This window comes from Saccharopolyspora terrae, assembly GCF_004348435.1.
In the GTDB taxonomy this organism is placed as follows: domain Bacteria; phylum Actinomycetota; class Actinomycetes; order Mycobacteriales; family Pseudonocardiaceae; genus Saccharopolyspora; species Saccharopolyspora endophytica.
Genome location: NZ_SMKS01000037.1, coordinates 1 through 55,963 on the forward strand (window position 1 = coordinate 1; position 55,963 = coordinate 55,963).

Below are 55,963 nucleotides of genomic sequence, written 5' to 3' on the forward strand. Positions count from 1 at the left end.
CCACCACACCTGCACACCGACCCCCGCCCCAGCCCACACGATTTCAGTGGAAACCGGGCCCCTGATTTCCACTGAAACCAGGACTCCGACTTCCACTGAAACCCGAGACCCGGACTTCCACCGAAACCAAGTCCCCGACTTCCACTGAAATCGGGGACCGGACTTCCACTGAAATCGGGGGCCTGGACCTGGGTGAGGTCAGACGATCGGGAGGCGGAGGGCCGCCGGGGCCGAGGGCGGGACGGCCGGCGACTTGGGTTCGACCGGGGTGATCTTCCGGTAGCCCTGGGACTGGTCGGGGCGGGTGTCGGGCTCGCCCTTGTTCGGCCACAGGGAGAAGGCGCGCTCGGCCTGGGCGGTGATGGTCAGCGAGGGGTTCACGCCGAGGTTCGCGCTGACCGCCGAGCCGTCCACGATCGACAGCGTCGGGTAGGACCACGCGCGGTGGTACGGGTCGATGACGCCGGTTTCCGGGCTGTCGCCGATCGCGCAGCCGCCCAGGAAGTGCGCGGTCAGCGGGATGTCGAACATCTCGCCCCAGGTGCCGCCCGCGATGCCGCCGATCTTGTCGGCGACCAGGTCGTTGGCGCGCTCACCGGCCGGGATGTAGCTCGGGTTCGGTGCGCCGTGCCCCTGCTCGGAGGTCAGGAACCGCTTGCCGAACATCCGCTTCACGCTGGTGGTCAGCGAGTTGTCGAGGCTCTGCATCACCAGCAGGATCACGGTGCGCTGGCTCCACTTGCGCACCGAGAGCATCCGCAGCGACAGCAGCGGGTTCTCGCGCAGGAACCTCCCCAGCTGCTTCCACCGCGAGCCGTTGCCGCCCTTGGTCGCGGGGATCTGCAGCAGTCCCATCGCGTTGGCGCCCTTGGTGTAGCGGACGGGCTCGATGTGGGTGTCCTCGTCGGGGTGGAACGAGGAGGTGATCGCGACGCCGGTGGAGAAGTCGCGCTCCGGGTCGTACTCGCTGACCTGCGAGCCGATGATCGCCTCGGAGTTGGTGCGGGTCAGCTTGCCCAACCGCTTGGACAACCGGGGCAGGTCACCGTTGTCGACGCTGCCGTGCAGCAGGTTCTGGGTGCCCCAGGTTCCGGCGGCGACCACGACCTGGTCGGCGCTGAAAATCTTCGGCCTGCGGTTGAGCTTCGCACCGGTGCGGGAGGTGGCGATCCGCCAGCGCCCGTCGGCGCCCTTGCCGAGCCGGTTGACCGTGGTGAGCGGGAAGATCTCCGCTCCGGCCCGCTCCGCGAGGTACAGGTAGTTCTTGACCAGCGTGTTCTTCGCCCCGACCCGGCAGCCGGTCATGCAGGCGCCGCACTCGGTGCAGCCGGTGCGCGCCGGTCCCGCCCCGCCGAAGTAGGGGTCGCCGTCGGTGCGGCCGGGTTCGTTGAAGTACACGCCGACCGGGGTCGCGTGGAAGGTGTCGGCCACGCCCATGTCCGCGGCGACCTGCTTCATCACCACGTCGTGCGGGGTTTCCGACGGCTGCTCGACCACGCCGAGCATCTTGGTGGCCTGGTCGTAGTAGGGCGCCAGCTCCGACTCCCAGTCGGTGATGTGCGCCCACTGCGAGTCCTGGTAGAAGGGCTTGAGCGGCCGGTAGAGCGTGTTGGCGTAGTTCAGCGATCCGCCGCCGACGCCGGCACCGGCGAGGATGAGCACGTCGCGGAGCATGTGGATCCGCTGCACGCCGAAGCAGCCCAGCTGCGGGGCCCACAGGAACTTGCGCAGGTCCCAGGAGGTCTTCGGCAGCTCCTCGTCGGAGAACCGGCGACCCGCTTCGAGCACCGCGACCCGGTAGCCCTTCTCGGTCAGGCGCAGAGCGGCAACACTGCCGCCGAAGCCCGAACCGATCACCACCACGTCGAAATCGGTACCGCCATCACCACGTTGTGCCATGCGCGACAGACTAAAGGAACCTACTGATCAGTAGCTAGTCCCGTTCCGGGCTGTGGGAGGTGAGGTTCGGGCCGAGAACACCTCACCCGCGCAGCATCAGGCCGACCTTCTGGAACTCCTTGAGGTCGCGGTAGCCCGTCTTGGCCATGGCCCGGCGCAGACCGCCCATGAGGTTCAGCGTTCCGTACGGGTCGCTGCTCGGACCGAACAGCATCTTCTCCAGGTCGGCGTCGGTTCCGGCGAAGCCGACGATCTCGCTGCGCGGCAGGTTCGGGTGCGCGGCGGCGGAGGTCCAGTAGTAGCCCTGGGCGGGCGATTCGGTGGACTCGCTGAGCGCCTCGCCCAGCATCACCGCGTCGGCACCGCAGGCGATGGCCTTGGCGATGTCACCGGAGTAGGACAGCCCGCCGTCGGCGATGACGTGCACGTAGCGGCCTCCGGTCTCGTCCAGGTAGTCGCGGCGGGCCGCGGCGGCGTCGGCGACCGCGGTCGCCATCGGCACGCCGATGCCCAGCACCTGCGTGGTCGTGGCCGCGCGGGACTGGCCGAAGCCGACGATCACACCGGCGGCACCGGTGCGCATCAGGTGCATCGCGGTCCGGTAGTCGCCGACGCCACCGGCCACCACCGGCACGTCCAGCTCGTTGATGAAGCGCTTGAGGTTCAGCGGCTCGCCGTCGCGGGCCACATGCTCGGCGGAGATGATCGTGCCCTGCACGAACAGCATCTCGACGCCGGCGGCCAGCAGGTCGGGTGTCAGCTCCTCGGCGTGCTGCGGGCTGACCCGAGCGGCGACCGTGACACCGGAGTCCTTGACCTGCCGGAGGGCCTCGCTGAGCAGGTCCAGCCGGATCGGCGCGGAGTGCAGCTCCTGCAGCCGCGCGATCGGCGCCTCCAGGTCGCTGCTCTCCTCGGCGAGGCGGACCACGTCGGCGATCTTGTCCTCGACGTCGGTGTGCCGGGCCCACAGGCCCTCCGCGTTGAGCACGCCCAGACCACCGAGCTCGCCCATGCGCACCGCCGAGGCGGGCGAGACGACCGCGTCGGTCGGATGCGTGATCGCCGGGATGTCGAAGCGGTAGGCATCGATCTGCCAGGCCAGCGACACGTCCTTGGACGATCGGGTGCGCCGCGAGGGCACGATCTCGACGTCGTCCAAGTCGTAGCCGCGCATAGCGGTCCGGCCCATGCCGATCTCAACCTGATCGCGCACCGTGAGTCCCTCCTAGCAGCGGATGTCCAGCGAAACATTCTCTCCGCAAGCACCACGTCTCCGCCGCGCGGGGTCTTCGATCACCACCCGAACCCGCGAGATCACGCACAGCGACCGAGAGCCCGGCGCCGCACCGGGCACCGGGCTCTCACGAGATCAGCCGAAGTCAGCGAGTGGTGTAGTTGGGTGCCTCGACGGTCATGGTGATGTCGTGCGGGTGCGACTCCTTGAGGCCCGCTGCGGTGATCCGCACCAGCTTGGCCTCCTGGAGCTCCGGGATCGTGGTGGAACCCGTGTAGCCCATGCCGGAGCGCAGACCGCCCACGAGCTGGTCGACGACCTGGGACAGCGGCCCGCGGAACGGGACCCGACCCTCGATGCCCTCCGGGACCAGCTTGTCCTCGGAGAGAACGTCGTCCTGGAAGTAGCGGTCCTTGGAGTAGGACTTGGCCTGGCCGCGCGACTGCATCGCACCCAGCGAACCCATGCCCCGGTAGACCTTGAACTGCTTGCCGTTGACCAGCACCAGGTCGCCGGGCGACTCGGCGGTGCCGGCGAGCAGGCTGCCCAGCATGACCGAGCTGGCACCGGCGGCGATGGCCTTGCCGATGTCACCGGAGTACTGGATGCCCCCGTCGCCGATGATCGGCACACCGGCCGGCTTGCAGGCGACGCTGGCCTCGTAGATCGCGCTGATCTGCGGGACGCCGACACCGGCGACCACGCGGGTGGTGCAGATCGAGCCCGGACCCACGCCGACCTTGACCGCGTCCGCGCCCGCGTCCACGAGCGCCTGCGCGCCCGCCCGGGAGGCCACGTTGCCGCCGATGACGTCGACGGAGTTGCCCAGTTCCTTCTTCAGCGTCGAGACGGTGTCCAGCACAGCGCGGGAGTGGCCGTGGGCGGTGTCGACGATCAGCACGTCCACGCCCGCGTCGACCAGGGCCATCGCGCGCTCGTGCGAGTCCGCACCGACGCCGACGGCGGCGCCGCACAGCAGTCGGCCGTCGGGGTCCTTGGTGGCGCTCGGGTACTGCTCGGTCTTGACGAAGTCCTTGACGGTGATCAGGCCGCGCAGCTTGCCCGCGCCGTCGACGATCGGCAGCTTCTCGATCTTGTTGCGGCGCAGCAGGCCGAGCGCCGCGTCGGCGGTGACGCCGACCTGCGCGGTGATCAGCGGCGCGGTGGTCATGACCTCGCGCACCTTGCGCGTGTAGTCGACCTCGAAGCGCATGTCGCGGTTGGTGATGATGCCGACCAGCGTGCCGTCGGGGTCGGTCACCGGGACACCGGAGATCCGGAACCGGGCGCACAGCGCGTCGACCTCGGCGAGGGTGTCCTCCGGCGAACAGGTCACCGGGTCGGTCACCATGCCCGCCTCGGAGCGCTTGACGACCTCGACCTGCGACGCCTGCTCCTCGACGGAGAGGTTGCGCTGCAGGATGCCGACGCCGCCCTGGCGGGCCATCGCGATCGCCATCCGGGCCTCGGTCACGGTGTCCATCGCGGCGGACAGCAGCGGGACGCGGAGGCGAACGTTGCGGGAGAGCTGGGTCGAGGTGTCCACCGCGCTCGGGATGACGTCCGACTCGTCGGGCAGCAGGAGCACGTCATCGAAGGTCAGACCCAGCGTCGCGAACTTATCGGGGAGGCCGGGAGCGGAGAGTTCGCTGGTCATGGCGAGGGATGTGCCTTCCTTCACGATATGGCCCACAAACCTTCAAGGTGCGGCTTGCTGGGATTACCACGGCGATCGCGTCCTGCGCATCAGCTGTGCTGAATAACAACGCGGTGTCCGGATAGAGGATTCCTCAGATGATAGAGACCACAGGTCAGGGCGCGGTTGCCCCGTCCCGGCAGGGGTGCGCCAGGCCACGGGCCGTGGTCGCAGGCGTGTGAAACCCGCCCCGAGAGCCCCGCGCAGGCGAGGCGCCCGGTACCGTGCGGGCCGTGCCGCACGATCCGATGCCACCAGACCCGTTCGCGGGTGATCCGGAAGATCCGAGCATGGCACTCGGTGACCACGACGCCGAGGACGGTCCGCCGCTCGGCGACGAGGAGCGCGCCGAGCTGCTCGCCGACCTGACCGACCTGGCCGTCTACCAGGCACTCCTGGAGCCCAGGGGCGTCCGGGGCATCGTGGTCGACTGCGCGGACTGCGGGGAGTGCCACTACCACGACTGGGAGCTGCTGCGCTCCAGCCTTTCCCAGCTCCTGCACGACGGCCGCATGCGCCCCCACGAACCGGCCTTCGACCCGGACCCGGGCCAGTACGTCACCTGGGAGTACTGCCGAGGCTACGCAGACGGAATGACGGAGAGCGAAACCGCACTCTGACCTTCTCGCTCCAGACTGCTCACGTCAGGCAAGCGCCGGAGGCGCTTTCTCCTCACCCCACCCGAGCAACCCGCACCGCCGCGGGTTCTCAGACGTCTTCTGGTGAGGACAGCCGTAGCGCCGTGTATTGGCATACATCAGTCTCGGATCCCGGAGCCAGAAGGCGTCTGAGGTTCCGCTTCTGGCGCCGCCCAGCACAGGGACCACTGAGTAGTGGCAGTGGACCCGACCCACCAAACGAGGGAAGAACCCTCCGCGAACGGAGAAGTCCTTCCCTCACGAAGAGATCAAGGCGTTGAGGTCTGCGGCTGCTGCGGCCAGAACCACCCGCCCGACGAGCTCTCCGAACTGCTGGTCTCGCTCGGCGACGTGGTCGGCGAGGTCGGACCGGTGGTGCTCGACGGCGGGGTGGTGCTGTCGGTCGGCGGTGTGCCCGGGGGCGGCGGCAACGGCTGGGACGGGGACGGCTGAGTCGTCGGCGGCAGCGTCGTCGTCGGCGTCGAGGACTGCGAGGAGTCGTTCTCGCCCTGACCGATGCGCATGGTCAGAGACTCGTGCGCGGCCCGGAGCTCGGACAGGCCGTGCTCCTTGTCCACGTCGGCCAGGTGCTGGTTGGCCGACCGCAGCGCCTCCTCGGCGGCCATCCGGTTGCCCCGCTCGACCTCGCTCTCGGCCGTGTCGAGGTCCGTGCGAGCCGAAGCAGCGGCTTGAACCGCGCGCGTGTGATCGGTGTAGAGCACCTGGGCCACGCCCCACAGCATGTCGCCGGGCTGCGCGTCCCGGGCGGCCACGCCGACGCCGGTGAAGGTGATCATCAGAACCGCTGCCGCGGTGGCCACCGGGACGAGGTGCCTGCGGCGCAGGAAGCTGCGCGGCCGGCCGGCCTCGGCGATCGCCGCAACGGCGGTGTCGGTGTCCACCAGGTCACCGATCGGTGCCGAGTCGACGTCCTGACGCCACGCCACCAGCAGCTGTTCCAGGCTGGGGGCGCCGTCGGCCGTCGGGGGCACGTCGGGGTTGGTTCCGCCCAGCGCGTCGAGGAGGACGTCGTCCTCCTGCAGCGCGGCCAGGTCGATCGGTTCGTCGCTGAAGTCGTCGAGGTCGGTGAGCTCCTCGTCCGCGTCACCGCGCGGACGGAAGGTCAGCACCTCGGCGCCGGCCTCTTCGCGGGAGGTCTCGGACTCGTCTGAGCCGGAGTCCCGGTGGTTGTCGCTCAGTTCCGTTCCCTCGCCTGCGGATCCCTCAGCAGGAGCTAGGTCCCGCTCGTCTGCATGGGTCGAACGGTCCTGCTCCAGGGCGGATTCCTCGACGGGTTCGCCTCCCAGCTCCCCATCGGACCCTTTCCGCTCAGCCATTCAGACCACCTCCTCCGCGGACAGCGTCTTCCGCAACCGGGCCAGTGCGCGATGTTGTGCTACGCGCACAGCGCCCGGTGTCGAGCCGACCGCTTCGGCGGTTTCCTCCGCCGACAGCCCGACTACCACCCGGAGCAGCAGGATTTCCCGCTGCTTGGCCGGGAGGATTTGGAGCAACTGCGCCATCCTGCCCGAGAGCTCACCCTGCATCGCCCGCTGCTCTGGACCGGCCTCGGACTCCGGGGTGTCCGGCATGTCCGCGACCGGTTCTGAACGGTTGCGAGCTGACGCACGGTGCGCATCAGCCACCTTGTGCGCGGCGATGCCGTACACGAACGCCAAGAACGGACGACCCTGGTCCTTGTAAGTGGGCAGCGCGGTGAGCACCGCCAAGCACACTTCCTGGGCGACGTCGTCCGCTGACGCGAACGACCTCTCGTTTCGTCCGACCCTGGCGCGGCAGTACCGCACCACCAAAGGACGGATTTCGGCCAGCAAGCGCTCAATCGACTGACGATCGCCGTCGACGGCGGCGCTTACAAGAGCGTCCAGCCCGTCCCCCACATTGGTCATCGCAGACAGCAGCCCTGGTGTTACGCGTTCAAGCGATTCGGATTTGCCCGGCGTGTTTCGCGTGCACCGCACGCCGCGCCGTGGTCACCGTACCGGGCTGGAGGCGTTCGCAGAACAGGGACCGGGGGTCGGGGGCCGTCGTCGTCACCCATCCACATCTACCAGAAGCCGTGGCCGACGGTGTTTGTCCAGGCCACCGACATCGTCGTGGTGCGTGGGACAGCGGTCGGAGACGATCTTCACATCGTCTCGGTGGAGGTGCTCGGCGGCGGCGACGGCCGAGTGGAGAAGGTTCTCGCCGCCGGCACCTGAAGCCGGGCCGACCGGAGGCGGCCATGGCTCACATCACGGACTCCCCTGCGTCGCCGTGAAACACGGCGGGCACGAGCGCGATGCGAGCCACAGCCACTCCCGAAGCGTCAGCTCACCGGAAGGCACTCTCGTCTGGCGGTCACCGGCGTCCCCCAACTCCGTGCCGGTGCCACCTGGTCACCGGCTCAGGCGACGAGACCGCGGCGGAACCCGTGCGCCACCGCTTGAGCGCGGTCGCGGACGCCGAGCTTGCGGAACAGCCGGCGCGCGTGGGTCTTGACCGTGTCTTCGGAGAGGTAGAGCTCGCGGCCGATCTGGCCGTTGCTCTTGCCCTGGCTCATGCCGCGCAGCACTTGGAGCTCGCGCTCCGTGAGCTGCACGCCGGGGTCGGACGGTTGCCGCGGTGCGGGCACCGAGGTGCTTGCCAGCGTGTGGGCCAGCGCCGCGACGAGTTCGGGCCGGGACGCGTCCCAGCGGAGGTAACCGCGGGCACCACCGGCGATGGCCGCGGCGATGCTCGCCGCGTCGTCGGGGGCGCCGAAGACGATCACGTTGGCTTGGGGATGCGCGGAGACGAGCCGGCGCGTGGCCTCGACGCCGTTGGGCACGGCGCGCTGGGTTCCCACCAGCACGACGTCCACGGCCTGCCGCGAGAAACGGGCCAACAGCTCGTCGCCATGTGCGACGCAATCGATCCGGCTCACTCCGGGGACAGCTGACATCACACGAGTGAGCCCTTCCCGGACGCTACGTCGGTCATCGCAGATCAAGACCGTCGTCACGGGAACTCCTTCCTGCAGGCGAGTGACGTTCCACATCCCCTATCGGACGCATGAGGCGAAACCTTGACACGATCCGGTGCTTAATCCCTCCAGAATTCGGGCCGCGGACACACGTGAGGGACATTCACTGGAACGGAGCAGGCCCCAGCCGTTACCCCCCGAGAGGACGCGACCCCGCGCCATACCTGCGATGTTCACCCGATCGCTGCGAATGTGACGATCACTTTGCCCGTCCGAACGAACATCGAGATCGACCCCGCAAATGGTTCTGTGATTTGGGTCACATCGTACTCAACTCAGCCCAGGACGGTAGCGGAAACCCGGGACACGGCGGTCTCGAGCGACCCGAGCAGCTCCACGTGGCCGGGCAGCGCCTCGGCCGACCAGCCCGCCCCGGCGACGAACGCGCGGGCCCGCTGCCGGGTGATCGGGATGTCGTCGAGGACGCGCGGAGCCGCGTAGTACGGCTGGTCCGCCCACAGCACCACCGCGGCCGGCGCGGAGCGCTTCACGGCGGCGGCCAGGCCCTCGCGCGGCAGGGCGGCGCCGAACAGCCGGTGCCCGACCCGGTTCGCCGCCAGCGCGGCGGCCAGCGCCACGAGTTCGAGCTCCTGGTTCTCGCCGGGGACCGGCGCGAGCACCACCGGCCGCGGGTTCTCCGGCTTCGGGGCCCGCGCGATGACCGAGCGCAGCGCTGTCGACGCGCAGTCGTTGAGCAGCTGGAGCACTTCGACACCGGTCCCGGAGCGCTGCCTGCGCTCGCTGACCGCGCGCAGCACCGGCTGCAACATCTCCTGCCAGGTCCGGACCACGCCGTCGCCGTCCATCGACTCGATCAGCAGCTGCTGCACCGACCACGAGTCCAGCGCCAGCGCCGCGCGGCCCAGCCCGCGGGTTCGCGGCCCGGCGCCCGAGAGCTTGAGGCCCCGGCCGCCGGTGTTGGCCCCGGCCAGGGCGAGTTCGTCATCGGCGCCGTCGAGCACGCCGGACAGCAGCAGGGGCGCGTCCTCGACGTCGGCCCGCTCCGGCGAGGAACCGTCCGGGCGGCGCTGCGGGGGCGGTGCGGCGACCGTGCGGGCGTAGCGGGCGGCCTCCATCGGCGAAGCGCCGCGCAGCAGCGCGCGCTGCATCTGCTCCAGGCGAGCGATGTCGTCCGGCCCGTAGCGGCGGTGCCTGCCGCTGGTGTGGTCGCTGGGGCCCAAGCCGTACCGGCGGTCCCAGGTGCGCAGCGTGGCGGGTGCGACGCCGAGCCTGCGTGCGACCGCGGCGACGCTGAGCCTCGGCTCGTCGTCCAGACCGATCCCCTCCGGCTCCTGCGCTGACGTCTCCGACGCGTCCACTCCATCACCAGCCGGTGAATCGCCGAACGGGTCGGGGGTGTGCACCCCCGCAATTGGTTCAGGCCGCGTCGTCACCCGGCACATATTCCGGTTCTCACCCGCCGAGAGCAAGCCGGTCGGACTTCGATCACCCCATTTCCAAGGATCACACCAACGATGAACAGCTTTTGGCGCGAAAGGGGTTGAACAAGTTTTGACTCGGTTCTACGGTCGGATCATGCGAGGCTGCGGCGGTCCCGCCGTAGCAAGGGAGGGGATCCACCGGTGGGAGGTGGTTGTCGCAATGGCAGACACTCGACGTCTTCCAGGACCGAACGCCGATATCTGGGATTGGCAGATACGGGGCTCGTGCAGGGGGATGGACAGCGCGTACTTCTTTCATCCGGACGGAGAGCGAGGTCCGGCACGAGCGCGGCGTGAGGCGAAGGCGAAGGAGGTGTGCCAGCACTGCCCTGTGCTAGCCCAGTGCCGCACTCACGCATTGGCGGTCCAGGAGCCGTACGGCATCTGGGGAGGACTGTCCGAGTCAGAACGGGAAGTGATCATCAAGGCGCGCAAGCGCCACCAGCTGGCGGTAGCAGCCGGCTGACCCCAGGACCATGACCGGCGGTGGGGGAAGCGCCGCAGGTCAGGTGGGCCGGGAACGAATGGCACGAGGGGCGTCATTCGCTCCCGGTGGAAGCGGAAAGAAGATCGGGGCGGTACCCAGGCATGGGTACCGCCCCGATCTTTCGCGTCGAGCGAGCGGCGCAGCCGCTCGTCCGCCGGAGTGCCTTCCGGTCAGTGGCCGTGGCCGTGGCCGTGTCCGTGGCCGCCGGCCTCCTCGGTCTCCTCCGGCTTGTCCACGACGGCGCTCTCGGTGGTGAGCACCATGCGGGCGATGGAGGCCGCGTTGGCGACCGCGGAGCGGGTCACCTTCAGCGGGTCGACGATGCCGGCCTGCACCAGGTCGCCGTACTCGCCGGTGGCGGCGTTGTAGCCGGAGCCCCAGTCGAGGTCGCGGACCTTGGACACCACGACGGCGCCCTCCTGCCCGGCGTTGGCGGCGATCCAGAACAGCGGAGCCTCCAGCGCGCGGCGGACCAGCTGCACACCGGTCGCCTCGTCACCGGTCAGGCCGAGGTTGCCCTCCAGCGACTTGGAGGCGTGGATCAGCGCGGACCCACCACCGGGCACGCTGCCCTCCTCGGCGGCGGCCTTGGACGCCGCGACGGCGTCCTCGATCCGGGACTTGCGCTCCTTGAGCTCGGTCTCGGTGGCCGCGCCGACCTTGATCACCGCGACGCCGCCGGCCAGCTTGGCCAGCCGCTCCTGCAGCTTCTCGCGGTCCCAGTCGGAGTCGGTCGCCTCGATCTCCTTGCGGAGCTGAGCGGCGCGCTCGGCGACGTCCGCGGCGGAACCGCGACCGTCGACCAGGGTGGTCTCGTCCTTGGTGACGGTGACCCGGCGGGCCGCACCCAGCACCTCGGGACCGGCCTCGGAGAGCTTCAGACCCAGCTCGGGCGCGATGACCTGAGCACCGGTGACGATGGCCAGGTCGTCCATGAACGCCTTGCGGCGGTCACCGAAGAACGGGGCCTTGACCGCGACGACCTTGAGGGTCTTGCGCACGGCGTTGACGGCCAGGGTGGACAGCGCCTCGCCCTCGACGTCCTCGGCCACGATCAGCAGCGGCTTGCCGTCCTGCACGACCTTCTCCAACAGGGGCAGCAGCTCCTGGATGTTGGAGATCTTCTCCCGGTGCAGCAGGATCTGCGCGTCCTCCAGAACGGCTTCCTGGCGCTCGGCGTCGGTGACGAAGTGCGGCGAGACGAAGCCCTTGTCGAACTGCACGCCCTCGGTGAGGTCCAGCTCGGTGGCCAGCGTCGAGGACTCCTCGATGCTGATGACGCCGTCCTCGCCGACCTTCTCCATGGCCTCGCCGATCAGGTCGCCGATGGCCTCGTCGCGCGAGGACACGGTGGCGATCTGGGCGATGTTGTCACGGCCCTTGACCGGGGTGGCCTTGGCCTTCAGCGCCTCGACCACGGCCTCGGCGGCCAGGGTGACGCCCTTGTTCAGCGACGCCGGGTTCGCGCCCGCGGCCAGGTTGCGCAGGCCCTCGCGGACCAGCGACTGGGCCAGCACGGTCGCGGTGGTGGTTCCGTCACCGGCGACGTCGTTGGTCTTGGTCGCGACGTTCTTGGCGAGCTGGGCGCCCAGGTTCTCGAACGGGTCCTCGAGCTCGATCTCGCGAGCGATGGTGACGCCGTCGTTGGTGATCTGCGGTCCGCCGAACTGCTTGTCCAGCACGACGTACCGGCCTCGCGGCCCGAGCGTGACCTTCACCGCGTCGGCGAGCTGGTTGACGCCGCTTTCCAGCGCACGGCGCGCCTGCTCGTCGAAGGTGATCTGCTTAGCCATTTTTGCTACAGCCCTTCAGATGAGTGCCTGATCCCGAACATGCAGCCGCCCCGGCGGTCCCGCGGTCGGGACCGCCGGGGCGGCTGTGCCCACGCTGGGTGGGCGCACGATGATCTGGCGTCAGTTGACGACGGCCAGCACGTCGCGGGCGGAGAGGATCAGGTACTCCTCGCCGTTGTACTTGACCTCGGTGCCGCCGTACTTCGAGTAGATGACGACGTCGCCTTCCTTCACATCCACGGGGATGCGGTTGCCCTTGTCGTCGATGCGACCCGGGCCGACTGCCAGGACCTTGCCCTCCTGGGGCTTTTCCTTGGCGGTGTCCGGGATCACGATGCCGGACGCAGTCGTCGTCTCGGCTTCGCTCGCCTGGACCACGATCTTGTCCTCAAGCGGCTTGATGCTCGCCACGGTGTGACCTCCACCTTCTGGGGCCTTCGAAGCGTTGGCTGGGAATGACGGCTCCGTTGCTCCCCGTCGTCGCGGGTGCCGGGGCGCGGTGGCGCCGTGCTGCTAGCACTCTACCCAGGAGAGTGCCAGCGCTCAACAACCACCCGCTCACTCGAACGCCGGAACACGACTTCGCGCATTCAACGGCACCGCTCGCACCTCACGACGAGCGGGGTTCATTCAACCCGCACCGGGCCCTCCGCGATCGCCGTTTCGAACCTCTTTCACCCAACGGGGCGACGGCATCACGGAAAGTGGCGGCACGCGGTGTCGATCACCGCACCCCAGCCCACCTGCGACGTCGTGACCTGTGCGCTGCGGACAGTGATCATCGCTGGTAGATCGGCATGCGGGGAATCTCACCAATGCCTCCAGGTGGTTCACACCTGCGGCGTCCGGTGGCCTAGGTTGCACGGCATGCCAGCCCTCTCCAAGCCCGCGAACCGGCCGTGGGAGCGACGCCCCCGACCCGCTCGCCCGCCTGGTCCGTCCGGCCCCCCGACCCGATCCAGCTGGCGTCCGAAGTAAGCGACGCCTCCGCTCAGACCAGACCGCACTGCTGCGGTCGCCTGATTTTGCCGACAATTCACCAAACCCTCCAGGCATGTCGGTAGTTTCCGCCTTCGCCAGGCGAGCACCGTCGAACTCCGGATGCGTCCGCAGGAAGACCTGGAGGGCTTGAGATGTCCGACCCCAACGTTCCGTTATCCGGCCGACTCACCCGGCGCGCCGTGCTGCTGGGCGGCGCCGCCGCCTTCGGCGCGACCGCGCTGGGTGGATCGGCCGTCGCCAACGCGCTGGCGATGCCCGGCGCGGGAGTGCGCAAGCTGGCCGATCCCTTCACCCTCGGCGTCGCCTCCGGCGACCCGCTGCCCGAGGGCGTGGTGCTGTGGACCCGGCTCGCCCCCGAACCCACCAACGACGACGGCCTGGGCGGGATGCCCGAGAAGGTCGTGCCGGTGCAGTGGGAGGTCGCGACCGACGAGAAGTTCAGCGACGTCGTGCAGTCCGGTGAGGCGCAGGCCGCTCCGGAGCTCGGGCACAGCGTCCACGTCGAGCTGGAGGGCCTCCAGCCGGGCGCCGAGTACTTCTACCGGTTCAAGGCGCAGGACGCGATCTCGTCGGTCGGCCGCACCCGGACCGCCCCGGCGGCAGGATCGCTCGGCGAGCTGACCATGTGCTTCGCCTCGTGCGCCCACTACGGCGAGGGCTACTTCACCGCCTACAAGCGGATGGCCGAGGACGAACCGCACCTGATCCTGCACCTCGGCGATTACCAGTACGAGTACGCCGCGTCCGACGACGACGTCCGGAAGGTCCTCGGGCCGGAGACCCGCACGCTCGCCAACTACCGGCAGCGGCACGCGCAGTACAAGACCGACCCGGACCTGCAGCTCGCGCACGCCACGGCACCGTGGGTCGTGGTCTGGGACGACCACGAGACCGAGAACAACTGGGCCGACGAGATCCCGGAGAAGCCCGACGACGGTTTCCTCGATCGCCGCGAGGCCGCGTTCCAGGCGTACTACGAGAACATGCCGCTGCGTTCGACTTCCAAGCCGAGCGGGATCGATCTCCAGCTGTACCGGCGGCTTTCGTGGGGCTCGCTGGTGAACTTCCACATGCTCGACACCCGGCAGTACCGCAGCGACCAGGCCTGCGGCGACGGCGTCCAGCCCGGTTGCGACGACCGCGAGGACCCGAACCGCTCGCTGACCGGCGCCGAGCAGGAGAAGTGGCTCGTCGACGGGTTCAACAGCACCTCGGCCCGCTGGGACGTGCTGGGGCAGCAGGTGTTCTTCTCCAAGATCGACCTGACCCCGGGTTCCGAAGAGGGCTACAACATGGACGCCTGGGACGGCTACGTCGCCAACCGCGACCGCATCGCCGACGCCATGGCCGACAGCGCGGTCCGCAACGGGGTCGTGCTCACCGGTGACGTCCACCGGCACTGGGCCGCGGAGATCAAGCGCACCCACGACGACCCGGACTCCCCCGCGGTCGGCACCGAGCTGGTGACGACGTCGATCACCAGCGGCGGTGACGGCAGCGACGACACCAACGACGACGTCCTGGCCGAGAACCCGCACGTGAAGTACTACGCGAACCGCCGGGGCTACGTCCGGACGAAGTTCACCGAGTCCCAGCTCACGGCCGACTACCGGACCGTGGCGAAGGTGTCCGAAGAGGACGCCCCGGCCAAGACCGCGAAGACCTTCGTGGTCGAAGACGGCAACCCCGCCCTCAACCCCGCCTGACCCCGGGCCACGAGCTCCCACCACCCGATCGCGTCCGAGCACGATGCCCTCCCGGGCATCTCCCACCTCCCGCTCGGGTCCTCGATCGGGTGGTGCCTCGTGCCTGCCACCGGCTGATCCGCACGATTTCAGTGGAAGTCGGGGATCTGATTTCCACTGAACTCCGGTTCCGGACTTCCACTGAAATCCTGTCGTTCAGGCTGCCGGGGGCGGTGGCAGACTGGCGGGGTGCGTGTGGTGTGGGTGGTTGTCCTGGTGGCGGTAGGCGGTCTGGTCGCCCCGTTCGCGTGGGCCTGGGGTCGGAGCGTCGGCCGGGTCCGCGATGCGGGTGACGTGCCCGCGTTGGACGTCGCCCTGGTCCTGGGCGCCGGAGTCAGGTGGGACGGGGTTCCCAGCCGGATCCTCCAGGGGCGGTTGGACGTCGCTCGCGAGCTGCTCCGGGCCGGGAAGGTCCGGCGGATCATCGTCAGCGGGTCGCCGGAGTCGCGCGGGCACAGCGAGCCGGTCGTGATGCGGCGCTACCTGCGGGCGCGCGGAGTCCCGGACGAGGCCGTGGTGCTCGACGAGTCCGGTGTGGACACCTACTCCTCGTGCCGGACGGCGGCCCGCGAGCACGATTCGCTGATCGTGGTGACCACCCGCTTCCACCTGCGGCGATCGATCGCGCTGGCGCGGCGGCTCGGGATCGACGCCTACGGCGTCGGGCACGACGCCGCGGCCGACGGGCTCCGGCGCGTCAACGCGCGGGCGACCCGTCGCGAGGTCCTCGCGACCGTCAAGGCCTTCTGGCTGCCGCGCTGACCTCTACTGCACGACGATCGCGTGCACCGGCAAGCCCGGGTTCGCCGGCATGTCCAGCGGCGACGGCTTGGCGCCGGAGTGCAGCACGTGCGCGCCCAGCGCCGCGATCATCGCGCCGTTGTCGGTGCACAGCCGGGGACGCGGCACGCGCAGCGTGATCCCGGCCGCCGCGCAGCGCTCGCGCGCCAGCTCCGACAGCCGCGAATTCGCCGCCACCCCGCCGGAGATCACCAGGGTGTCGATGTCGTGGTCCTGCGCCGCGCGGATCGCCTTGGCGGTGAGCACGTCGGCGACGGCCTCCTGGAACGAGGCGCACACGTCCGGGATCGGGATGTCCCGGCCCGCGCGCTGCTCGGTCTCCACCCAGCGGGCGACCGCGGTCTTCAGGCCGGAGAAGGAGAAGTCGTACTTGGCGTCGCGCGGACCCGTGAGCCCGCGCGGGAACGCGATGGCCTTCGGGTCGCCGAGCTTGGCCTGCTGGTCGATCGGCGGGCCGCCCGGGTAGGGCAGGTCGAGGATGCGGGCGACCTTGTCGTAGGCCTCACCGGCGGCGTCGTCGATGGTCGTGCCGACCTCGGTGATCTTCTCCTCGACGCCCTCCACCAGCAGCAACTGGCTGTGCCCGCCGGAGACCAGCAGGGCCAGGCAGCGCTCCGGCAGCGGACCGTGCTCCAGGGTGTCCACGGCGACGTGCCCGCCCAGGTGGTTCACGCCGAACAGCGGCACGTCGAGCGCGGTCGCGTACGCCTTCGCGGAGGCGACGCCGACCATCAGCGCCCCGGCCAGACCGGGGCCGGCCGTGACGGCGATCGCGTCCACATCGGACAGTGAGAGCCCCGATTCGTCCAGCGCGCGGCGCATCGTCGGCGCCATGGCGGCCAGGTGCGCGCGGCTGGCGATCTCCGGGACCACGCCGCCGAACCGCGCGTGCTCGTCCACGCTGGACGCCACCGCGTCGGCCAGCAGCTCCACGCGGCCGTCGGCGGAGAGCCGGACCAGGCCGACTCCCGTCTCATCGCAGGAACTCTCGATCCCCAGAACGATCCGCTCGCTCATGACGCCTCCACGGCTTCGCGTCGCATGGTGTGGGCATCGGCCCCCGAGGGCTGGTAGTACCGCGGGCGCAGGCCGACGATCTCGAAGCCGTGGTCGCGGTACATCGCGATCGCCGGCTCGTTGTCGGTGCGCACCTCCAGGAACGTCGTCGCCCGGTGCTCGTCGGCGCGCGTCAGCAGCGCGCGCAGCAGGGTCTTGCCGACACCGCGCCCCTGGTGCGCGGGGTCGACGCCGATGGTGTGCACCTCGGCCTCCGCGTGCGGCGGGCGGCCGTTGACCGCCAGGCCCGCGTAGCCGATCAGCCGTTCGTCGAGGTAGGCGCCGAGGTAGTAGTGGCCCTGGTCCAGCTCGGAGGAGAACGCCGACTTCGACCACGGGTCGTCGCCGCCGAACAGCACCTGCTCCAGCTGGGCGCAGCGGCGCAGGTCGGCCCGCCTCAGCTTGAGGACCTTGACCTCGGTGACCGACTCGCTCACCGGGTGAGCACCGACTTCCGCTTCCCGGGCTCCTCGGCGTCCGGTCGCCGCAGGTACAGCGGCACCAGCGGCTCGGGGTCGGCGTCGAGCGCGGCGGCGGCCACCAGACCGGCGGGAGTGGGGAACCGCGGTTCGACGGCGTCGAGGCCGACGGCCTCGGCCAGCTCCCCCGCTGCGGCCGCGAAGCCGCTGGTGTGGACGTCGGCGGGGCGCGCGACGTGCGGGCCGTCGACGCGGGTCGCGCCGTCGTAGGCGGCCCAGTAGGTCTCCTTGCGGCGCGCGTCGGTGGCGACCAGCAGCGGACCGGTCACCTCAGCGGCGGCGGCGATGGCGTCCAGGCTGCACACCGGGTGCACCGGGACGTCGCACGCCTGGCCGAGGGCGGCGGCGGTGGCCAGGCCGACCCGCAGGCCGGTGAAGGGCCCCGGTCCGATCCCGGCGACGATCGCGTCGACGTCGGCGAAGCCGCGACCGGCCTCCTCCATGACGTCGACCAGTTGAGGCATCAGCAGTTCGCCGTGCGCGCGCGGGTTGATCGTGACGCGCTCGGCGAGAACCCGCGGGCTGCCTTCGTCGAGGTCGACCAGCCCCGCCGTGACCGCGGGCGTCGAGGTGTCCAGCGCAATGACGAGCACAGCTATCCAGCGTACGTCAGCGCTGGTCACGGACGTCCATCGGGTCAGCGGGCACCACCGCGCGTGGGGACGATCAGCGCATCGCGTGCTGCTGCTTGGCGCGGGTGACGGCCATGACGTGCTCCATCAGGGTCGTCAGCAGCTGCTTGTTGGAGTCCCGCTGCCGCGCGTCGCACAGCATGATCGGCACGTTCTCGTCGATGTCCAGCGCGCGCCGGACCTCTTCCGGATCGTAGATCTGAGTGCCGTTGAAGCAGTTCACACCGATGATGAACGGCAGCCCGCGGCCCTCGAAGTAGTCGATCGCCGCGAAGCAGGTGTCCAGTCGCCGGGTGTCGGCCAGCACGATCGCCCCGAGCGCCCCGTTGGCCAGTTCGTTCCACATGAACCAGAAGCGCTCCTGGCCCGGGGTACCGAACAGGTACAGGATCAGGTCGGAACTGATGGTGATGCGGCCGAAGTCGAAGGCCACCGTGGTGGTGGTCTTGCGCTCCACGCCCGTCAGGTCGTCGACCCCGGCGCTCGCCTCGGTCAGCGTCTCCTCGGTCCGCAGGGGCACGATCTCGCTGACCGACCCCACCAGGGTCGTCTTGCCGACACCGAACCCGCCCGCGATGAGGATCTTCGCGGCGACCGCGTTGAGGCTGGCTTGTTCAGAGTTTGCGGATCCCATCCAGCACCTTCTGCATCATGTCGAGGCTCGGCCCGGTCGTCGGCGACGAGTCCGGTCCGAAGACCACGTAGTCCCGCTCGATCAAGTCACTGATCAGAATCTTCACCACGCCCAGCGGCAAGTCCGCTCGTGCGGCGACCTCGGCGACCGAGACCGGATACCCGCATCCCTGCAGCACCCGCTGGTAGTTGGGTGAGAGCGCACGCGCGTTCGGCGGCAGCGGTTGGCGCGCCACGACGAGCGTGATCAGGTCGAGCTCGTAGCTCGTGGCCCGCGTACGCCCCTTGGTCAGGGCGTACGGACGCACCACCGGTCCCGCGTCCTCGTCGAACCATCCTCGCCCACCTGACATGGCGCTCACACATCAAGGGGAGAACCGGCGGCACGGGGCGCGGAGCTCAGGTAGTTGCCCACCCTGGTCACCATGCGGTTCGCCTCGAAAGCGATCATGCCGAGGTCGGCGTCCGCGGCGGCGATCAGCGCGAGGCAGGCGCCCTCGCTGGCCGCGGTGACCATCAGGAAGCAGTTCGCCATCTCCACGACGGTCTGGTAGACCTCACCGCCGTCGAACTGCAGCGCCGCCCCCTTCGACAGGCTCTGGAAACCGGAGGCGACCGCCGCCAGGTGCTCCGCGTCGGCTTGGCCGAGCTTCGGCGTCTTGCCCAGCAGCAGGCCGTCGGAGGACAGCAACGCGGCCTTGTCCGCGCCGGCCAGCCGCTGCACGAGATCGTTGAGCAGCCAGTCAACTTCCTTGCTATAAGCCTTCAGCGTCATGCCTCGTTTCCTCCTGGCCGCGCACCATCGTTGTTCACGTCGTTGGTGCGCGCTCGCTTGGTGCCTGTTTGGAAGGCGTTCATGCTGTTGCGGAACCTGTCGGGCGTCCGCGGCGGACCGCTGCTGGGAGCGGGCTGCTGCGGCGCGGCTTCAGGCTTCTGGTTCTGGTCGATCTGGGCGCGGAGCGGCGCCGCGAGATTGGCCTTCTGACCGCGCCGGCGCTGCGGGAGCGGCGGCTTGTCGGCCGAGCTGGAAACCGACGTGTTCACCGAAACCCCGGCCGTGGTGCCGCTCTTCGGCGGACCAGAGCCGTTGGTTCCGTTCGCAACGACCTCCGTCGGGAGGATTTCACCAGACGCGTTGGGCATGTTCGACGACAGCCCCGGCATGTTCGCCGGAGGCTCCGGCGCGATCCGCCGTCCCATCGCCGGACGCTGCTGTTCGTTGACCCGGGGCTCGGGCTGGCGCGGCAGCGCGGCGGGGCGACGCTGCTCGGCCGGGTTCTGCTGCGGCGCACCGATCTCACCGGTGGCCGGCCCGGACCCGTTGGCACCCGGGTGGGCCCAACGCTGCGTGGCCCCCTCGTGACCGACCGGGTTGTGCGGGGTGATCGGGCTGTCGGGCCCGATCGGGTCCGGAATGACGTCCGGGTCGAGCCGGCCTTCCATCCAGCGCTTGCGCGGGATCTTCGGCCGGGTCTCCGGCTCGGCGGCCGGGATCGCGGGCTGCGAACCGCTCTGCTCGACGCGCTCCTGGCGCTCGGTCTGCGGACCGCGCTCGGCGACGATGTGGTTCGGGATCAGCGCCACGGCCCGGATCCCGCCGTAGGCGGAGTCGCGCAGGGTGACCTTGATGCCGTGCCTGCCCGCCAGCTGCGCGACCACGAACAGGCCCATCCGGGCCTCTTCGGACAGCGCCATCACCGAGAAGTCGGGCGGGCTGGCCAGCAGCTGGTTGAGCTCGTCGAGCTTCTCGGCCTCCAGGCCGATGCCCTGGTCCTCGATCTCGACGATGATGCCCTTGCCGACCACGTTGCCGCGGACCTCGACGTGCGATTCCGGCGGCGAGAACGAGGTCGCGTTGTCCACCAGCTCGGCGAGCAGGTGCACGAGGTCGGCGACCGCGCGGCCCTGCACCGAGATCTCCGGCAGCTGCTGGATCTCGACGCGGGCGTAGAGCTCGGTCTCGGCGACCGCGCCCTGCACGACGTCGTGCAGCAGGACGGGGTTGCGCCACTGCCGGCCGGGGCGCTGACCACCGAGGATGATCAGGTTCTCGGCGTTGCGGCGGGACTGGGTCGCGAGGTGGTCGAGCTGGAACAGCAGCTCCAGCTGGTCCGGGTCCTCCAGCTTGCGCTCGGCCTTGTCGAGCACCTGCAGTTGGCGGTGGACCATGACCTGGCTGCGGTGGGCGATGTTGAGGAACACCGAGCGGACACCCTGCCGGGTCTCGGCCTCGGCGACGGTCGCGCGGATCGCGGTGCGCTGCGCCTCGTTGAAGGCGTTGGCGACCTCACCGATCTCGTCGCTGCCGAAGCGCAGCCAGGAGACCTCGCGCTCGACGTCGACCTGCTTCCCGTTGCGCAGCCGCGCCACGACCGACGGCATCTCCCGCTCGGCCAGCGCCAGCGTCTCGCTGCGCAGCTTGTTGAGCCGTCGCACCAGCAGGTTCGCCAGCCGCAGGGCGATCAGGAAGACGATCAGGACGATCAGCACGATGATCGCGCCGGTGATCGCCGAGGTCAGCAGCGTCTCGCCGGCGACCGTGCCACCGAGGACCAGCGCGTACTGGTAGTGCGAGGTCGACAGGGCGTTGAGCTCGCGCGCCAGGTCGTGCGTGGAGCTGATCCAGTCGCTGGTGCTGACCGGGACCTTGATGACCTGACCGGCCGCGGCCTGAGCACCCGCGACCTCCATGGCGTCCTGCACCGCGTCGACGCGGGTCCAGGCGGAGCCCTTCTGGAGGTCCTTGTAGGTCTGCTCCTCGACCGGCGTCATTCGCGGCGTCAGCGAGTTCAGGTTGTCGTGGAAGGCGCCGATCTGGTGCGCGTACTCGTGGTACTGCGCGGGCGTCATGCCGACCGAGGTGCGGCCCAGCGCGAGCGCGTGGCCTCGGGCCATGGCGTCGGCCGCGTCCATGAGGTCGGCCGACACCGAGCTCTCGTAGGAGACCTGAGCGTCCGGCGCGTACCGGACGTAGGTCCGCAGGCTCATGTTGTAGGCGTCGAACAGGCCGTTGTAGAACTTGTAGACCGCGTCCAGTTCGGCCGGTCCACCGTCGACCTGCTTGCGCACCTCCTTGACGGTGCCCAGCTGCGAGCGGAACTCGTCGAAGTTGCTCCGCGCCTCGCTCGGCACCGAGTCGGCGAACTCCTCGGCGACGCCGTCCATCTCGGCCAGCGAGGCGTCGAACTTCTTGCGGACCTCGTCGAGGTTGCGGCGCTCGTTGCGGTTGCTGAGGTAGACGAGGGTCAGCTGCCGCTCGTCCTGCAGGTTGGCGACGAATCTGGCCGAGGGGTCCTTGGCGTCGGCGAGTCTGCCGACGTAGTTCTGCACGCTCAGGCCGTGAAAGATCAGGTACCCGGACAAGCCCACGCCGACGAGCAGGGCCGCGACACTCGGGACGAGTGCGATGGCCATCAGGCGCGCCTTGATCGTGCCGGAGGCGAAGGAGCTTTTCAGCGTTGACATGGACCTCGTCTCAAACCTTCTCCGTTGGTTGGCCGCAGCAAGAAGAACCCACGCCGACCCTGCGTACCCCGAAACGGCCGGGCCTGCGGGCGCGCCGAAAAATTTCGGACCCACCGGCACATCAGATGACGACGCAGCCTAGGACCGCAGTCATGCATGGTCAACGCGCTATTGGGACCTATCGACACAATTGTTATACACGCTGGTCGGGCAGTATGCGCGGGAAGATTAGCAGACGCGCTCGGCAATGCTGAATTGCATTGCCACTTATCCCATCACACGGCGAACTGGTTCAGAACTGCAACATCGAGACCGCCTGCCCTGAACCGGTTCCGACTGGTTGGCCACCCGGCCAGAACTGGTCCGGACCTACGCACGATTACTCTGTTAGGCCTAATCAAAACGCTGCCAAAAGGGTGATTCAGACACTACTTTACGGTCAGGTAGGCTCTCGCGACGTTGGCAGGTGAAAACCGGCCACACCGACTTTTCAAGCACCATTTCCCCCGACCCCAGAGGAAGTCAACACAACCCCGGAAAGTCATCTTCGAATAGCTTCTGGTCACTGGAAGTGACGCTCGCGGCCAAATGTCGCAATTCGACTACTCCTGGCGACCTGAAATGAATTTTCGATGACGCGGTGCACACCCGCCGGCATCGCACGGGGTTAGTGACGGACCTGAAGTCGGACAAGTCCTGCCTTGGCCTGTTTGAGTACGTCGGCACGTCTTTTCCGCTCGGTGAATGGTCCCCGGTCGGCCATTTGAGTGCTGGCGCGCGAGAGGAGTTTGGATGGTTCACCCCGCCACCGCTCACGAGGAAGCCGCTCCGGCGCCCGGCACGCGACGCCGACGCTTCCTCACCTACGTCGCGGCGGCCCCGATGCTGACCGTCGCCGGCAAGTTCGTGATGGAAGGTGAAGCCGCCGCCGCACCCGGGCAGGTCGCCGGTCAGCTGCCGCTTCCCCCCGTCTCCGGGCTCATGGACTTCGGCGACCTCATGGAGATCGCCACCGCGCCCACCATGGCGCTGATGAAGCTGGAGTTCACCGCGGACAACAAGGTCCGCTTCGAGCTCCCGCGCCTCGAATCCGGGCAGGGCATCAACACCGCAGTGGTGATGATGCTGGCCGAGGAGCTCGGCGCGCGCACCCAGGACGTCGTGGTCGAGCTCTCCGACGCCCGCCCCGAGCTGCTGTTCAACCAGTTCACCGCGGCTTCGTCGTCGGTGCGCACGTTCTGGAAGCCGCTGCGCCAGATGGCCGCCACCGCGCGCTCCCGGCTGCTCACCGCCGCCGCCAAGAAGTGGAGCGTCTCCGCCAGCGGCCTGACCACCCAGGGCACCGGCGTGGTCGGCCCGGGCGGCCGCAAGGCCACCTTCGCCGAGCTCGCCAAGGACGCCGCCAAGGTGGTCGTCCCCTCGGTGCCCGCCACGCCGAAGAGCCCGGACGAGTTCAAGGTCCTCGGCAAGGGGCACACCCGCTCCGACGCCACCGCCCTCGTCACCGGCAAGGCCCACTTCGTCTCGGACCTGAAGATCCCGGGTTCCGTGGTGGCCGTCGTGGTCCGCCCGCCGACCCTGGACGGCGAGGTCGAGTCCTACGACGACTCCGCCATCCGCAACGTCCCCGGGTTCAAGGGCACCGCTGAGATCTCCACCGGTGTCGCCGTGTGCGCCGAGTACACCTGGCAGGCCATGGAGCTGGCCAAGAAGCTCGACGTCACCTGGAAGCAGGGCCCCATCGCCGACATGTCGTCGGCCGACATCCAGGAGAAGCTGGCCGGGATGACCGGCAGCCTCGACGACGGGATCTCCGACAGCGACGGCGACGAGATCGACGAGAGCTTCGACTTCGCCTTCGTCAGCCACGCGCCGATGGAGGTCAACTACGCGATCGCCGACGTCAAGGACGGCAGCGCCGAGATCTGGGTTCCCGCCCAGTCCCCGCAGGTCGCGCAGAAGGACATCGCCGCGGCCGTCGGCGTCCTCGACGTCAAGGTGCACGTCACCCGCGCCGGCGGTTCCTTCGGCCGGCACCTGTTCCACGACGCCGCGGTCGAGGCCGCCGAGGTCTCCAAGGCCATCGGCAAGCCGGTCAAGCTGATGTGGACCCGCAACGACGACACCCGCCACGGCCGGATGCGCCCCGCCTCGCACCACCGCGTCAAGGCGTCGTTCCGCAGCGGCAAGGTGCGGTCCTGGGCGCACAAGATGGCCAGCGTCTCGACCGACTTCAACCACGGCATCGGTGACCTGATCACCTCGACCGCCGTGCAGTCCGGGATCGGCAAGCTCCCGGCCGCGCAGCTGTACTTCAACCTGACCCAGTCGGTGCCCTACGAGTTCGGCACCACCACCATCTCGCTGAACGACTACCCGCTGGAGGGCGTGCACACCGGCAGCTGGCGGTCGGTGCACTCGGCGACCTTCCGCACCGCGGAGGACCTGGTCGTCGACCAGATCGCGGAGAAGGCCGGTTCCGACGCGGCGAACTTCCGGTTGGACAACGCCAAGACCGACCGCGCGAAGGCCGTGCTGCGGAAGGTCATGAAGGACGGCAAGTGGGGCCGCTCGATGCCCAAGGGCCACGCGCAGGGCATCTCGATGCACGAGGAGTTCAAGTCGGTCGCGGCCTGCTTGGTCGAGATCAACGCCACGGACCCGAAGAAGCCGCGGGTCACCAAGGCCGTGATCGCCGTCGACGCGGGCGTTCCGCTGAACCCGCGCGGCATCGAAGCTCAGATGATGGGCGGCCTGACCGACGCGATCTCCACGGTGCTGCAGGCGGGCATCCACATCGACAACGGTGCGGTGCGCGAGGGCAGCTACGGGGACTTCCTGTGGGCGCGTCAGCGTCACACCCCCACCGACCTGCAGATCCACGTCATGCCGGCCACCACCGACGAGCCGGGCGGTGTGGGCGAGCTGGGCGTGCCGGTGTGCGCGGGTGCGATCGCCACCGCCTACGCCCGCGCGACCGGCACCAAGCCGCGCAGCTTCCCGGTCAACTACTGATTCCGGCCTGAAGAGATCTTCCGCTAAGGAGTCCCCGAGCGACATGCCCAAGTACGAGTTCACCGTCAACGGCAAGGACGTCGAGGTCGACGTCCCCGCGGAGATGCCCCTGCTGTGGGTGCTGCGCGACGAGCTGCGCATCACCGGTCCCAAGTACGGCTGCGGTGTGGGCGTCTGCCGCGCCTGCACCTGCCTGCAGGACGACGAGGCCGTCCAGACCTGCATGGTCAAGGCCGAGGACGCCGACGGCACCGAGATCACCACGATCGAGGGCCTGGCCGACGACGACGAGCTGCACCCGGTGCAGCAGGCGTGGTTGGACCGGGACGTCGCGCAGTGCGGTTTCTGCCAGCCGGGCCAGATCATGCAGGCCGTCGCGCTGATCAACGAGACCAGCGAGCCGACCGACGCGGACATCGACAAGATCGAGAACGTCTGCCGCTGCGGCACCTACGGCCGGATCCGCCAGGCCATCAAGCAGGCGGCCGAGAACATGTGAGTCTGCGTGGCCGGGCGGGGGATTCCTCCGCCCGGCCACGAGCGCAGGAACAGTTCAAGAAGAAGTTGATGAGGGCATGACACTTCGCAAGTCTTTCGCCGCCGGGCTGGTCTTCGCCTGCGCGGCTCTTTCCGCGTGCGGCGGTGGTTCTTCCGAGGACCACAGCATGCACATGCAGCACGGCGGCGGCGAGCAGGCCGGTGGCGGCATGCAGATGAACATGGGCGACGCCAACGCCACTCCGGCCAAGGACGTGCCGGGCGCGCAGCTGCGCACCAACCCGTTCACGCTGCTGCCCACTCGTGCGCCGGGCACCGACCAGGCCGCGGGCACCGCGTGGCTGGCGATCCACCCGGGCGGCACGACGGTCACGCTGGAGATGACCGGTCTGGCGCCGAACGGCAAGTACATGGCCCACGTGCACGCCAAGCCGTGCGCGGAGGAGGCCGGCGGTGAGCACTTCAAGTTCGACCCCGCCGGGTCGGAGATGCCGCCGAACGAGATCCACCTGGCGTTCACCGCTGACGCCACCGGTCGCGGCTTCATGACCGCCGAGAACGACAAGCCGGCCGAGGCCGCCAAGTCGCTCGTGGTCCACCCGGCCGAGTTCACCGACAACCGAATCGCATGCGCCGACCTCTGAGAACCACCGTCGGTGCGGTTCTGAGCGCGCTGCTGGTCCTGCTGGGCGCAGGCACCGCGTTCGCGCACAGCGGGCTCAACTCCGCTTCCCCCGGCCCGGGTGAAACCGCCCAGGCCGGGGTGGACCGCATCGAGATGGATTTCGCAGGGGCCCTGGACGAGTCGAAGCCGCCGCAGATCGAGGTGAAGGATCCCGCGGGAGCCGATCACGTCTCGGGTGAGGCGGACGTCGACGGCAACCACGTGACCGTCCACATCGAAGCGCTGAAACCCGGTCTGCACACGGTGAAGTACCGGACCGTCTTCGACGACGGCCACACCACCGAGGGCGGCTTCTACCTCAACGTCGCCCCGGCTCCGCCGGGTGAGTCCGGCGGCGGCAGCTACATGCTCTGGCTCAGCATCGGCGGTGGCGCGGTGATCGTCGTGCTGCTGATCGTGGTGATCGCCCTGATCCCGCGCCGGTCCGAGTCCGAGTAGCACCAGAACGACGAGAACGGCCCCCTCCCGGGTTCACCTGGGAGGGAGCCGTTTTCGAATTTCGCGCGAAATTCGAGGCCGATGTTTCGCGTTCGAATTTCGCGCGAAATTCGAATCGCACCTCGAAAGCCGCTGTTCAGAGGTGGTTCTCGGCCAGCGTTGCGGCGAGGGTCGTGAGGATGGGGGCCGGGTCGGCCATGCAGCGCTGCGGGTCCGGTTCGACGTCGAGGAGGGCGTAGGCGGCGTCGATCCCGGCCTCCGCCAGCCGTTCCTGGGTGAGGTCGCAGCGGCCCGCGATGGCGATGACCGGGATTCCCGCTTGGATGGCGCGAGCCGCGACCCCGGCCGGGGCCTTGCCGTGCAGGGTCTGCTCGTCCAGAGCGCCTTCGCCGGTGATGACCAGTCCCGCGCCGTCGAGCCGCTCGTGGAAGCCGACGAGGTCGAGGACGACGTCCACGCCGGGCCGCATCGTCGCGCCCAGCGCCGCCAGAGCGGCGAAGCCGACTCCGCCCGCCGCGCCCGCGCCGGGCTGCTCGGCGACGTCGCGTCCGCCCGCGGCCCGCATGGCCTGCGCGTACCGGGCCAGAGCGGTGTCGAGGAGCTCCACCTGCTCCGGGTTCGCGCCCTTCTGCGGCCCGTAGACGTGGGCGGCGCCGTTCGGTCCGGTAAGCGGGTTGTTCACATCGGACGCGAGGATCAGCTCGACCTCACCGATCCTGGGGTCCAGCCCGGACAGGTCGATCTCGCCGACGTCGGCCAGCGGGCCGCCGCCGGGCGCGACCGGATTTCCGTTCGCATCCAGGATTCTCGCGCCGAGGACGGTGAGCAGCCCGGCACCGCCGTCGGTGCAGGCGCTGCCGCCGACGCCGAGCACGATCCGCTGGGCGCCGGTGCTCAGCGCCGCCAGCAGCGCCTCGCCGGTTCCGTCGCTGGAGGCGCCGAGGGCGTCGAGGTCGTCGGGGTCGAGCAGCGCGAGGCCGGAGGCGGAGGCGAGTTCGACGACGGCGGTCTCCCCGTCGTAGGCGATCTCGGTGTCCACCGGGTACCCGGTCGGGCCGCTGACCGGCACGGTCATCCGGGCGTACCCGGCGGCCAGCGCGGCGTCCACGGTGCCGTCACCGCCGTCGGCGACGGGGGCGAGCCGCAGCTCCACGTCGGGCCGCGCCTGGCGCAACCCGGCGGCGACCGCCTCGGCCACTTCCGGCGCCGTGAGGGTGCCTTTGAACTTGTCCGGTGCGATGAGGACGGGACCGGGCAACGTGACGCCTCCTTGGTTCAGCTCGCGATCCAGCCGAAGGATTCGGTGCTGGCGCCGCTGGGTTTGTATTCGAGTCCGATGTGGCCGGTGTAGCCGACCTCGTCGAGCCGGCTGAAGTAGTGCGCGAAGTCGATCGATCCGGTGCCGGGTTCCCCGCGTCCCGGCGAGTCGGCGATCTGCACGTGCCCGATCGCTTCCGGGCGCTGGTCGAGCACCGAGTTCGGATCGTCGCCGTTGGTGACCAGGTGGTACAGGTCGAGCAGCAGGTGGACGGCGTCCACCTCGCCGGCCTCGCGCACCCGGTCGACGACGGCGAGCCCGTCGGCGGCGGTCCGCAGCGGATAGCTCGGGATCCCGCTGACCGGCTCGATGAGAACGGTACCGCCGATCCGGGCGACGCCGCGTGCGGCGCGCACCAGGCTCTCGGTGGCGGCCTCGTCCTGGGCGCGCGGGTCCAGGCCGTCGATGCGGTTGCCGTAGAGCGCGTTGAACGCGCGGCAACCGAGGCGCTCGCCGATCTCGCAGAGCACGTCGATGTTGGCCGCGAACTGCCCGGCCCGGTCCGGATCGGACAGCACTCCTCGCTCACCCGCGGCCAGGTCGCCGCCGTAGAAGTTCAGTCCTACCAGCGACACACCGGCGTCGTCGATGGCCCGGATGAACTTCTCCACGTCGGCTTCGGCGGGCACGGCGGCCTCGAACGGCCACCAGAACTCCACGCGGTCGAACCCCGCGGCCTTGGCGGCGGCGGGTCGTTCCAGCAGATCCAGCTCGGTGAACAGGATCGACAGATTGACGTCGAATCGGTCGGTCTTCATCGGCTTCCCGTCTGGGTCGTGGTTGCACGCGGACGCTACCGTCTCGGTCAGGGAGGTCGGTCCGATGATGCTGCGCGCAGAGTTCACCACGGAACCGTTCGAAGGCGAAGGGGATCCACCGGCGCACGCGCTGGCGGCCCGGGACTGCCTGCTGGCGGCGGGCCTGGATCCGGACTTCGGCCCGCTGGGCACGGCGATCAGCGGCGACCGCGAGCAGCTGCTGCCCGCGCTGGCGGAGGTGCTGGACAAGGCGCTGGCGGCTGGGGCGAACCGGATCACCCTGCAGGTCACCGCCGAGGACGACCGGGTCTAGGCTGGTCACGATGCATCCGCTGGCCAACGCGATCGCCCCGTTGCTGGACCACATCGGGGCCACAGCCGTGCCCGTGGACCAGCGGGAACCGGGCGACATCGTGCTGAACTGGGAAGGCTCCCCGGCGGTCGCCGTGCGCGTGCCGGGTCAGGAGCTCACCAGCGCCCTGGACCGCCTGATCCGCGATGTGGAGACCGAGCTCGGAGCGAAGTTGCCCGACCTGCCCCGCCCGGAGAAGCAGAAGGCCGTCCGGCTGCTGGAGGAGCGCGGGGCGTTCAGCATGCGCAAGTCGGTCGAGACCGTCGCCAAGGCCCTCGGCGTCAGCCGCTTCACCGTCTACAACTACCTCAACCGCGATCAGGCGCGGGGCTGACCCGACGCCTGCCGCTCACCTTCCAGGGCATCGCCGACCTGCCTTTTTCAACAAACTGTTGACACCCTGTTTGGGTGGTCGTAGCTTTTTGCGCACCGGACCGGAGCTGCGGTCACCGAGTTCTCTCGGCACGATCGAGCCGGCATGTGAACCACTTCAGCGGAGAAGCGCATGGCTACCACCACCGGTGTGCGACGGCTCAACGAATCACCTCGGGCCGACCTCATCGACAGGCTGCTGAACTGCCTGGACATCACCCGCTGGGCGGCCGACATCGCCGATGCGCGCCCCTTCGCCGACGCCGAGGCCGTGCAGCGGGCCGCCGCGAACGCCGCCCCGGACCTCACCGACGCCGAGATCTTCCAGGCCCTCGCCGCGCACCCCCGCATCGGCGAACGACCCGCCGACACCGGCCGCGGCGCCGAGTTCTCCCGCCGCGAACAGGCCGGCGTCAGCGACGACCTCGCCGAGGAGCTGCGGGCCGCCAACCTGGAGTACGAACGCCGCTTCGGGCACGTCTACCTGGTCTGCGCCAGCGGTCGCAGCGGCGAGGAGCTCCTGGAGATCCTGCGCTCGCGGCTGGACAACAAGCCCGACGACGAGCTGCGCATCGTCGACTCCGAACTCCGCAAGATCGCCGCGCTGCGGCTGGCGAAAGTGATCGAACCATGAGCGCTGTGACCACCCACGTCCTCGACGCCGCCCAGGGCAAGCCCGCCGCGGACGTCGCCGTCCGACTGGAGACCGCCGACGGGAAACCCCTGCCGGGCGGAGCTCCGTCGGCGACCGGCCGGACCGACGCCGACGGCCGCTGCCGCGACCTCGGACCCGACCGCCTCGACGCGGGCGACTACCGGCTGACCTTCGACACCGGCGAGTACTTCGACCGGCGAGGAACCGCCGCGTTCTACCCGGAGGTGTCCATCACCTTCCGGATCACCGATCCCGAGCAGCACCACCACGTTCCACTGCTGCTGAGCCCGTTCGCCTACTCCACCTATCGAGGGAGCTGAATCATGGGCATCTCCATGGGCCCGAACCAGTACGGCAAGGCCGAGGTCCGCATCGTCACCGTGGACCGCTCGACGCCGCGCCACTCCATCAAGGACCTCAACGTCAGCACCTCGCTGCGCGGCGACCTCGACGAGGTGCACCTGTCCGGCGACAACGCCAAGGTGCTGCCCACCGACACGCAGAAGAACACCGTCTACGCCTTCGCCAAGCAGCAGCCGATCGGTGAGATCGAGGACTTCGCGCTGCGGCTGGGCAGGCACTTCGTGTCCTCCGCCGAGGGCATCAACGGCGCGCGGATCCTCATCGACGAGTACGGCTGGCAGCGGATCCCCGTCGAGGGCACCGGTCACGACCACTCGTTCTCCCGGGCGAGCGACGAGAAGCGCACGACCGCGGTCACCATCGACGGCGACCAGGCGCACGTGGTCTCGGGCCTGAAGGACCTGGTGGTGCTCAAGTCGACCGGCTCGGAGTTCTGGGGCTACCCGAAGGACCGGTACACGACGCTGCCCGAGACCAACGACCGGATCCTGGCCACCGCGGTCACCGCCCGCTGGCGCTACCTGCACACCGACGTGGACTGGGCCAAGAGCTTCGAGTCCGTGCGCGCCACGATGCTGGAGGCCTTCGCCACCACGCACAGCCTCGCCCTGCAGCAGAGCCTCTACGAGATGGGCAAGGCCGCGCTGGAGGCGCACCCGGAGCTGGCCGAGGTCCGGCTCTCGCTGCCGAACAAGCACCACTTCCTCGTCGACCTCTCCCCCTTCGGGCTGGAGAACGACAACGAGGTCTTCTTCGCCGCCGACCGCCCCTACGGCCTCATCGAGGGCGTCGTCCGCCGCGACGACGTCGAGGACGCGCCGATGGCGTGGTACAGCACCGCGGAGTTCTGAGAACTCCCCGCTGGCGGAATCGCTTTTGCGAAGCGGCGCGGGCCGCGAGCGCTGCTCACGGCCCGCGCCCGCTCTTCATCCGACGAAATCCCCCTGAAGTTCGAGGCGTTCCTGGCGGGACGCCCGGTCCGTCGTACCCAAAAAGTGCACTGCGGACCGCAATAGCGTTGCAACACAACGAAAATCCGGAAAGAACAACTCGTGCCGATAGTGATGTGACGACGTAGCCCTGCGGGTTTGGGAGCGAAGAACATGGCCACAACCGACAGCACCACGCACCCGTGCGACGAGGTGCTACCGCCCACCCGGATGATCGCCTTCGGAATCCAGCACGTCGCGGCGATGTACGCCGGAGTCGTGGCACCACCTCTGATCGTCGGCGAGGCCATCGGGCTGCCACCGCTGCAGATGACGTTGCTGATCGGCGCGAGCCTGTTCACCGCAGGTCTGGCCACCGCTTTGCAGGCGCTGGGGGTGTGGAAGATCGGCGCCCGGATGCCGTTCGTCAACGGTGTGACGTTCGGGTCCGTGGCGCCGATCCTCGCCATCGTCGCCCAGCAGAGCGGATCGCAGAACCCGCTGTCGGTGGTCTACGGCTCGGTGCTCATCGCCGGAGTGCTGGCGTTCGTCGCAGCGCCGTACTTCTCCCGGCTGGTGCGGTTCTTCCCGCCGGTGGTCAACGGCACCGTGATCACCCTGATCGGGCTGTCGCTCATGCCCGTGGCGATCAAGTGGATCGCCGGGCAGGACAGCGACGCCCCCGACTACGCGGCACCGCAGAAGATCCTGCTCGGCGCGGCCACCTTCGTGCTGGTGCTGCTGTTCAACCGCTTCCTGACCGGCTTCCTGAACCGGATCGCGCTGCTCATCGGCCTGCTCGTGGGCAGCCTCATCGCCTGGCCGATGGGCCTGGTCGACACCTCGACCTTCGCATCGGCGCCGCTGTTCAACCTCCCGGTGCCCTTCGAGCTCGGGACGCCGACGTTCAGCCTCACCGCCACGCTGTCCATCTGCATCGTGATGCTGGTGGCGATGATGGAGAGCACCGCCGACATGATCGCGCTCGGCGAGATCGTCGACCGGCCCGCCGACGAGAAGACCATCGCCGCGGGCCTTCGGGCCGACGGCGCGGGCAGCGCCATCTCGGCGATCTTCGGCGGGTTCACCTGCAGCGCGTTCGCGCAGAACATCGGCCTGGTCGCGCTGACCGGCGTGCGCAGCCGGTTCGTGGTCGCCACCGGCGGCGGCGTGCTGGTGCTGCTGGGCCTGTTCCCGGTGGCGGGCGCGGTGGTCTCGCTGGTGCCGCAGCCGGTGCTCGGCGGCGCCGCGCTGGTGCTGTTCGGATCGGTGGCCACCAGCGGCATCCGCACCCTGAGCAAGGCCGGGCTCGGCGACCCGCACAACGCGCTGATCGTGGCCGGAGCCCTCGGCATCGGGCTGATCCCCGTCGTGGCGCCCTCGTTCTACGACCACTTCCCCGAGGCGATGCGCACCGTCCTCGACTCCGGGATCAGCACCGGTTGCATCGCGGCCCTGCTGCTGAACCTGCTGTTCAGCAAGCGGCGCGAACCGCACATGTCGTGAATGCGGCGAGTCGACCGCTTTTCGCACCCACCTAATTGGAATGATCACCTTCCGCATTGCTCCAGCCGAAGGAACTTGTCCCGGTGAACGGCTGAATCACGGTTGCGAGTGAAACTATTCGCCGACCGGCTCGTTGATCCGCCAAATGCCGAGCCAACCCAATGGGAGTCGCAATGCGCATGCGGACCCTGGTCACCGCGAGCCTGGTCGGCTTATCGCTGGTGGCAACGCAAGCGAGCGCCGGCGCAGCCGCCGGTGACCCGCTGATCGACAAGCAGTGGGGCTTGCAGCAACTGCACGCGCCAGAAGCCTGGGCCAGCAGCACCGGCGCCGGGCAGACCATCGCCGTCGTGGACACCGGCGTTGACCTCGGACATCCCGAGTTCAGCGGCAAACTCGTCCCCGGCGCCACCTTCTCCTGCGGCGGAGCACCGGGGCCGTGCGGCAACGGTGACTGGACCGGTGCCGACGGCGTCGGCCAGGAATCCGACGTGCACGGCACGCACGTCGCCGGGATCGCGGCCGCCGCCGCGGGCAACGGCGTCGGCATCGCCGGCGTCGCTCCGGACGCCAAGATCATGCCGATCAAGGCGCTGGAGAACGGCTCGGGAACGTTCGAGGAGATCGGGGCGGGCGTTCGCTACGCCGCCGACCACGGTGCGAACGTCATCAACCTGAGCCTCGGCGCCCAGCCCGGCATCCAGGTCCTGACCCTGCTGGGCCTGCAGGCGGCCACCAAGGAGGCCATCGCCTACGCCCGCGAGAAGGGCGTCGTCGTGGTGGCCTCGGCGGGCAACGAGACCGCGCCGCTGTGCGACACCCCGTCGTGGGAGGCGGGCGCGCTGTGCGTCGCGGCCACCGACGCCAACGAGATGCACGCCGTGTACTCCAACCTCGGCGTCAAGCTCAACCTGCGCGCGGTGTCCGCCCCGGGCGGTTCGTCGCTGGGCGAGTGCGACGGCGACGTGTGGTCCAGCGTCCCTCGCGGGACGGGCAAGCCGGAGTGCGGTCAGGCCGACTACGACGCCCTCGCCGGGACGTCGATGGCCGCTCCGCAGGTCGCCGGGGTCGCCGCGCTGCTGGGCGCGCAAGGGCGTGACGCCGCCGGCATCGAGGACGCGCTGATCTCCACCGCGCGCACCCCGATCACCGGTCTCCGCGGGGTCTACAACCCGGTGTACGGCTACGGCGTCGTCGACGCCGCGGCCGCCGTCGCGTCCCAGGGCTGAGGCCGGAGGACGCGGAATACCGCAGTACTCGGGTCCCCGAGTACTGCGGTATTCCGGCCCCCTCCAGGTCGGTCCGGGCCGGAGTTCCCCTCGAACCGCGGCTGGTGATGGCAATCGCCATTATCAGCCGCGGTTCTTCATTCGCTGCGTGAAGCCCTTTTCATCCGAAACCGGTCGCATCGGCCACTCGATCTACGGAACAATGGTCTGATGGGCCGCCCCCGCGGTGGCCCGAATGATCATCTGACCTTCGGGAGTGCGCAGTGGACCTTTCCAAGCTGTTCCAGATGGTGTCCCCCGCCAAGCAACACCATTCGCGCGGCAGCAGCGACCACCACCGCCGGCACCGCGACAGCAGCGATCACCGACGCCGTCGGGACAGCAGCGACGACCACCGCCGTCGCCGGCACGACAGCAGCGACCACCGCCGTCGCCGCGACAGCAGCGACGACCACCGCCGCCGGCACCGCAGTCACAGCTGATCGCAGCGGTGTTGACCGATTCGTTGACCCCGTCCTACTACTACGGCGAACCGGATCAGAGCTGGGGACCGCCCGGAGCGCCGCTGGCGCCCGGCGACACCCTCGCCTCCGGCTACCGGATCGTCGACCACCTGAGGCGCGGTAGTCGCCTCGACGTCTACGACGTGTGGAGCGAGCAGCGGTCCTGCCGCTGCATCGCCAAGACGATCCGACCCGAGCGCGCCACCGACGAACGCGCGATCGCCTGGCTCCGCAACGAGGGCGTGCTGCTGACCCAGCTCACCCACCCGCACCTGCTGCGCGGCTACGAGATCGTGCGCACCGCCGAACCCGAACGTCCGGCGTTGATCACCGAAACGCTGCCCGGTCACACCCTCAGCTACCTGATCGCCGAGCTGGGCAGGCTCCGCCCGGTCGACGCCGCGGTGCTCGGCATCCAGCTGTGCTCGGCGCTGCACTACCTGCACGGGCACGGTTGGGTGCACCTGGACGTGAAACCGTCCAACGTGGTCGAGATCGGTGGCCGCGCGGTGCTGCTGGACCTGAGCCTGGTGTGCCGGATCGGCGAGAAGAGCTCGGCGGGCACGTTCGACTACCTCTCGCCGGAACAGGCCAGGGGCGAGCGCATGTCCCCCGCAGCCGACGTCTGGGGGCTCGGAGTGACGCTGTACGAGGCGCTGTCGGGCACCACGCCGTGGGCGTCGGCCTCGCACCGCGAGCGCACCGAGGGCGGCAGCCGCCACTACCCGCAGCGCGACGAGCGGGCAGCACCGCTGCGCACCCACCGACGGCTGCCCGCGGCGCTCTCGCGCACCGTGGACGAGTGCCTGACGCCGGATCCCAAGTCCCGGCCGAGCATCGCCGACGTCTCCGCGAAGCTGGTCGCCTGGTCAGGCATGGACCCCCGCTCGATCGGCGCCTAGGTCGTGTGAGGAATGCAGCGGTAGCCGCTGTTTCAGGCGTGGGACTCAGCTCGCACCGCCGCGGGTTCTGAGGTGCTTCTCCTGCGAGGACGTGTCGACGGGGTGTACCGGCATGAATTCCCGTTCGGAAGGCACCGCTACCCGCACCGCCGAGCGAACCGTTCCCGCACAGCTCCTAGCGGCGTCGGCGGAAGGCGATGGCGCAGGCCACCACGGCTGTCGCGAGGGCAAGCTGGCCTCCCCAGACGATCCGGTTGACGTTCACCGCCGGATGCCAGGAGACCGTCCCGTCGGCGGCGAGGGAGAACGCGCCGATCGCCCGCGCACGCACTCCGCCGCCGCCTCCGGTGTCGTCGCGACGTCCGCCCCAGCCCCCGCCGAGCTGCACCTCGCCGACGGGGACGAGCGTGGTGTCGCCCTGGCTGACGGGCTCACCGAAGATCTGGTGATCGCCCAGCTGGTCCTTGAGCTTGTCGAGCGCGTCCTGTTCCATCCCCGGTCCTTTCCACGACGTTCGAGCACAGTGTGCCGTGGCCGCGCGACCGGTGATGGGCGGTTCGCCCGAACGCTCCCGGATCAGAAGCGGATGATCTGGCGCATGGCCCGGCCGGAGGCGAGCTCGTCCATGGCGTGGTTGATGCCGTCGAGGCCGACGCTGCCGGAGACCAGCTCGTCGACGGGCAGCTTCCCGGCGCGCCAGAGCTCGGCGTACTCCGGGATGTCCTGCTGCGGCAGGCCGGTTCCCAGGAACGAACCGATGATCGTGCGGGTCTCGCTGACCAGCGCCAGCGGCGAGATGCTGGCCCGCGCGTCGGGCGAGGGCAGGCCGACCGACACCGTCCGCCCGGCGGGCGCGGTCACCTGCACGGCGGTCTCGAACGCCCGAGCGTTGCCGCTGGCGTCGATCACCACGGCGCTGCGGCTCCCGCTGTCGACGGCCTCGTCCGGCGTGAGCGCCTTGGTCGCGCCCAGCTCCAGACCCCGTTCGCGCTTGCTCTGGAGAGGATCGACGACGGTGATGCTGCCCGCGCCGAGGGCCTTGGCGACCAGCACCGCGGCCATCCCGACACCGCCGATGCCCACGACCGTCACGTCCTCGCCGGGTTGCAGCGCGGCGGCGTTCTTCACCGCCCCACCGCCGGTGAGCACGGCGCAGCCGAGCAGCGCACCGATGTCCGGCGGTACGTCGTCGGGCACCGGGACCAGCGAGTGGCGGTCGACCACGGCGTGCGTGGCGAAGCCGGAAACGCCGCAGTGGTGGTGCACTTCGCGTCCGTCCCAGCTCAGCCGGCGCTCACCGGACAGCAGGGTTCCGGCGCCGTTGGCCGCCCACCCGGGCGTGCACAGCCGCTTGCCGCCCGCTTGGCACGCCTCGCACTCCTCGCAGCGCGGCACGAAGAACAGCACGACCCGCTGACCGGCGGAAACATCAATCACGCCGGGGCCGACGCGCTCGACGCGGCCGCACGCCTCGTGCCCCAGCAGCATCGGGACCGGCCGCACCCTGTTCCCGTCCACAACGGACAGATCGGAGTGGCAGACACCGGCTGCCTCCATCCGCACCAGCAGTTCGCCCGGACCGGGCTCGTCGAGCTCGACCTCGGTCACCGCAAGCGGTTTCGTCATCTCCCACGGCCCCGAACGACCGCACTCCTGCAGCACCGCACCCCGGATCTCCATGACCCCATCCCCACACACCGAACTTGTTGGGGCAACCCCCACCCATATATGGGGGTCTTCTTGCTCAGCGGTGCGAGTGGGGGAACCTGACCGGCTCCGTGGACTCCGCGCGCCACCCCTGATGTATGTCCAATACACGGCGTCACGGCGTGCTCGCCACAGCACCGCTCAGAACCCCCGGCGGTGCGAGCTGCTCAGGTGTTGAAAGAGAAAGCGGCTCCGCCACTTCGCCACACCCCTACCGGACGTCGAGGACGAGGGCCGTGACGTTGTCGTCGGCGTCTGCTGCTAGGGCGGCTTCGACCAGCAGGTCGCAGATCCGCTGCGGGTCGGCGTCGGCGCCCAGCAGCTGCCGGATGTCGTCGTCCTCCAGGGCGTTGAACAGGCCGTCGGTGCAGAGCAGCAGGCGGTCGTCGGCTTCGGCGGACAGCTCGGCGTGGTCGATCTCGACCTCGGGTCCGACGCCGACGGCCCGGGTGAGCACGTGCCGGTGCGGGTGGTTGCGCGCGTCGTCGTCGCTGACCTCGCGGCTGCGCAGCAGCTCGGCGAGCACCGTGTGGTCGTCGGTGAGCTGCGCGAGCTCCCCGCCGCGCAACCGGTACAGCCGGGAATCGCCGATGTTGACCGCGACGGCACCCGCGTCGGTGGTCATGGCCACGGCCACCAGGGTGGTGCCCATCGACGTTCCGTCGGCGTTGGCTCTCAGCCACACGGCCTCGTTCGCCGCGCGGGCCGCGCCGAGCAGCCCTGCGACCGTGCGGTCGGCGGCGTAGGTGCTCTCCAGGGTGTCGAGGGCGAGCCTGCTGGCGACGTCGCCCTTGACGAATCCCCCGATGCCGTCGGCGACGGCGTACAGACCGTCGGCGACGAGCATGGAGTCCTGGTTGTTGTCCCGGCCGCCGACGTGCGTCGCGGAACCGGACAGCAGAGTGCTGGTCACAGCGGTTCCCTTCCTCGGAAGGTCCCCTGGCGTGGTGTCGGCGACTCCGGCCGCGCGGGCGTCGGCCAGGGCTTTCCGACGCTCCTCCGAGGACTCCGCGAGCTCGCGGTCCCGGCGTTCTCTCGATGTCAACGCTGGGATCGGCGAAGTAGTTCACGAAGTCGTCGACGCAGTCAACAACGCCCGGGCCGTTCAGTGGGGCAGGTCGCTCCGCGAGTCGGGCAGTTCTGGTTCGAACCGACCGGACGGAACGGATCATGAGCGGTTCGGACCACAACCACCCACGTCCACCGCGGAACTCCCGGCGCGACGCGCAGCGCCGCGCCGGGAGCGCAGGTCACAGGCGCCCGAGGGCCCGGAGATCGGTTTCCGCGAGACCGGTGAGGACCTTGACCTCATCGGCGTCGGTGGCGCCGTTGTCGAGCGCCCGGACGAACGAGACCGCCAGCGCGCGGGCGGTGGCCGGTTCGTCGAGGACCTCGGCGGAGCCGGTGCCGGTGTAGGCCGCGAGCCGCGCGGCTTCGGCGGGCGCCGAGTCGCGGAAGGCCGCGAAGACCGCCGCGTAGCGGGTCACCAGCTGCGCCGGGTGCAGGTCCCAGCCCTGGTAGAAGCCGTGCGCCAGCGAGCGCCGCACCAGCTCGTAGTGGGTCTGCCAGCCCTTGACGACCTGGTCGCCCACCGGCAGCACGTTGGTGGAGCCGTCGGAGAGGAACACCCCGGTGCCCGCCGCGGCCACCTGCATGGCGTGCCGCGCGTAGTCGCAGGCGCGGTGGGCGAGGTGCTGGTGGGCGGCGGTGAGACCGCAGGACGCCGTGTAGTCGTAGGTGCCGAAGTGCAGCCCGGTGACCCGTCCTGCCCCGGCGCGCAGGAAGCGCGGCAGCGCGAACCGGCCCTCGGAGTCCACGATGGACTGCGTGGTCTCCACCTGGATCTCGAAGCGCAGCGCGCCTTCGCCGAGTCCGAACCGCTGCTCCAGCAGGCCCAGGATCTCCACGAACACCTCGACCTGCGCGACGTCGACGACCTTCGGGAAGGTCAGCACGAACCCGTCCGGCACTCCGCCGGTCCGGGCCAGCAGCGCGGTCAGGAAGAGGTCGAGCGTGCGCACCGAGCGTTCGCGCAGCTCGGGCGTGTCGTAGGACTTCACGCGGAGACCGAAGTTCGCCGGTGCCACCCCGTCCCGCAGCCAGTCGGCCACGACACCGGCGGTGCGCACGGCGTCGGCGTCCTCGGCGTCGGCGCGGTAGCCGTCCTCGAAGTCGATCCGCAGGTCCTGCACGGGAGAACCGGCCAGCTTCGCCCGCACCCTGGGGTGCACGGCCTCGGCGATCTCCTGGGTCAACCCCAGGATCTCGGCCAGCCGGGACGGAGTGGCCGCGTGCTCGTCGAGCGCCGCCAGCGCCTGGTCGGACCAGGACCGCAGCACGGTCGCGTCCACCCGGTCCGCGGGCACGTAGCAGGTGTGCACCGGTTGCAGGTCGGATCTGGCGCCGGGGTAGGTCCGCGCCATGTGATCGTCCACAGTGGATAAACGCGCGAGTCGTCGAGCGACCTCAGCGGAGTCCAACGAGGTTTCAGCCACTTGCACCCTCCCAATAGACCAAAGCGGGGGCGCCGGAGTTCTCCGGCACCCCCGCGATGACGAATCAGTCGATCTGCTCGTAAGCGGGCAGCGTCAGGAAGTCGACGAAGTCGTCGGCCACCGCCACCTGCTCGAACAGCTCCACCGCGCTGGAGAGGTTCTCGGTCGGGAAACCGGCCTCCCCGCGCAGCGCCTTCTCCGTGTCGGCCAGGATCTCCCGCACCAGCTCCAGGGTCACCGTCTGGCCGTCGGCCAGCTGCACGTTGTTGTGCAGCCACTGCCAGATCTGCGAACGCGAGATCTCGGCGGTCGCGGCGTCCTCCATCAGGTTGTGGATCGCCGCCGCGCCGTTGCCGCCGAGCCAGGACACGATGTAGCGAACCCCGACGTCCACCGCGCCGCGCAGGCCCTCGATGGTCTTGTCACCGGGGGTCTCCGAGACCGCGAGCAGCTGGTCGGCGGTGACGCTGACGTCCTCGCGCTTGCGCTCGATCTGGTTCGGCTTGTCGCCGAGGACCGCGTCGAACTCCTCGAAGCAGATCGGCACCAGGCCCGGGTGCGCGACCCACGAACCGTCGAAACCGTCGCCGGCCTCGCGCTTCTTGTCCGCGTGGACCTTCTCCATCGCCGCGGCGTTGGAGTCGTCCTTGGTCGGGATGAACGCGGCCATGCCGCCGATGGCGAAGGCACCGCGCTTGTGGCAGGTGCTCACCAGCAGCTCGGTGTAGGCGCGCATGAACGGCGCGGTCATGGTCACCGCGTTGCGGTCCGGCAGGATGTACTTGTCGGAGTCGCGGAAGGTCTTGATGACGCTGAACAGGTAGTCCCAGCGACCGGCGTTGAGGCCCGCGGAGTGGTCGCGCAGCTCGTAGAGGATCTCCTCCATCTCGAACGCGGCCGGGTAGGTCTCGATCAGCACCGTGGCGCGCACCGAGCCGTGCGGGATGCCCAGCTCCTTCTGCGCGTGGGTGAACACCTCGTTCCACAGCCGCGCCTCGAGGTGGCTCTCCATCTTCGGCAGGTAGAAGTACGGGCCGCTGCCGCGGTTGATGAGCTCACGGGCGTTGTGGAAGAAGTGCAGGCCGAAGTCGACCAGCGCGGCCACGACCGGCTTGCCGTCGACCTCGATGTGCTTCTCGTCGAAGTGCCAGCCGCGCGGGCGCACCAGCGGCACCGCGTGGGTGACGTCGTCGCGCAGCGTGTAGGACTTGCCGCCCGGGACGTGCAGCTCGATCTGCTTGCGGACGAGGTCGTAGAGGTTGACCTGACCGGAGACGACGTTGTCCCAGTGCGGGGTGTTGGCGTCTTCGAGGTCGGCCAGCCAGATCTTGGCGCCGGAGTTCAGCGCGTTGATGGCCATCTTGCGGTCGGTCGGGCCGGTGATCTCCACGCGGCGGTCGGCGATGTCGGCCGGCGGCGCGGCGACCTGCCAGTCACCCTCGCGGACGTGCTTGGTCTCCTCGAGGAAGTCCAGGCGACCCTTCTCAGCGGCTTCCGCGCGACGCTGCTTGCGACGTTCGAGCAGCTCATCGCGCCGCGCGCCGAAAGCGCGCTGCAAGCCGGCCACGAACTGCAGCGCCTCGGCGGTGAGGATCTCATCGCCGCGCTCGACGGCGCCGCCGAGGACCTTCACCCCTGCCGTTTCGGACATGAATCGTCCACCTCTTTCTGCTGCCGGATTTCAGACGGTGGCTGATGGCTCACCTTGCCGCGTGACGAGCCGGCGCGCACCCGCGAGCAGGTTCGTCACAAGCGAAGAACATCCTCATGAAATTCTGCATCGTGGATGTTAGTTTCCACATAGCGTCGAAAGCAACATGAGCTGGCGCACGCACCACGAACTAGACTTCGACTGGATCCGGGAGAGGGAGTTCTGCGATGACCACTGGCCCACGGCGGGCGAACCAGGGCGGCGGTGTGCAGTCGGTCGAGCGCACCTTCGAGCTCCTGGAACTGATGGCCGATGCCGGCGGTGAGGTCGCGCTGTCCGAACTCGCGGAGCGGTCCGGACTGCCGCTGCCGACCATCCACCGCATCATCAGGACCCTGGTGAACAGCGGTTATGCCCGGCAGCAGCCCTCGCGGCGGTACGCGCTGGGACCGCGGCTGATCCGGTTCGGCGAGACCGCCAGCCGCGCGCTCGGCTCCTGGGCGCGGCCGTACCTGGCGGAGCTGACCGAGGCCACCGGCGAGTCGGCGAACATGGCCGTGCTCGACGGCGCGCAGATCGTCTACGTCGCCCAGGTGCCCTCGCCGCACTCGATGCGGATGTTCACCGAGGTCGGGCGCCGGGTCGACGCCCACGCCACGGCCGTCGGCAAGGCGGTCATGGCCACGATGCCCAGCGACGAGGTCACCCAGCTGCTGTCCCGCACGGCGATGAACCCGCAGACCGAGCGGACCATCACCGAGGTCGAGGCGATGCACGAGGAGCTCGACCGCATCCGCAAGCAGGGCTACGCCATCGACGACGGCGAGCAGGAGGTCGGCGTCCGCTGCTACGCGGTGGCGGTCCCGGGCGCTCCGGCGGGCGCGGGCATCTCCATCTCGGGCCCGGAAGGCCGCATGACCCGGATCACCACCGACGAGGTCATCCCGCTCATGCAACGCCTCGCCAAGGACCTCTCCACCGAACTCAGCGCCACCGCCTGACCCGGTCCTCCTCCCGGACTCACCGACGCCACGTCACCTCATCGAGGGGTGCTTCGGATTTCAGTGGAAATCGGACCCCTGATTTCCACTGAAATCGCGGCGGCGGAACCACCAGACCAGGCCGAGGACCACCGCAGCGAGGGCCACGAGGGGAAGACCGAGGAGCCCCACTGCGGTGTGGACCCGGGTGTACGCCTCACCGGACCACGCGCCGAGGAGGGTGAGACCGATGCCCCAGAACGCGCCCACCGGGACGTTGCAGGCCGTGAAGTGCAGGTGGGGCATGCCGGAGCGGCCCGCCAGCCGCGGTACGAGAGTCCGGACCACGGCGAAGCACTGGGAGATCGCGGTGGTCGGTTTGGCGCGTCCGTCCATCGCGGACTCGATGCGCTTCACGCGCTGCTCGCCGACCCGGTCGACCAGGCGCCGGTTCAGCGCACCGGGATGAGCTCCGCGGAAGAAGCCGTGCTGGCAGCCGGCGATGGTGGCCGCCGACGCGGTGAGCGCCGCCGCCCAGACGGGCAGCGCGCCCTGCCCGGCGAGCCAGCCCAGCGCCAGCACCGTCCCCGATCCGGGCAGGAAAACACCGATCAGCAAACCGGATTCGGCGAACAGCACGGCCGCGGCGATCGCGAGCGCGAGCAGACCGGGGAACCCGGCCAGGAATTCCGTCACCCGGTGAGCTCGCCCAGCCGCTCCGTCCAACCCTCGCCGTGCGGCTCCAGGGTGAGCTCGCGGACGTCGTCCTCGCGACGCCGCAGCCGCACCATCAGGTGGGTGTCGGAGAGCTGGTCGGCCAGGCCCTCGCCCCACTCCACGACCACGGCCGCGTCGGTGAGGTCGGTGTCCAGGTCGAGGTCGTCGATCTCGTCGAGGCCGCCCAGCCGGTAGGCGTCGACGTGCACCAGCGCGGGCCCGTCGCCGTCGGGCCGGTGCACGCGGGCGATGACGAACGTCGGCGAGGTGATCCTGCCGGTCACCCCCATGCCTGCCGCGATGCCGCGGGTCAGCACGGTCTTGCCGGCGCCCAGCGGCCCGTCGAGGAGCAGCAGGTCGCCCGCCCGCAGCGCGGCGCCGAGACGGCGGCCGAACTCCAGGGTGTCGGATTCCTGCGGCAGTTCCACGGTTCTCAGCGCGGCGCTCAACTCCCGGTCCCCTTCTTGAACTTCATCCCGGTGGCGCGCCGCAGCATCGCCACGATCTCGTCGGTGACCAGCTCGGGGCGTTCGAGCATCACCGGATGCCCGGCGCCTTCGACCTTCACCAGCGTCGCGTCCGGCAGCTCGCCGGCGAGCACCTCGGCGTGCGGGGTGAACGGCGTGAGCTTGTCGAGATCGCCGCTGAGCACCAGCACCTCGCAGGTGTTGAGCGCTGCGAGGGCCGTCTTGCGGTCGTGCAGGCTGATCGTTTCGAGGAAGTCGGTGACGACCTCCACCGTGGTGGCGCCGATCATCTCGGCCATCAGGTCCACCACCGCCGCGGACACCTTGCGGTCCCCGAAGGACAGCGCGCGGATGATGCTCCACGCCAGCCGGTCGCCCATCTTGCGGGTGCGCTCGACCAGGCCCGGGTTGAGCTCGGACAGCAGCGCGAGTCCGCGCGGGACGGGGTTGGCGCGCGACAGCCAGGTGCGCGGCAGTCCCGCTTCGCCGAGCTGACCGGCGGAGGTGCCCACGAACGCCACCGCGCGGACGCGGTCGGCGAACAACCGGGGGTTCTGCTCGGCCAGCGCCATGATCGTCATGCCGCCCATCGAGTGGCCGACCAGCGCGATCGGGCCGCTCGGGGCGGCGGCGCGCAGGACGGCGTCGAGGTCGCGGCCGAGCTGGTCGATGGTGCTGTTCTTCTTGCTGGAGTGGCCGGAACGGCCGTGGCTGCGGTGGTCGTACAGCACCAGCCGCACCTTGGGTCCGAGCAGCTCGGGCAGGTCGCGGCGCTGGAAGTGCCAGCAGCGGGAGTCCAGCGCGAAGCCGTGCACGAACACCACGGTCAGCGCGGGATCGCCGCCTGCGGCGGGGCCGATCTCCTGCACCGACAGCGGGACGCCGTCGTCGGCGGCGACGGTGGAGTGCCGGTCGGGGCGGAGCCTGCCGAGGGGTTCTTCCACGAAGGCGTCCTCACCCTTGCGCTGCACCGCGGCACGCGTGCTGTGCGCGGCCACACCCACGGCGGCGCCGGTGACCGCTGCCCCGATCACCCCGCTCGTCCAGGCCAATGCCTGCCACACCGGTTTCACGTCGCCTCCACTCGGCTCCGGCGGCGGAACGTGAAGATCGTTACAGAACGCGGCCCCGATTGCACAGCGCTCTGTGCGCTGCGCCCCACTTCCCGGGCGCTGATCTGGGCGAAACGCGCCATTTCGGTCATGACGCCTCCAGCTCGGAGTCCACGACCGTTCTGGTCACCCGCGGCCGGTACATCCCGGTGACGATCTCGTAGTGGATCGTGCCGAGCGCGTCGGCCCACTCCGCGGCGGTCGGCTCTCCCCGATCGCCCGCGCCGAAGACGATGACCTCGTCACCTTCGGAGACCTCGTCGTCGCCGCAGTCCACCACCAGCTGGTCCATGCACACCCGGCCGCGCACCGGACGCCGCCTGCCCGCCAGCCACACCTCCATGCGACCGGACAGGCTGCGCGGCACGCCGTCGGCGTAGCCGACCGGGACCAGCGCCAGGTTGGTGGGCGCCCCGGCCGTCCACGAGTGCCCGTAGGACACGCTCTCTCCTGCGGGAACGCGCTTGGTCAGCGACACCGAGGAGCGGAAGGTCATGGCCGGGCGCAGGTCGTGGTCACCGGCCTGCGGGACCGGATCGAGGCCGTAGGCGGCGATGCCCGGGCGGACCAGCTCGAAGTGCAGGTCGGGCCGGGTCAGCACGGCCGCGGAGTTGGCCAGGTGGCGGATCGGGTCGAGCCCGGCGGCCCGCGCCTGCTCGTAGGCGCGGTGGAAGCGCTCGGCCTGCATGTCGATGGACGGGTGGCCGGGCTCGTCGGCGCACGCCAGGTGCGACCACACGGCCTCGACGCTGACGTGCCCGTCGGCCTCGGCCTTCGCCGCGGCCTCGACCAGCGCGGGCCACAGCTCGGCCGGGCACCCGCTGCGCGCCAACCCGGTGTCGATCTTGAGGTGGACCCGCGCGACGCGGTCCTGCGCGGCGGCCGCTGCGACGATGCGGGCCAGCGTGGCCTGCGACGACGCGGACAGCTCGATGTCTGCGGCGATGGCGGGGCCGAACTCGTCGGCCTCGGTGAACAACCAGCACAGCACCGGCGCGGTGATCCCGCCCTCGCGCAGCTGGAGCGCTTCGGAGATCGCGGCGACGCCGAGCCGGTCGGCCCCGGCCTGCAGAGCCGCCCTGCCGACGGTGAGCGCGCCGTGGCCGTAGCCGTCGGATTTCACGATCACCATCGTCCGAGCACCGGAAGCTTCGGCACGACCCGCCAGCACCCGAACGTTGTGGCGGATCGCGTCGACATCGATCCGCAGGTCGGCGCGGTACGCGTGCTGGTCACTCATGGCTGGCCCATAATCCCACATCCGGCATCCCACCCTTCGCCCCACATCGCCTTTGCGCAGCTCAACGCACTAACGAGACGCAGGCGACCGGGAACACCCACGCGACTTCCCACCATCGGGTGGAAAACGTTCGAATTTCGCGCGAAATTCGAGCCCGAAGTTCGGCGTTCGAAGTTCGCGCGAAATTCGAACGGCACCTCGTGTCAGGAGGGCAGAGCTGCGTCCCGGACCGCGCGGATGGCGTGCGGAACCGCGGCCAGCAGCGATGAGGCGCCGATGGGTGCTCCGGCCTCGGAGCGAGGTCCGTCACCGGTGGCGCCGTGCGCGGCGAGTTCGGCCGCCAACGAGTGAACGTGGGTGGCGAGACCGCAGGCCCGCAGCGGCTCGACACCGGCCGCGAGCAGGGCTCCGATCAGCCCGGTGAGCACATCCCCGGAACCCGCCGTGGCGGGCCACGCCTGGCGGGCGTCGTTGACCACGACCCGCCCATCAGGTGCGGCGATGACCGTCGTGTTGCCCTTGAGCAGCAGGAACGCGTCGTAGCGGGCGGCGACCTCGCGGGCGGCCGAGACCCGGTCCACACCAGGGCCTTCACCGGCCAGCCGCGCGAACTCCCCGGCGTGCGGGGTCAGCACCAGCGGCGCGTCGGGATCGCGGGCGTCCCACATGGTCTCGTCGTCGGCCAGGATCGTGATCGAGTCGGCGTCGGCGCACACCGGGCGCCCGGACTCCAGGACGAAGCGCAGCACGTCACGACCGCTCGCGCCGAGCCCGATGCCCGGTCCGACCGCCCACGCCTGCACCCGACCGGCGTCCCCGACCGAACCGGTACCCACGACCTCCGGCCAGCGGGTGCGCACCTCGTCGGCGGCGGGGCCGGCGTAGCGCACCATCCCCGCGGTGGCCTGCACGGCGGCGCCGGTCGCGAGCACCGCGGCGCCCGGGTAGGTCGCCGAACCGGCGGCGATGCCGACCACTCCGGTGCTGTACTTGTCGTCCGCGGGTCCGGGGATCGGCCACTCCTCGCCGACCTCGGCGGCGTCGAGCAGCGCGATCTCCGGTTCGGGCAGCTCCTCGGTGATGCCGATGCCGGCGACGGTGACCTCGCCGGAGCGCACCGCCCCAGCCCCGAGCACGTGGCAGGGCTTGAGCCCGCCGAAGGTCACGGTCAGATCCGCCGACACCGCAGGCCCTTCCACGGCTCCGCTCATCGGATCGACACCGCTGGGCAGGTCCACGGACACGATCGGCACCAGCACCCGCCGCACGAGCTCGGCGGCGGTGGGGCGCAACGGCCCGCGCGCCGAGAGGCCCACGATCCCGTCGATGACCAGGTCCGCCCGCTCCAGCGCGTCGGCGGCCTCGGCCCCGATCCCGGAGGTGTCGGCGTTCGCGCCCTCGGCGGCGACCGCCCGGCCTCCCGCGCGGCGGAGCCCCGCGAGCCCGGCCTCGTGGGTCTTGTCCGGTGCCAGCAGCACGGCCGTCACCCCGACCCCGCGCCGACGCAGGAACGCGCCCGCCCACAGGGCATCGCCGCCGTTGTTCCCAGCCCCGACCAGCAACGCGACCCGCCGACCGGCGACGCCACCGGTCTGATCGGACAGCATCCGGGCGCACTGCCCCGCGACCGCGTAAGCGGCCCGGCGCATCACGGCGGGCTCGGGAGTCCGCGCGAACAACCGCTGCTCGGCACCCCGGGTCTGGTCAGGAGTCCACACGCCCTGCATCACGAGCCCTCTCGCCGAACGGTCAACCGTTCCCGGATGGTGTCATTCGACGGTGACGGACTTGGCGAGGTTGCGCGGCTTGTCGACGTCGTAACCGCGGGCGCGCGCGATCTCCGCCGCCAGGACCTGGAGCGGGATCGTGGACACCAGCGGCTGCAGCAGCGTCGGCACGGCCGGGATGGTGATGAGCTCGTCGGCGAAGGGCTTGATCTCCTCGTCGCCCGCCTCCGCGATGACGATCGTGCGTGCGCCGCGCGCCTGGATCTCGCGGATGTTGGACACCATCTTGGCGTGCAGCAGCGCCCGGCCGGTCGGCGACGGCATCACGATCACGACCGGGAGCTTGTCCTCGATCAGCGCGATCGGGCCGTGCTTGAGCTCACCGGCCGCGAAGCCCTCGGCGTGCATGTAGGCGAGCTCCTTGAGCTTGAGCGCGCCCTCCAAGGCCACCGGGTAGCCGACGTGGCGGCCGAGGAACAGCACCGCCTTCGAGTCCGCCAGCTCCTGCCCGAGCTTGCGGACCTGGTCGACGGTGGACAGCGTGTCGCGCACGGCCTCGGGCATCGCGGCGAGCTCGTCGAACTCGCGCGCCACCTCATCGGAGTACTTGGTGCCCCGAGCCTGCGCCAGGGCCAGCCCGACCAGGTAGTTCGCCGCGATCTGCGCGAGGAAGGTCTTGGTGGCGGCCACGCCGATCTCCGGGCCCGCGTGGGTGTAGAGCACCGCGTCGGACTCGCGCGGGATCTGCGCGCCGTTGGTGTTGCAGATGGCCAGCACCCGCGCCCGCTGGGTCCGCGCGTGCCGCACGGCCTCCAGGGTGTCGGCGGTCTCACCGGACTGCGAGATCGCCACCACCAGGGTGTCGCGGCCCAGGACCGGGTCGCGGTAGCGGAACTCGCTGGCCAGCTCGACCTCGACCGGGATGCGGCACCAGTGCTCGATGGCGTACTTGGCCAGCAGGCCCGAGTGGTAGGCGGTGCCGCAGGCGACGATGAACACCTTCGTGATGTCGCGCAGGTCCTGCTCGGTGAGCCGCTGCTCGTCGAGGACGATCTGGCCGTTCGCGAAGTGCCCGCGCAAGGTGTCGGCGAGCGCCTCCGGCTGCTCCTCGATCTCCTTGAGCATGAAGTAGTCGTGGCCGCCCTTCTCGGCGGCCGAGAGGTCCCAGTCCACGCGGAACGGCTTGGCCTCGACCTCGGCGTTGTCGAAGTCGCTGACCCGGTAGCCGTCGCGGGTGATGGTGACGACCTGGTCCTGGCCGAGCTCCACCGCGTCGCGGGTGTGCTCGATGAACGCGGCCACGTCGGAGGCCACGAAGTGCTCGCCCTCGCCGACGCCCACCACCAGCGGGGAGGAGCGGCGCGCGGCGACGATCGTGCCCGGCTCGTCGGCGTGCGTCACGACCAGCGTGAACGCGCCTTCGAGGCGTCGCGCCACGGCGCAGACGCTGGCGGTGAGATCACCGGCGGTCGGTCCTGCCGCGTAGGCGGCGGACACCAGGTGCGCGGCGGTCTCGGTGTCGGTCTCGCTGGCCATCTCGACGCCGTCGGCCTCCAGCTCGGCCCGCAGCGCGGCGAAGTTCTCGATGATGCCGTTGTGCACCACCGCGACGCGGCCGGCCGCGTCCCGGTGCGGGTGGGCGTTGCGGTCGGTGGGTGCACCGTGGGTCGCCCACCGGGTGTGTCCCATGCCGCCGTTGCCCTCGAACTGGGAGCCGTCGCTCTCGGCGAGCTTCTTCTCCAGGTTCGACAGCGCTCCGGCCGCCCGCTCCACCGCGAGGCCGCCCTCACCGTCGAGCAGCGCCACGCCTGCCGAGTCGTAACCCCGGTACTCAAGTCGCCGAAGCCCGCCCAGCACGACTTCCAGCGCCTGGCGATGTCCTACGTAACCCACGATGCCGCACACGCGAGTCAGGGTAGCCATTCCGGCCGAGCAGAACATGACGGAGCCCGGGTGACCCACATCGCTCCGGCGGGTTCCCGGAGCCGCTGAGATCCACAATCCGGGGCCGCGGAGCGATTGGATCACGGCTGCGAGCTCACAACGCGCGCGTCGGCGTAGATCCGCTACCGTTGTCGACCATGGCGCGCAAAGCCAAGAAGCTGCCCTCCGCGAAGCACGCGTTCGTCGAGCTGTCCCGTCGTGGCCCGCACGACGTGCTGCACGGCGACCTGGCCCTGGTCGGCCTGCCCGGCATCGTCTGCACCCCGCGCACGGGGACGAGCCTGCCCGCGGTCGTGTTCGGGCACGGCTTGCTGCAGCCGCCGCGCCGCTACCTGGCCCTGATGAGGCACCTGGCCAGCTGGGGGATCGTCGTGGTCTCCCCGGCGACCCACCGCGGCCCGCTGGCCTCCCACCGGCTCTACGCCGAGGACATGCGCACCGCGCTGGACATCGCCGCCGGGGTCCGGCTCGGCGACGGCCAGATCAGCGTCGACCCGAACAAGCTCGGCGCGGCCGGTCACGCCATGGGCGGCGGCTGCGCGGTCCTGGCCGCGGCCGAAGACCCGCGCATCAAGGCAGTGGCGACGCTGGCCGCGGCCGAGACCCTCCCGTCGGCCCTCGACGCGGCCGCGAAAGTCAAGGCCCCCGCCCTGCACCTCGCCGCCGGCGAAGACCTGCTGACGCCCCCGGTGGCCAACGCCGAACCGATCTCGCGCGCCTGGGGCGGACCGGTGCAGATGCGCACCATCAAGAAGGCCACCCACCTGGGTTTCACCGAAGGCGTGCACTGGACCCAGCTCCTGCTGCACGGCAAGCCGGAGTACCACACCCAGCGCATCGCCAAGGGCCTGCTCACGGCGTTCTTCCTCCGCGCCCTCGCCAACGACCGCCGAGGCGACCTCCTGCTCAACGAGAACCTCAAGGGCGCCACCATCGACCAGGTCAACACCCACGGAAAACTCGCCGCGTAGAACTGCCCGGAACCCGCCCGGGCCGGTGACCAGGTGCGGAAGAATCCAGGTCATGACCCAGCCGCCGTACGGCCAGCCCCAGCGACCTGGATACCCGCAACCGCACGGCCATCCGCCACAGCAGTTCGGACACCCCCAGCAGCCTGCGCATTCGCAGTTCGGGCCAGGTCATCCGCAGGCGGGGTACGTCCAGCAGCCGCAGGGCCTTGGGTCCGGTCGTGTCATCGGGATCGTCATCGCCGCGATCGCGATCATCATCGGGCTCTACATCTTCATCAGCGTCGTCAGCGCGATGGCGACCTCGTTCAGCACTTCCGCGCTGCCCTTCGACCTGGTGGCGATCCCGGCCGGCCTGTCGTTGATCGCCGGAGGCGTGCTGCTCATCCTCCGCAACCGGATCGCTCCGCTGGTGTTGGTCGGCGGCAGCGTCCTGGTGCTGGTGAACCTCGTCGAGATCATCGTGGCCCGCGCGACGGCGCTGTGGACCGGAACAGGCATCGCCCTCTTCGAGATCATCCCGCCCATCGAACTCGCGGTCTTCATCACCTGCGCGATCGTCTCCGCGATCGCTCTCCTGCCTGCCGTCCGCAAACCCCTCAAACCCAAGCCCCAACCCCTGGCGCAGCCCTACAACCCGCAACCCGGCCACCCACAGCACCCGGGCGGTTTTCCACAGGGTTATCCACAGCAGCCGTACCCGCAGCAGGGCTACCCACAACAGCAGGGTTACGCGCAGCAACCAGGCGATTTTCCACAGCAGTGAGGGTTTTGGTCTCGCGGAATTGCTGAGTGCGACAGAATCTCGGCCATGACGTCCCCGGGACAGCCATTCGGCCAGCCGCAGCAACACGGCTACTTCGCGCAGTCGGGATACCCGCAGCATCCACAGCCCCCGTATGCCCAGGCTCCGCAGCCGTTCGTTCAGCAGGCACGGCCTGGAAACGACGGGCTCAGAATCACCGCGGCCGTCGTGAACATCGCGGTCGCCATCTACCTCGCCGTCGTAGGGGTCCTGACGGTCGATTCGGTCATCAACATGACCAACGAGGAAGATGACTACGTCTCGATCACCGGCGTGGTGCTGCGTGGCACCGGAGCACTCGCCTACGTCGCCGGAGCCGCGTTGCTGATCCTCGGCGCCGTGTTCCTGCTCCGGAAACGCCGTGCGGGAAGCACATTGACCTGGATAGGTTTCGCGATCACGTTCCTCGCGTTCGTGCTCGATTCAACAGGAGCCGTCGCGTGGAGCATGGAGTCCCTCGGACGCTTTCCCCACCTGCGGGACAAGGGGCTCACGTACTTCCTCGACAGTATCCGGTTGACTTCCGTCATCGCCGGCATGGTCGTTTGTCTCCCGCTCGTCACCGCGCTGCTTCCGCCGGTCAAACGCACTCTCCGCTAGCGCTCGACGTGGAAGGGCCCGGATCCAGTGGATCCGGGCCCTTCCACGTCTTCACCTGAGCCAGCTCTGGTTTTCGTAGTCATCGTCGTCGTCGAACGTCGGCTTTGGCCGACGCGGTGCGGGTTTCGGCGGCGCGGGCGGTTTCGTAGCGGCTGGTGGCGGGGCCTGCTGCTCGTTACGACGGCCGAAGCGGCCCGCCTGGACCTGCCAGCGCGGATCGGGCTGCGGAGGCTCCGGCTGAGGAGCCACCGCAGCAGGTGCCACGCCGCTCGGGATCGGACCCGCGATCTCGGCCGCTTCCGGCGTGGTCGCGGCGGGCTTGATCGGGTAGTTCTCGATCAGGTCCTTGAACTCGAGAGCGACCTCGTCCTGCGGCTCTTCGTCGTCCTCGCCACCGACCTGGATCTCGTTGGCGTGCGCGGAGTTCTCCGCATTCGCACGCTTCTCGATCAGCTCGCGCACCCGGGTGTCGATCTTCTTGACCTTTTCGCCGAGCTCCCTCGACGATGCGTCGGCCTTCTTCGTGGCCTCGATCGAACGTTCCGCGCTCTCACTCAGCTTCGCCGCCGTAGCAGCGCTGGTCTCCTGGAACTTCCGCCGTGCGGCGAGAACCGCTTCACTCGGGGAATCAGTCATCGTCCCTGCTGTTCCTTGTCCTCACCCAGCACCGACCGGAACCGTACGTTGGAGGCGTCCACTCCGTCGTCGAACAGCTGGCCCTGGGTGCGCCACGGGCTCGAGTTGGTGCGTTCCTGGTCACCACTCTGCTGACCGCCCTGGCCGCCACCCATCATGCCGCCCATCATGCCGCCGCCCATCGCGGAAGAACCGCCCTGGCCGCTCTGCGAACCACCAGACTGCCCGGAGGCAACCGGGTCTCCCCCGAGGGACGACAGACCGGCCGAACCAGCTCCCTGGGAGTTTCCAGCTGCCGGGTCGTGCCCGCCGAGGGACGACAGGCCCGGCGAACCAGCACCGGGTGCAGCAGGTTCTGATCCGCCGAAGAGATCACCGGAAATGCTGCCGAAGGAGTTCTGCACACCGTCCCCGCCCGGAGCGGACGCGGGCCCACCGAGGCCTGCGGCCTGAGCGGTCGTCGCAGCCGGAGCACCGGGAACCGGGGCTCCTTCGGTGTCAGGCGCCGGCATGGTGGTGAAACCGGAGGTATCCGGTGCGGGCATGGTCGTGAACCCGCCCGCCGGACCGCCTCCAGCGAGGTCGGGCGCAGGCGCAGCCGGCGGAGCAAAGGGCTCAACCGGAGGGGAGCCCGGCGCAATTGGGGCTGCAGGTGGCGGAGGCTCAGCCGGATAGGGACCACCGACGATTCCACCGCTCCCCGAGGAACCTGGCGCCCCGAGAGTCGGCGGCTGCGGCTCACTGCCGAAGGTGATCGTTTGGTTGAGCGGGGGCTGGCCGCCGCCGTTGTCGACGTTGACCTTCATCTCACCGCCGGGCCCCTGCTCCAGCGTGATCGTGCGGCCGCCTTCGTGGATGACGGCACGTCCATCCGGTCCCGCCTCGACCGGAATCGTCTGCTGACCTGTGGGAGCACCGAGCATTTGGCCTGGTGCGGGCATGGTCTGCACACCACCTGGAGGCTGACCGGGCATCGGCTGACCAGGCATCTGGCCAGGAGCGCCTTGGCCGAAGTCGACCGCGTAGTTCTTGGGCTGGCCGTCCGGTCCAGTCAGCTGGACCTGGGTCTTGCCGTCCGCTCCCGGTTCCTGGACCGTGACCGCGTTCTGCCCCTCGCCGAGCGTGACCTTCTCCCCCGCACCACCGGGGGCACCTTGTCCGGGCATTCCCGGAACTTGCGGCATTTCCGGGGTTTGCGGCATCTCCGGCGGCTTCGGCATCTCCGGTGCAGCGGGCATCGGGCCAGCGCCACCGGCACCGGCACCGGCACCCCCGGCACCCGCGCCGCCACCAGCACCAGCACCGCCCTGCTGGCCTCCACCCTGTTGACCGCCACCCTGCTGCTGACCGCCGCCCTCCTGGCCGCCGCCCTGCCGCTCCGGATTGGCGAACGGGTCTTCCTTGACCTTCCCCAGGTGGTCGTTCAGCGTCTTCCAGTGCTCGTTGACGGACGTCTTGGTGTCGTCACAGATCTTGATGATGCCCTGGTGCTTCTGCTCGAAGTCGGGCACGAAGGTGGTCTGCACCCACTCGATCGACTTCTGGATCACCTTGTCCTTGTAGTCGTCGGTGTCGCAGCCGCTCGTCTCGATGCCGAAGTACCCGCAGCACTCGTCGACCTGCTCGTCCGAGGGGTCTTTCGCCGCGCAGTCGATGATGTTGCGGATCTGATCCGAAGTCAGGCCACCAACGGTGTCTCGATTGGGCACCGCCTCGAGTGACTTCGTCGCCTTGTTCACCACGTCCTCGGACACGTGATGAATGGCTTCGGTGATAATCTCAGCGGTGTCGTGGAGGTAATCGCCGACCGTGGTCGCACCGGCGTTGATGTCCGCGAAGTTCTTCTGAGATGCGCTGGAAGCCGCGCCGCTCCAGTTGTTCCAGACGCCCTTCATCTTGTCGGCCATCTGCTGGGACTGCTCACGCTGCGTCTTCCCGGCCTGCTTCAGCTCGTCGGCGTCGGCCTTGAAGTTCGCGAAGTTGATGTCGCGCTGCTCGTTGTAGCGTTTCTCAACGCCTTCCTTGGTGAACTCGCCCTTCGGCGGGTTCTTCCGCATGTAAGCGGGAACGTCCTTGTACAACGGCGCGAAATTACCGAAGTAGTCGAGGAACGGCTTGCCCTCGTCGAGGATCTCGTTGGAGTTCGAGCACCCCGCACCGCCGGCCTCTGCCTTTCGGCTGATCTCCTGCAGCGCACCTTTGCTCTCGTCGACCGTTTTGGCGTAACCCGCCTGGTTCTCGCCGGCCTTCTTCGCAGCGTCGAACGACTCCTGCGCCGTGTTGTCGTCCGTCGCATCGGCGGCGCCGTCATAGCTGGCGTGGTACTTCTGCTCGTACTTCTCGAGGTCCTTGTCGAACTGATCCCCGGCGCCCGACTCCCGGTTGTTCTCCTTGCCGTGGTAGCCAGAGGAATTCCGACCGGCCTGCATGATCAGGTCTTTTTTGTGCGCTTCAGGCACATTCGGGTCATCGAGGAGCTTCTTGACGTCAGGCCAGGGGGGCAGGTTGTAGCCAACAGAGGAATTGTGCTCTTCAGCTGCGCCGGCCATCAGCGACCACCTGCGTTCTTGACGCGCTCAGCATTGTTGCTGTCGTCCCACTCGTAACCGCGAGCAGCGTCGTTGAGGTTCCCGCTGAAGCCCTCCGTGACCTCGGCGTTCTTCTCCAGAGCCTTGGAGATCTTCTTCAGGCCCTCGAAGTAGGGATCGGCAGCTCCGGTGTGCTCACGACCGAAGTCGTTCTTCCCCAGCTTGGAGTCTGCAACGCCGTTCTTCAGATCCCCAATGGTCTGCGAGAAGCCTTTGATCGAGTTCGCAGCTGATGCGAGCTCGCCTGTGTTGGCGCCAACCCCGGTCACCGTTCCCCCTCCACCTCTTCGGAACTCAAGCACAGGTTCCGACGCGAACCAAGACTGTCTGGTTCCTCATCTTTGCAGGATTGCGCGGCTGAGAGGACGGAACGGACCAGGTACTTGCATCCGCGAAGGGGTCACTGGTGCGGCTGGCCGTAGCCCTGCTGCGGCGGGTACTGCTGCTGGGGAGGCTGCTGCTGCCACTGCTGCGGCGCAGCCTGACCCCACTGCTGTTGCGGCATCCGTCCCCACTGCTGGGGAGGCTGCGGGTACTGCTGGCCCCATTGCTGCGGGTGGCCGTAGGGCGGCGGGGACGGCTTGTTCTTCCTCTTGACCAGCACGATCACGAGCGCGATCGCGCCGACGATCAGCAGCAGGAGGAAGATTCCGATGATCGGGCGCACCATGTGCCGCATCATGCCAGGCAGTCGCCGCCCGCCAGAAGCGAATCGGCGGGTGGCCTTCCTGTTCACATCACCGCTGCGGGTACTGCCCGTAGCCCTGTGGCGGCGG

55 protein-coding genes (1 of these 55 cut by a window edge) are annotated in these 55,963 nt (G+C 69.5%); 21 read left to right on the plus strand and 34 right to left on the minus strand.

Translation table 11 applies throughout. The features are described 5' to 3' along the window. Positions 1-198: 198 nt before the first annotated feature. From E1181_RS19745 to guaB, 3 genes are all read right to left on the minus strand, one after another. Positions 199-1,899: a GMC family oxidoreductase N-terminal domain-containing protein gene (locus E1181_RS19745; protein WP_132676927.1), complete on the minus strand. Its 1,701-nt coding sequence runs from the start codon at positions 1,897-1,899 to the stop codon at positions 199-201. An 82-nt stretch (positions 1,900-1,981) separates the two neighbouring features. After that, positions 1,982-3,112, minus strand: coding sequence for a GuaB3 family IMP dehydrogenase-related protein (locus E1181_RS19750; RefSeq protein WP_132676929.1), 1,131 nt, complete (start codon positions 3,110-3,112; stop codon positions 1,982-1,984). A gap of 166 nt (positions 3,113-3,278) precedes the next feature. Beyond that, positions 3,279-4,790, minus strand: a complete 1,512-nt coding sequence (guaB, locus tag E1181_RS19755) for an IMP dehydrogenase (protein ID WP_132676931.1) — start codon at positions 4,788-4,790, stop codon at positions 3,279-3,281. Between the two features lie 287 nt (positions 4,791-5,077). Here guaB and E1181_RS19760 point away from each other — a divergent pair, with 287 nt between their 5' ends. After that, a complete protein-coding gene (locus E1181_RS19760) occupies positions 5,078-5,449 on the plus strand; it encodes a DUF5319 domain-containing protein (RefSeq protein ID WP_132677023.1) in 372 nt (123 codons plus the stop codon). 287 nt (positions 5,450-5,736) lie between these two features. On the opposite strand, the gene E1181_RS19765 is transcribed toward E1181_RS19760, so the two are convergent. The 4 genes from E1181_RS19765 to E1181_RS19780 form a co-directional block, all read right to left on the minus strand. Beyond that, positions 5,737-6,804: an anti-sigma-D factor RsdA gene (locus E1181_RS19765; protein WP_132676933.1), complete on the minus strand. Its 1,068-nt coding sequence runs from the start codon at positions 6,802-6,804 to the stop codon at positions 5,737-5,739. After that, positions 6,805-7,377 (minus strand): sigma-70 family RNA polymerase sigma factor, encoded by a 573-nt coding sequence (locus E1181_RS19770; protein ID WP_093414059.1) that lies wholly within the window; start codon positions 7,375-7,377, stop codon positions 6,805-6,807. 497 nt (positions 7,378-7,874) lie between these two features. Continuing rightward, positions 7,875-8,471 (minus strand): response regulator transcription factor, encoded by a 597-nt coding sequence (locus tag E1181_RS19775; RefSeq protein ID WP_029536209.1) that lies wholly within the window; start codon positions 8,469-8,471, stop codon positions 7,875-7,877. Between the two features lie 296 nt (positions 8,472-8,767). Then, a complete protein-coding gene (locus tag E1181_RS19780; protein ID WP_235876893.1) occupies positions 8,768-9,811 on the minus strand; it encodes a MerR family transcriptional regulator in 1,044 nt (347 codons plus the stop codon). Between the two features lie 283 nt (positions 9,812-10,094). Here E1181_RS19780 and E1181_RS19785 point away from each other — a divergent pair, with 283 nt between their 5' ends. Continuing rightward, complete coding sequence (locus E1181_RS19785; protein ID WP_132622826.1) at positions 10,095-10,400, plus strand: WhiB family transcriptional regulator; 306 nt, start codon at positions 10,095-10,097, stop codon at positions 10,398-10,400. A gap of 191 nt (positions 10,401-10,591) precedes the next feature. Here E1181_RS19785 and groL read toward each other — a convergent pair whose 3' ends face one another. Both groL and groES read right to left on the minus strand, forming a co-directional pair. Continuing rightward, the gene (groL, locus tag E1181_RS19790) at positions 10,592-12,214 is read right to left on the minus strand and encodes a chaperonin GroEL (protein ID WP_132676937.1); all 1,623 of its coding nucleotides are present in this window, start codon (positions 12,212-12,214) and stop codon (positions 10,592-10,594) included. Between the two features lie 120 nt (positions 12,215-12,334). Continuing rightward, complete coding sequence (gene groES, locus E1181_RS19795; RefSeq protein ID WP_093414065.1) at positions 12,335-12,625, minus strand: co-chaperone GroES; 291 nt, start codon at positions 12,623-12,625, stop codon at positions 12,335-12,337. Between the two features lie 722 nt (positions 12,626-13,347). On the opposite strand from groES, the gene E1181_RS19800 reads away from it, so the two are divergent. Next, positions 13,348-14,922 (plus strand): alkaline phosphatase D family protein, encoded by a 1,575-nt coding sequence (locus tag E1181_RS19800; protein ID WP_132676939.1) that lies wholly within the window; start codon positions 13,348-13,350, stop codon positions 14,920-14,922. A 237-nt stretch (positions 14,923-15,159) separates the two neighbouring features. Continuing rightward, positions 15,160-15,723 carry a SanA/YdcF family protein gene (locus E1181_RS19805; RefSeq protein WP_235876894.1) on the plus strand — a complete coding sequence of 188 codons (564 nt, stop codon included), beginning with the start codon at positions 15,160-15,162 and terminating at the stop codon, positions 15,721-15,723. A 3-nt stretch (positions 15,724-15,726) separates the two neighbouring features. On the opposite strand, the gene tsaD is transcribed toward E1181_RS19805, so the two are convergent. The 7 genes from tsaD to E1181_RS19840 all read right to left on the minus strand — a co-directional run bounded on the left by tsaD (position 15,727) and on the right by E1181_RS19840 (position 22,027). After that, positions 15,727-16,779 (minus strand): tRNA (adenosine(37)-N6)-threonylcarbamoyltransferase complex transferase subunit TsaD, encoded by a 1,053-nt coding sequence (tsaD, locus tag E1181_RS19810; RefSeq protein WP_132676943.1) that lies wholly within the window; start codon positions 16,777-16,779, stop codon positions 15,727-15,729. Further along, positions 16,776-17,255 (minus strand): ribosomal protein S18-alanine N-acetyltransferase, encoded by a 480-nt coding sequence (rimI, locus tag E1181_RS19815; protein WP_132676945.1) that lies wholly within the window; start codon positions 17,253-17,255, stop codon positions 16,776-16,778. Before rimI ends, tsaD begins: the two co-directional genes overlap by 4 nt. Next, the gene (gene tsaB / locus E1181_RS19820; protein WP_132676947.1) at positions 17,252-17,890 is read right to left on the minus strand and encodes a tRNA (adenosine(37)-N6)-threonylcarbamoyltransferase complex dimerization subunit type 1 TsaB; all 639 of its coding nucleotides are present in this window, start codon (positions 17,888-17,890) and stop codon (positions 17,252-17,254) included. The genes rimI and tsaB overlap by 4 nt, the downstream gene beginning before the upstream one ends. Positions 17,891-17,963: 73 nt before the next feature. Further along, positions 17,964-18,563 (minus strand): GTP-binding protein, encoded by a 600-nt coding sequence (locus E1181_RS19825; RefSeq protein WP_132676949.1) that lies wholly within the window; start codon positions 18,561-18,563, stop codon positions 17,964-17,966. Further along, positions 18,544-18,915, minus strand: a complete 372-nt coding sequence (locus E1181_RS19830) for a DUF742 domain-containing protein (RefSeq protein ID WP_132677025.1) — start codon at positions 18,913-18,915, stop codon at positions 18,544-18,546. The genes E1181_RS19825 and E1181_RS19830 overlap by 20 nt, the downstream gene beginning before the upstream one ends. Before the next feature lie 5 nt (positions 18,916-18,920). Continuing rightward, positions 18,921-19,337: a roadblock/LC7 domain-containing protein gene (locus E1181_RS19835; protein ID WP_132624514.1), complete on the minus strand. Its 417-nt coding sequence runs from the start codon at positions 19,335-19,337 to the stop codon at positions 18,921-18,923. After that, positions 19,334-22,027 (minus strand): nitrate- and nitrite sensing domain-containing protein, encoded by a 2,694-nt coding sequence (locus E1181_RS19840; RefSeq protein WP_132676951.1) that lies wholly within the window; start codon positions 22,025-22,027, stop codon positions 19,334-19,336. The genes E1181_RS19835 and E1181_RS19840 overlap by 4 nt, the downstream gene beginning before the upstream one ends. 792 nt (positions 22,028-22,819) lie before the next feature. On the opposite strand from E1181_RS19840, the gene E1181_RS19845 reads away from it, so the two are divergent. The 4 genes from E1181_RS19845 to E1181_RS19860 all read left to right on the plus strand — a co-directional run bounded on the left by E1181_RS19845 (position 22,820) and on the right by E1181_RS19860 (position 26,663). Continuing rightward, complete coding sequence (locus E1181_RS19845; protein WP_132676953.1) at positions 22,820-25,042, plus strand: xanthine dehydrogenase family protein molybdopterin-binding subunit; 2,223 nt, start codon at positions 22,820-22,822, stop codon at positions 25,040-25,042. A 43-nt stretch (positions 25,043-25,085) separates the two neighbouring features. After that, positions 25,086-25,541 (plus strand): (2Fe-2S)-binding protein, encoded by a 456-nt coding sequence (locus E1181_RS19850; RefSeq protein ID WP_132676955.1) that lies wholly within the window; start codon positions 25,086-25,088, stop codon positions 25,539-25,541. A gap of 76 nt (positions 25,542-25,617) precedes the next feature. Continuing rightward, on the plus strand, positions 25,618-26,184 hold the full coding sequence (locus E1181_RS19855) for a superoxide dismutase family protein (protein ID WP_132676957.1): 567 nt from the start codon (positions 25,618-25,620) through the stop codon (positions 26,182-26,184). Beyond that, positions 26,169-26,663, plus strand: a complete 495-nt coding sequence (locus E1181_RS19860) for a copper resistance CopC family protein (protein ID WP_132676959.1) — start codon at positions 26,169-26,171, stop codon at positions 26,661-26,663. The genes E1181_RS19855 and E1181_RS19860 overlap by 16 nt, the downstream gene beginning before the upstream one ends. Before the next feature lie 136 nt (positions 26,664-26,799). Here E1181_RS19860 and E1181_RS19865 read toward each other — a convergent pair whose 3' ends face one another. Both E1181_RS19865 and E1181_RS19870 read right to left on the minus strand, forming a co-directional pair. Beyond that, the gene (locus E1181_RS19865) at positions 26,800-27,921 is read right to left on the minus strand and encodes a glycerate kinase (RefSeq protein WP_132676961.1); all 1,122 of its coding nucleotides are present in this window, start codon (positions 27,919-27,921) and stop codon (positions 26,800-26,802) included. A 17-nt stretch (positions 27,922-27,938) separates the two neighbouring features. Next, on the minus strand, positions 27,939-28,739 hold the full coding sequence (locus E1181_RS19870) for a hydroxypyruvate isomerase family protein (RefSeq protein ID WP_132676963.1): 801 nt from the start codon (positions 28,737-28,739) through the stop codon (positions 27,939-27,941). 64 nt (positions 28,740-28,803) lie between these two features. On the opposite strand from E1181_RS19870, the gene E1181_RS19875 reads away from it, so the two are divergent. From E1181_RS19875 to E1181_RS19915, 9 genes are all read left to right on the plus strand, one after another. Continuing rightward, positions 28,804-29,052 (plus strand): thiamine-binding protein, encoded by a 249-nt coding sequence (locus tag E1181_RS19875; RefSeq protein ID WP_132676965.1) that lies wholly within the window; start codon positions 28,804-28,806, stop codon positions 29,050-29,052. Between the two features lie 10 nt (positions 29,053-29,062). Then, positions 29,063-29,425: a helix-turn-helix domain-containing protein gene (locus E1181_RS19880; protein WP_132676967.1), complete on the plus strand. Its 363-nt coding sequence runs from the start codon at positions 29,063-29,065 to the stop codon at positions 29,423-29,425. A gap of 171 nt (positions 29,426-29,596) precedes the next feature. Then, the gene (gene uraD, locus E1181_RS19885) at positions 29,597-30,097 is read left to right on the plus strand and encodes a 2-oxo-4-hydroxy-4-carboxy-5-ureidoimidazoline decarboxylase (RefSeq protein WP_132676969.1); all 501 of its coding nucleotides are present in this window, start codon (positions 29,597-29,599) and stop codon (positions 30,095-30,097) included. Continuing rightward, positions 30,094-30,438, plus strand: a complete 345-nt coding sequence (gene uraH / locus E1181_RS19890) for a hydroxyisourate hydrolase (protein WP_132676971.1) — start codon at positions 30,094-30,096, stop codon at positions 30,436-30,438. Before uraD ends, uraH begins: the two co-directional genes overlap by 4 nt. Positions 30,439-30,441: 3 nt before the next feature. After that, on the plus strand, positions 30,442-31,332 hold the full coding sequence (gene pucL, locus E1181_RS19895) for a factor-independent urate hydroxylase (RefSeq protein ID WP_132676973.1): 891 nt from the start codon (positions 30,442-30,444) through the stop codon (positions 31,330-31,332). A 252-nt stretch (positions 31,333-31,584) separates the two neighbouring features. Then, positions 31,585-32,916: a nucleobase:cation symporter-2 family protein gene (locus E1181_RS19900; RefSeq protein WP_165944682.1), complete on the plus strand. Its 1,332-nt coding sequence runs from the start codon at positions 31,585-31,587 to the stop codon at positions 32,914-32,916. A 173-nt stretch (positions 32,917-33,089) separates the two neighbouring features. Continuing rightward, the gene (locus E1181_RS19905) at positions 33,090-34,145 is read left to right on the plus strand and encodes a S8 family serine peptidase (protein ID WP_132676975.1); all 1,056 of its coding nucleotides are present in this window, start codon (positions 33,090-33,092) and stop codon (positions 34,143-34,145) included. 263 nt (positions 34,146-34,408) lie between these two features. Then, the gene (locus E1181_RS19910; protein ID WP_132676977.1) at positions 34,409-34,627 is read left to right on the plus strand and encodes a hypothetical protein; all 219 of its coding nucleotides are present in this window, start codon (positions 34,409-34,411) and stop codon (positions 34,625-34,627) included. Between the two features lie 8 nt (positions 34,628-34,635). Then, complete coding sequence (locus tag E1181_RS19915) at positions 34,636-35,550, plus strand: serine/threonine-protein kinase (RefSeq protein ID WP_132676979.1); 915 nt, start codon at positions 34,636-34,638, stop codon at positions 35,548-35,550. 175 nt (positions 35,551-35,725) lie between these two features. Here the strand turns inward: E1181_RS19915 and E1181_RS19920 are convergent, their stop codons facing one another. The 5 genes from E1181_RS19920 to aceB form a co-directional block, all read right to left on the minus strand. Further along, positions 35,726-36,043, minus strand: coding sequence for a hypothetical protein (locus tag E1181_RS19920; RefSeq protein WP_132676981.1), 318 nt, complete (start codon positions 36,041-36,043; stop codon positions 35,726-35,728). 83 nt (positions 36,044-36,126) lie between these two features. Further along, complete coding sequence (locus tag E1181_RS19925) at positions 36,127-37,230, minus strand: alcohol dehydrogenase catalytic domain-containing protein (protein ID WP_132676983.1); 1,104 nt, start codon at positions 37,228-37,230, stop codon at positions 36,127-36,129. Positions 37,231-37,468: 238 nt separating this feature from the next. Then, on the minus strand, positions 37,469-38,170 hold the full coding sequence (locus E1181_RS19930) for a PP2C family protein-serine/threonine phosphatase (protein WP_132676985.1): 702 nt from the start codon (positions 38,168-38,170) through the stop codon (positions 37,469-37,471). Between the two features lie 337 nt (positions 38,171-38,507). After that, positions 38,508-39,758 carry a DUF6986 family protein gene (locus tag E1181_RS19935; protein WP_408010238.1) on the minus strand — a complete coding sequence of 417 codons (1,251 nt, stop codon included), beginning with the start codon at positions 39,756-39,758 and terminating at the stop codon, positions 38,508-38,510. 58 nt (positions 39,759-39,816) lie between these two features. Then, positions 39,817-41,403, minus strand: a complete 1,587-nt coding sequence (gene aceB / locus E1181_RS19940; RefSeq protein ID WP_132676989.1) for a malate synthase A — start codon at positions 41,401-41,403, stop codon at positions 39,817-39,819. A gap of 227 nt (positions 41,404-41,630) precedes the next feature. Here aceB and E1181_RS19945 point away from each other — a divergent pair, with 227 nt between their 5' ends. Then, complete coding sequence (locus tag E1181_RS19945) at positions 41,631-42,404, plus strand: IclR family transcriptional regulator (RefSeq protein ID WP_132676991.1); 774 nt, start codon at positions 41,631-41,633, stop codon at positions 42,402-42,404. A gap of 60 nt (positions 42,405-42,464) precedes the next feature. On the opposite strand, the gene E1181_RS19950 is transcribed toward E1181_RS19945, so the two are convergent. The 6 genes from E1181_RS19950 to glmS form a co-directional block, all read right to left on the minus strand. Continuing rightward, a complete protein-coding gene (locus E1181_RS19950) occupies positions 42,465-43,079 on the minus strand; it encodes a DedA family protein (protein WP_132676993.1) in 615 nt (204 codons plus the stop codon). After that, on the minus strand, positions 43,076-43,549 hold the full coding sequence (gene tsaE, locus E1181_RS19955) for a tRNA (adenosine(37)-N6)-threonylcarbamoyltransferase complex ATPase subunit type 1 TsaE (RefSeq protein WP_235876895.1): 474 nt from the start codon (positions 43,547-43,549) through the stop codon (positions 43,076-43,078). The genes E1181_RS19950 and tsaE overlap by 4 nt, the downstream gene beginning before the upstream one ends. Beyond that, positions 43,546-44,640, minus strand: coding sequence for an alpha/beta fold hydrolase (locus tag E1181_RS19960; RefSeq protein WP_132676995.1), 1,095 nt, complete (start codon positions 44,638-44,640; stop codon positions 43,546-43,548). The genes tsaE and E1181_RS19960 overlap by 4 nt, the downstream gene beginning before the upstream one ends. 127 nt (positions 44,641-44,767) lie before the next feature. Then, the gene (gene alr / locus E1181_RS19965; RefSeq protein WP_132676997.1) at positions 44,768-45,919 is read right to left on the minus strand and encodes an alanine racemase; all 1,152 of its coding nucleotides are present in this window, start codon (positions 45,917-45,919) and stop codon (positions 44,768-44,770) included. Positions 45,920-46,122: 203 nt separating this feature from the next. Beyond that, positions 46,123-47,646, minus strand: a complete 1,524-nt coding sequence (locus tag E1181_RS19970) for an NAD(P)H-hydrate dehydratase (protein ID WP_132677031.1) — start codon at positions 47,644-47,646, stop codon at positions 46,123-46,125. A gap of 42 nt (positions 47,647-47,688) precedes the next feature. Next, complete coding sequence (gene glmS / locus E1181_RS19975; protein ID WP_132676999.1) at positions 47,689-49,551, minus strand: glutamine--fructose-6-phosphate transaminase (isomerizing); 1,863 nt, start codon at positions 49,549-49,551, stop codon at positions 47,689-47,691. A 176-nt stretch (positions 49,552-49,727) separates the two neighbouring features. Between glmS and E1181_RS19980 the strand changes: the two genes are divergently transcribed. The 3 genes from E1181_RS19980 to E1181_RS19990 are packed head-to-tail and all read left to right on the plus strand — an operon-like array spanning position 49,728 to position 51,963. Then, entirely contained in the window at positions 49,728-50,561 is an 834-nt protein-coding gene (locus E1181_RS19980; protein ID WP_132677001.1) for a dienelactone hydrolase family protein, read from the plus strand. 52 nt (positions 50,562-50,613) lie between these two features. After that, on the plus strand, positions 50,614-51,324 hold the full coding sequence (locus E1181_RS19985) for a hypothetical protein (RefSeq protein WP_132677003.1): 711 nt from the start codon (positions 50,614-50,616) through the stop codon (positions 51,322-51,324). Positions 51,325-51,369: 45 nt separating this feature from the next. Then, positions 51,370-51,963, plus strand: a complete 594-nt coding sequence (locus tag E1181_RS19990) for a hypothetical protein (RefSeq protein WP_132677005.1) — start codon at positions 51,370-51,372, stop codon at positions 51,961-51,963. 51 nt (positions 51,964-52,014) lie between these two features. Here the strand turns inward: E1181_RS19990 and E1181_RS19995 are convergent, their stop codons facing one another. The 5 genes from E1181_RS19995 to E1181_RS31815 form a co-directional block, all read right to left on the minus strand. Then, complete coding sequence (locus tag E1181_RS19995) at positions 52,015-52,599, minus strand: hypothetical protein (protein ID WP_132677007.1); 585 nt, start codon at positions 52,597-52,599, stop codon at positions 52,015-52,017. Next, positions 52,596-55,148, minus strand: coding sequence for a WXG100 family type VII secretion target (locus E1181_RS20000; protein WP_132677009.1), 2,553 nt, complete (start codon positions 55,146-55,148; stop codon positions 52,596-52,598). Before E1181_RS20000 ends, E1181_RS19995 begins: the two co-directional genes overlap by 4 nt. Further along, positions 55,148-55,456: a hypothetical protein gene (locus E1181_RS20005; RefSeq protein ID WP_132677011.1), complete on the minus strand. Its 309-nt coding sequence runs from the start codon at positions 55,454-55,456 to the stop codon at positions 55,148-55,150. The genes E1181_RS20000 and E1181_RS20005 overlap by 1 nt, the downstream gene beginning before the upstream one ends. Before the next feature lie 131 nt (positions 55,457-55,587). Continuing rightward, a complete protein-coding gene (locus E1181_RS20010; protein ID WP_132677013.1) occupies positions 55,588-55,857 on the minus strand; it encodes a hypothetical protein in 270 nt (89 codons plus the stop codon). Positions 55,858-55,924: 67 nt separating this feature from the next. Further along, positions 55,925-55,963: the 3' end of a hypothetical protein gene (locus E1181_RS31815; RefSeq protein ID WP_207922228.1), read on the minus strand. The gene runs 180 nt beyond the window's last position; 39 of the gene's 219 nt are visible here — the last part of the coding sequence; the start codon falls outside the window, past its right edge; its stop codon occupies positions 55,925-55,927.

What these genes read in the sequence shown, in the direction of transcription:
- E1181_RS19745 (WP_132676927.1), bottom strand. Translation starts at nt 1,899, where the DNA reads ATGGCACAACGTGGTGATGGCGGTACCGATTTCGACGTGGTGGTGATC.
- guaB (WP_132676931.1), bottom strand. Translation starts at nt 4,790, where the DNA reads ATGACCAGCGAACTCTCCGCTCCCGGCCTCCCCGATAAGTTCGCGACG.
- E1181_RS19760 (WP_132677023.1), top strand. Translation starts at nt 5,078, where the DNA reads ATGCCACCAGACCCGTTCGCGGGTGATCCGGAAGATCCGAGCATGGCA.
- E1181_RS19765 (WP_132676933.1), bottom strand. Translation starts at nt 6,804, where the DNA reads ATGGCTGAGCGGAAAGGGTCCGATGGGGAGCTGGGAGGCGAACCCGTC.
- E1181_RS19770 (WP_093414059.1), bottom strand. Translation starts at nt 7,377, where the DNA reads ATGACCAATGTGGGGGACGGGCTGGACGCTCTTGTAAGCGCCGCCGTC.
- E1181_RS19785 (WP_132622826.1), top strand. Translation starts at nt 10,095, where the DNA reads ATGGCAGACACTCGACGTCTTCCAGGACCGAACGCCGATATCTGGGAT.
- groL (WP_132676937.1), bottom strand. Translation starts at nt 12,214, where the DNA reads ATGGCTAAGCAGATCACCTTCGACGAGCAGGCGCGCCGTGCGCTGGAA.
- E1181_RS19800 (WP_132676939.1), top strand. Translation starts at nt 13,348, where the DNA reads ATGTCCGACCCCAACGTTCCGTTATCCGGCCGACTCACCCGGCGCGCC.
- tsaD (WP_132676943.1), bottom strand. Translation starts at nt 16,779, where the DNA reads ATGAGCGAGCGGATCGTTCTGGGGATCGAGAGTTCCTGCGATGAGACG.
- E1181_RS19825 (WP_132676949.1), bottom strand. Translation starts at nt 18,563, where the DNA reads ATGGGATCCGCAAACTCTGAACAAGCCAGCCTCAACGCGGTCGCCGCG.
- E1181_RS19830 (WP_132677025.1), bottom strand. Translation starts at nt 18,915, where the DNA reads ATGTCAGGTGGGCGAGGATGGTTCGACGAGGACGCGGGACCGGTGGTG.
- E1181_RS19835 (WP_132624514.1), bottom strand. Translation starts at nt 19,337, where the DNA reads ATGACGCTGAAGGCTTATAGCAAGGAAGTTGACTGGCTGCTCAACGAT.
- E1181_RS19840 (WP_132676951.1), bottom strand. Translation starts at nt 22,027, where the DNA reads ATGTCAACGCTGAAAAGCTCCTTCGCCTCCGGCACGATCAAGGCGCGC.
- E1181_RS19845 (WP_132676953.1), top strand. Translation starts at nt 22,820, where the DNA reads ATGGTTCACCCCGCCACCGCTCACGAGGAAGCCGCTCCGGCGCCCGGC.
- E1181_RS19850 (WP_132676955.1), top strand. Translation starts at nt 25,086, where the DNA reads ATGCCCAAGTACGAGTTCACCGTCAACGGCAAGGACGTCGAGGTCGAC.
- E1181_RS19855 (WP_132676957.1), top strand. Translation starts at nt 25,618, where the DNA reads ATGACACTTCGCAAGTCTTTCGCCGCCGGGCTGGTCTTCGCCTGCGCG.
- E1181_RS19860 (WP_132676959.1), top strand. Translation starts at nt 26,169, where the DNA reads ATGCGCCGACCTCTGAGAACCACCGTCGGTGCGGTTCTGAGCGCGCTG.
- E1181_RS19870 (WP_132676963.1), bottom strand. Translation starts at nt 28,739, where the DNA reads ATGAAGACCGACCGATTCGACGTCAATCTGTCGATCCTGTTCACCGAG.
- E1181_RS19875 (WP_132676965.1), top strand. Translation starts at nt 28,804, where the DNA reads ATGATGCTGCGCGCAGAGTTCACCACGGAACCGTTCGAAGGCGAAGGG.
- E1181_RS19880 (WP_132676967.1), top strand. Translation starts at nt 29,063, where the DNA reads ATGCATCCGCTGGCCAACGCGATCGCCCCGTTGCTGGACCACATCGGG.
- uraD (WP_132676969.1), top strand. Translation starts at nt 29,597, where the DNA reads ATGGCTACCACCACCGGTGTGCGACGGCTCAACGAATCACCTCGGGCC.
- uraH (WP_132676971.1), top strand. Translation starts at nt 30,094, where the DNA reads ATGAGCGCTGTGACCACCCACGTCCTCGACGCCGCCCAGGGCAAGCCC.
- pucL (WP_132676973.1), top strand. Translation starts at nt 30,442, where the DNA reads ATGGGCATCTCCATGGGCCCGAACCAGTACGGCAAGGCCGAGGTCCGC.
- E1181_RS19900 (WP_165944682.1), top strand. Translation starts at nt 31,585, where the DNA reads ATGGCCACAACCGACAGCACCACGCACCCGTGCGACGAGGTGCTACCG.
- E1181_RS19905 (WP_132676975.1), top strand. Translation starts at nt 33,090, where the DNA reads ATGCGCATGCGGACCCTGGTCACCGCGAGCCTGGTCGGCTTATCGCTG.
- E1181_RS19920 (WP_132676981.1), bottom strand. Translation starts at nt 36,043, where the DNA reads ATGGAACAGGACGCGCTCGACAAGCTCAAGGACCAGCTGGGCGATCAC.
- E1181_RS19925 (WP_132676983.1), bottom strand. Translation starts at nt 37,230, where the DNA reads ATGGAGATCCGGGGTGCGGTGCTGCAGGAGTGCGGTCGTTCGGGGCCG.
- aceB (WP_132676989.1), bottom strand. Translation starts at nt 41,403, where the DNA reads ATGTCCGAAACGGCAGGGGTGAAGGTCCTCGGCGGCGCCGTCGAGCGC.
- E1181_RS19945 (WP_132676991.1), top strand. Translation starts at nt 41,631, where the DNA reads ATGACCACTGGCCCACGGCGGGCGAACCAGGGCGGCGGTGTGCAGTCG.
- alr (WP_132676997.1), bottom strand. Translation starts at nt 45,919, where the DNA reads ATGAGTGACCAGCACGCGTACCGCGCCGACCTGCGGATCGATGTCGAC.
- E1181_RS19970 (WP_132677031.1), bottom strand. Translation starts at nt 47,646, where the DNA reads ATGCAGGGCGTGTGGACTCCTGACCAGACCCGGGGTGCCGAGCAGCGG.
- E1181_RS19980 (WP_132677001.1), top strand. Translation starts at nt 49,728, where the DNA reads ATGGCGCGCAAAGCCAAGAAGCTGCCCTCCGCGAAGCACGCGTTCGTC.
- E1181_RS19985 (WP_132677003.1), top strand. Translation starts at nt 50,614, where the DNA reads ATGACCCAGCCGCCGTACGGCCAGCCCCAGCGACCTGGATACCCGCAA.
- E1181_RS19990 (WP_132677005.1), top strand. Translation starts at nt 51,370, where the DNA reads ATGACGTCCCCGGGACAGCCATTCGGCCAGCCGCAGCAACACGGCTAC.
- E1181_RS19995 (WP_132677007.1), bottom strand. Translation starts at nt 52,599, where the DNA reads ATGACTGATTCCCCGAGTGAAGCGGTTCTCGCCGCACGGCGGAAGTTC.
- E1181_RS20000 (WP_132677009.1), bottom strand. Translation starts at nt 55,148, where the DNA reads ATGGCCGGCGCAGCTGAAGAGCACAATTCCTCTGTTGGCTACAACCTG.
- E1181_RS20010 (WP_132677013.1), bottom strand. Translation starts at nt 55,857, where the DNA reads ATGGTGCGCCCGATCATCGGAATCTTCCTCCTGCTGCTGATCGTCGGC.